Origin of the sequence: Joostella sp., from assembly GCF_048266025.1 — a bacterium.
Classification (GTDB): Bacteria; Bacteroidota; Bacteroidia; order Flavobacteriales; family Flavobacteriaceae; genus Galbibacter; species Galbibacter atrarenae.
Window position 1 is genome coordinate 1 of sequence record NZ_JBLXAF010000010.1, and the last position, 57,671, is coordinate 57,671.

Sequence of the window (57,671 nt, forward strand, 5' to 3'; positions counted from 1 at the left end):
TTAATAAACCTGCTTCAAAAACCGTAAATAATCCCGTTGGCCCTGCTCCTATTATTAGTATATCTGTTTTAATCATAACTTTTAACTTTCCCCATCTTAATAATGGGATTTACAATAACATTTCTAACTTTTTTCTTTTTCTATTTCTCAACTAAACTCTTCGTGAATTCGTTTAATTTATCAACCTTTTCCTCAAAATTTCCTTTAATCGTCTTTCTATATTTATTCAGGTTTTGAACAAGATCATCAATATTCTCTGGAATCACCTCCTCAAAAAACTGTCGTAATCTTTTTGCTGTAGTAGGAGATTTTCCGTTGGTAGAAATAGCTATTTTCACATTTCCCTTTGTAACAATCCCTCCCATATAAAAATCGCAGTATGGTGGGTTATCCGCTACATTTACCAAAATATTTTCCTCTTTACAGTCTTTATAAACTTGAACATTTACTTCCTCTTTATCTGTAGTCGCTATCACAATATGCTTGTCTGCTAAATAATTCTCAGCATACACATCTTCAATCATTTCTACATTATGAGCTGTTGCTTTAGCTATAGTTTCCTCTCTAAAATAGGGAGCCACCATTTGCACTTTAGCATTTGGACTCGATTTCAGTAAAAAAGTAAGCTTTTCTAAAGCAACATTTCCACCACCTACTATAAGTGTATTCAGATTATTTACCTTTAAAAAAACAGGATACAATTCATTTCGCTCTTCCATCTTCGCTCACTATTAAACAGTAGCTACCTCACTACTAATTTCCAATATCTTCTCTCTATGTTTTACCACTTCACCAATTACAATAATTGCCGGATTGGTAAGTTGCTGTTCCACTACAATTGCTTCAATAGTATCAATAGTTCCCACTCCTATCTTCTCTTCAGGAGTCGTCCCACTTTGAATAATAGCTACAGGAACTTCATGTTTATTTTCTTTTTTAAATAATGCTGTTATTTCTGAAAGCTTACTCATTCCCATAAGTATCACTACTGTTGCTGATGATTTAGAAGCCAGAACAACATCATTTGAAAGTTTATGAGCTTTAGTGGTGCCCGTGATTACCCAGAAACTTTCTGAACTCCCTCTTTTTGTCAATGGAATATTCTGATAAGCAGGAACTGCTAACGCTGATGATATTCCAGGAATAAAATCGGTTTCTATTCCATGAGCAATGGCATATTCCATTTCTTCGGAACCTCTTCCAAAAACAAAAGGATCTCCTCCTTTTAGGCGCACTACATGGCCATTAGCTTTTGCGCTACTTACAATAAGTTCATTTATTTGTTCCTGCTGAAAGGCATAGCATCCTTTTCGCTTTCCCACAAAAATATGCTCCGCATTCGGCGCATACGTTAGCAATTGTGGATTTACCAATGCGTCGTATAAAACAACATTAGCGGTCTGTAAAGTTTTCATACCTTTAACAGTAAGCAAATCCGGATCTCCCGGACCTGCTCCTATTAAAGTCAGTTTTGGTTGGTTATTTGTCTGCATTAGCTAATTCAAATCTTCTGAAAGCATCTGCTTTATCATAAAAAGCTTGCGCATCTTTTAGAAAAGATTTGGCAAATGTTTCAGATGGTTTATTATTTTTAATTTGATAAACGAGATCAGGGAAAGATAGATTTAGTGAAATCTTTCCGGTTGCAACAAACACTTCATTGAACTGATTTATGATACTCACTTGAGTATTGGTCTTTTTATTTTCTCCTATTAATAATGCTTTCGCTGTATTTATCAATGAGGTATATGATTGATAGATACTATCCGCCCATCTTTTATCTTCTAAAGACAACTGAGCCTTTTCTATCTTCTCCACGCTTTCATATAAAAGTGTAGCTACCAAATCAATTACTACGCCGGCACATTCTCCTACTCCTACTTCCTGAACATACTTTTTATCATTCCCCCAATCTACAAAATCATTCTCAGATAAATTATCTGTATCTGACAAAGGTTTCAGAAAATCATAAAAATAAACTTGTTCTTTTCTGTCATAATACGCAAGGAAATCCTCACTTTCTTCCTTATTCTTCTCGAAATCATCTAAAATTAAACGCAGTGCTTGTGGTCCTCTTTTAGATGGTACTTTTATAACTTTATCAGCAAATCTTCCTTCTCCATTTCCTAGAATCCCTCCTCCTAATAATACTTGTAATGCTGGAGCTACTAATTTGTCTTTTGTACGAATAGACATTCCTTGGAAACCTATATGAGCCATGTTGTGCTGCCCACATGCGTTCATACATCCGCTAATTTTAATAGCTACTTCTCGATTATCTCTATATTGAGGATACTCTTCTATAAGTACTTTTTCTAAAACATCTGAAATACCTGTACTACTCGCTATACCAAGGTTACACGTGTCTGTACCTGGACAAGCTGTAATATCTGCCGTAGAATTATAACCTAAATCTGTAAAACCAAGCTCCTTTAATTCCAAATAAAATAGAGGTAGCAAGTCTTCTTTTACATGACGAATTAATATATCTTGACGCAGGGTAAGCCTTAATTCATCTGCAGCATATTTCTTTATCAAATTTGCTAGCTTTCTAGCTTTATCCGTGTAAAAATCTCCTAATCGGACTTTTATTCCGATAGAAAACAAACCTTCTTGTTTCTGTGGTGATACATTAGAATCTCTCCACTTTCTATACCCTTCTACATCTTTTAAATCTACCTTTGGAATAGAAATTGCATCTAATGCCGCTTGATTTAATTCAAAACCTTCTTCACTAATTGGATATGAATGATAAGAAAGTGCTAACTTTTCTTCTTCTATTAACTGTAAAAAGCCATCTAAACCAATGTCTTTTAGTAAGAATTTCATTCTAGCTTTTAAACGTTTTGAACGCTCTCCATGCCTATCAAAAATTCTAAGCGTACTTTCTATTAGAGGTATAACCTGATCTTCTGGTATAAATTCATACATTACATCTGCATGTCTAGGTTGAGATCCTAAACCACCACCCAACATTACTTTAAATCCTTTCTGACCATCTTTAAGTTTTGCTATAAAACCTAAATCATGAATATAAGAGATTGCAGTATCAGCTTCTGTAGATGAGAATGAGATTTTAAATTTCCTTCCCATTTCTTGACAGATAGGATTTCTCAAAAAGAATTTAAAAACAGCATGAGCATACGCTGAAACATCAAAAGGTTCTTTTGGATCTATTCCAGCCTCAGGACTCGCCGTTACGTTACGAACTGTATTCCCACAAGCCTCTCTAATTGTTACATCGCTTTGCTCTAATTCTGCCCACAACTCTGGTGTTCTATCAAGACTCACGTAATGAATCTGAATATCTTGACGTGTTGTAATATGCAAACGCCCTCTAGAATACTCATCCGAAACATCGCAAATACGCAACAACTGATTCGAAGTTACTTTTCCGTATGGTAATTTAATACGAACCATCTGAACTCCCTCTTGTCGTTGACCATAGATCCCACGAGCTAAACGTAAACTCCTAAAACCCTCTTCATCTACCTTTCCTTCTCTAAAAAGACGAATTCTCTTCTCTAAGTCTATTATGTCTTTCTCTACAACCGGATTTTCAATTTCTGTTCTAAAACTTTGCATGTTTCTTAATTTTCTTAATTATTTACCCCACTTAATTCTTTCCCAAATACGTTCATGAAAAAAGTAAAGTGTCATTTTGGTCACCAATTCTATCAATCCTATAGACAAAGCCAATGTTAAGGTTCCAGTTACAAACCATGAGATTAATACGGTGTCTAATGTTCCCACAATTCTCCAGCTTACAGATTTTGCTATACTTCTACTTACTTTGTCGCCAGAAAGCGTTCTTTCACTCCCCTCCTTACTGCGATTCCCCTGAAATACCTTATCTAATATCATCGTCAATTTCTTTTAATACTCTACTTAATCGATAGGTTAATAGAATTTAAAAGCGAAAGTAATATATAATTCGAGAAATCCCAACGATTTTTAAGATTTTTAACTAAAGAATGTAAGAATTGAAAAATCATCACAAAAAAAGGTTGTGATTTTATCACAACCTTTTCTATTCAACTATATTTAAACAAGTTACCTCTTTTACCCCAAGGCTTGTTTTAAATCTGCAATTATATCTTCTACAGTTTCTAGTCCAACTGAAACTCTTACCAAGCCATCAGAAATTCCAACTTGCAATCTATCTTTTTCAGACAATTTACTGTGTGTTGTAGAAGCTGGATGTGTAACAATGGTTCTTGTATCTCCTAGATTAGCAGATAATGAACACATCTTAATATTGTTCAAGAATTTTCTTCCTGCTTCAACACCTCCTTTTACTTCAAAAGCAACTATGCTTCCTCCCTTTTTCATTTGCTTAATAGCAATTTCATACTGCGGATGCGACTTTAAGAAAGGATATTTTACAAAATTTACATTGCTATGAGATTCTAAAAACTCTGCTACTTTCAATGCATTCTCACAATGGCGATCTACACGAACTGCCAAGGTCTCTAAACTTTTAGAAAGAATCCACGCGTTAAATGGTGATAAAGCAGGACCTGTATTCCTTGAGAACAAATAAATTTCTCTTATTAAATCTGCAGGTCCAACAGCTACGCCTCCAAGCACACGTCCTTGTCCATCAATTAATTTTGTAGCAGAATGCACAACAATATGAGCTCCAAAATCAATTGGCTTTTGTAAATATGGTGTCGCAAAGCAGTTATCTATAATTAAAATTAAATTATGCTTTTTTGCTATTTGCCCTAAATATTCAAGGTCTAAAACATCTACAGCAGGATTTGTAGGAGTTTCAGCAAAAAGAACTTTCGTATTTGGCTTAATTAAACTTTCAATAGAAGCTACCTCATCAATTTTAAAATAAGATGTTTCTATATTCCACTTCGGAAGAAACTTTGTAAAAAGCGAATGTGTTGATCCAAAAACAGAACGTGCCGAAACAATATGATCGCCACTATTTAGTAATGCTGCAAAAGTTGAAAAAACCGCAGACATTCCAGTTGCAAAAGCATAACCAGCTTCCGCTCCTTCCATCTTACACATTTTATCCACAAACTCCGTGGTATTAGGATTTGTAAAACGACTGTATAAATTACGCGACTTTTCTTCCGCAAAAGATGCTCTCATATCTTCCGCATCCTCAAAAACAAAACTTGACGATAAGTAAATGGGAGCAGAATGTTCCAAAAATTCTGTTCGCTCAATTTGAGTTCTTATCGCATCAGTTTCAAAATGTTCCTTACTCATAATATTTTATTGTTGCTATATGCACCAAGCTATTACACTTGATACAAAATTTATTTACTCTTAATCTATGCTACTTATATATTCTTAATACTTTTTATCCTCTCTCTGCCAACTTAAGAATATCTCCAAAAACTCCTCTTGCAGTAACTGCAGCTCCTGCTCCTGCTCCTTGAATAACTATCGGTCGGTCACCATAAGATTCAGTATAAATTTCAAAAATAGAATCTGCCCCTTTCACTTGTCCTAAAACACTATCTGCTGGCACAGAAACTAATTTAACATCTAAAACTCCTTTATCCTGTTGTAAATCTCCATGCAAGTCTCCAACATAACGGAGTACATTTCCTTTTTCCTGATTTTCTTTAATTTCTTGATACGGAGCATTAAACTCAGCTAAGCTATTTAAAAACTCAGGCACTTCTTTTTCTCTTAATTTCTCTGGAACTAAATTCTGAATATTAACATCTTCAAATTCATTTTTAAGATCCAATTCACGAGCGAGAATTAATAATTTTCTACCAACATCATTTCCATTCAGATCTTCTCTTGGATCTGGTTCTGTAAATCCTTTATCAATGGTATCTTTTAAGATCTCATTAAAAGGTTTTTCTTCAGAAGAAAATTGATTAAATAAATAACTTAATGTTCCTGAAAAAACACCTCGGATTCTAGTAATATTCTCTCCTGATAAATGTAAAATACGAATAGTATCTATTAATGGCAATCCTGCTCCAACATTTGTTTCATATAGATATTGCTTCTGATTTTTATCCAGTAGACTTCTTAATTCTTCATAGAAATCGAAGCTTAAAGTATTTGCAATTTTATTTGATGATACCAAATCGAATCCATTTTCTACCAACTTTGTATAGTTTCCAACAAAATCTTTACTAGCCGTATTATCAATCGCAATAAGGTTTTCTAAATGATGATCGTTTGCAAAATCAATTACATCTTGGATATTTGATGGAGCTGTTGAGTTTTTAATTTCATCTTTCCATTCAGAAGTAACGCCATCCTTAGCTAGCAATACTTTACGAGAATTTGCTACTGCAAAAATATTAATCTTTAATTTTTTACGCTCCTCGATATTTGCTGCGGAAGTAAGAACCTGATCTATTAAAGTTCCTCCTACTAATCCGTGACCAAAAATAGCGATGTTTATTTTTTTCGAGATATCGAAAATCTCACCATGAATTACATTCAATGCTTTATGAAGCTGTGATTTTTTCACAACTAAACTCACATTCTTTCCTGTAACTGTATTATTAAATAAAATAGGAATTACCTGATTCTTAATAAGAGCATTGTATGGTTTATGGAACGTACTAAGATCTTGACCGATGATAGATATTACAGAAACATCATCTACAACAGAAATCTTATTAACATCTTTAGAATAGAAGTCATTTTCAAACTCCTTCTCCAAAGAGATTATTGCTTCCGTAGCATCTTTTGCATTTACTACCACTCCAATTCCTCTTTCTGAAGAACCTTGAGAAATAATACTAACGCTAATATCTTTTCTTCCTAAAGCATTAAATATACGCGCATCGACTCCTGCTTTTCCTAACAAACCACGCCCTTCAAGATTTACTAGAGCTACATTTTCTAGTACAGAAAGTGATTTTATACCTTCTTTCTTTGGATTTGCAGTTATAAGTGTTCCTTTATTATCGTGATTAAAAGTATTTAATATTCTAAGCGGAATATTTTTTTCAATTAGAGGAATAATTGTTTTTGCATGTAAAATCGTAGCTCCAAAATTTGCTAACTCATTTGCTTCATTAAAAGACAATTCTTCAATTCTTTGAGCGCTAGGCACCAAATCTGGATTGGCTGTAAAAATACCATCTACATGAGTAAAACTTTGTAATTCTCCAGCATCTAAGAAATTTGCCAATAACGAAGCCGTATAATTACTTCCGTTTCTTCCTAATGTTGTGGTCTCATTGTTAACACTAGAACCTATAAAACCAGTTACAACATTTACCGTATCTCCATTATGAGCTGCAAAATGTTTAAGTACGTTTTCTTTGGATGCTTTTTCTAACGGCTGTGCATCACCAAACTTCTCATCTGTTTTTATAAGAGATCTTGAGTCGGTGAAATTAGCTTTAACTCCTTTCCCTTGGAGAATTTCAGTAATTAATTTTGCTGAAATCACTTCTCCTTGAGCCAACACCTCGTCTTTAATCTTAGTACTACAATCTCCCAATAGACTTACTCCTGAAAACAATTTTTCAAGTCGGTCAAATTCTACTGATAAATCTGCACTTTTATAAGCTTCCGTCTGATATTTTTTGAAAGCTTCAAATAGATGAGCATAATCTTGACCTGTAGCCGCAGTTTCCAAAATATTCTCCAACTCATTGGTTGCATTATTTCTAGCAGAAACTACAACTGTTATTTTCTCTCCTTCTTTTACCTTATTTTCTATGATTTCGATAACATTATTAATACCGTTGCCATTTGCCAAGGATTTCCCTCCAAATTTTAATACTTTCATTTTATTATCTTTCAAGGAAGACTCAAAAATTCCTCCTATTATTTTTTCTAATTGTTCATATTCTATTAAAAAAGCATCATGTCCGTGTACAGAAACTACTTCTCCATAACGCACACGATCACTAGATTGTGCTAATTGCTTATATGTTTCTCTATTTTCTTCAGCAGTAAAAAATAAATCAGAACTCACTCCTACAATATGCACATTGGCATCTATAGATTCTAAAATATCAAAGTGTTCTGAGCGATCTCGAGTAACATCTATTGTTTTTAGTAGTTGATTCATTAATTTATAAGCTGATAATTGAAAACGCTCTTGCAATTTTGCTCCATGATGCAACAACCAACTCTCCACATTAAACACCTGCAACTCTGCATTTGTAGTACGTTTGAAACGTGTTTTAAAAGATTCTGGCGTACGATAACAAAGCATGGCATGCATTCGTGCATCGTGCACAGGCTGCTTAGAGTTCACTAAGAATTGCTCTTGAATCTGGCAATTTGCAATAAGCCAATCCGTAGATTTCCAATCGGTTGCTACAGGAATAAAATGTTGAGTAATATCTGGTTTTAAAGCAGCCATTTCCCAAGCAATTCCACCTCCTAAAGAACCGCCAATAAGCGCATATAACTTAGTAATTTTTAAAGCCTCTAGTCCTTTCAAAAAAATACGTGCTATATCCCTAGCTACAAAGTCTTTGTAATTATCTATTACAAATCCATCATACCCATTTCCTGGAATATTAAATGCCAACACCGTATAATTATTGGTATCTATTGCCCTTCCGTCTCCAATTAAATCTTTCCACCAACCATTTACACCGCTAACATCAGAATTTCCGGTAAGCGCATGATTAACCATCACAATTGGCGCTGTATGCAATGCTCTTCCAAAGACCTGATAAGACAAGTCTATATCTTGTGTAACGCCGCTTAATGTGGTATACTTTTTTAATGAAATATGTAACAAATCGTTTTTCAACGTCTTAACTTTTTATATGTTGTAATGCTTGTTTTAAATCAGATTTTAAGTCTTCTAAATCTTCAAGACCCACAGAAATCCTGATCAAATCTGTTGTTACTCCCGCTGCAGCTTGTGCCGCTTCATCTAACTGCTGATGCGTTGTACTGGAAGGGTGAATAATCAATGATTTTGTATCCCCAATATTTGCCAATAAGGAGAATATCTCAGTATTGTCTGCTACTGTTTTGGCCGATTCAAAACCTCCTTTTACTCCAAAAGTAACCAATCCACTTTGTCCTTCAGGCAAGTATTTATCAGCTAATTTTTTATATTTATTATCTTCCAAACCTGGGTAATTCACCCAAGCTACTTCTTCTTGCTCTTGTAACCATTTTGCTAATGCCAATGCATTTTCACTATGTTTCTTGATACGTATTGACAAGGTTTCTAATCCTTGTAAAATCTGAAAAGCATTTAACGGACTCAATGCCGCTCCATGATCTCTTAGTCCTTCTATTCTTACTTTTGCAATAAAAGCAGCTTCTTTTAACGCATCGTGATAAATAAGACCGTGATAACTAGGGCAAGGCTCTGTAAATTCAGGAAATTTTCCGTTTGCCCAATTAAAAGTACCTGCATCTACAATGACTCCTCCCAAAGAGGTTCCATTTCCACAGATATATTTCGTTAAAGAATGAACAACAATATTCGCCCCATGCTCAATAGGTTTTACTAAATAAGAAGTAGCTACTGTGTTATCTACAATCAAAGGGACTTCTGCTTTTTTTGCTTCCTCAGAAATTGATTTGATATCTAATACATCCAATTTAGGATTTCCTAAGGATTCAATAAAAAAAGCACGAGTATTATCTTTTACAGCTGCAGCGAAATTACCTGCATCATCTGGATCTACAAATGTAGTTGTAATACCTAGTCTCGGCAGGGTGTTACTCAATAAATTATAAGTTCCTCCATAAAGGCTACTCGAAGCTACAATATGATCTCCAGCTTTTAACAGCACTAATAATGCTGTAGAAATAGCCGCAGTTCCTGAAGCAGTTACCACAGAAGCAATCCCTCCATCTAAAGCTGCAAGACGTTTTTCTAACACATCATTTGTTGGATTATTTAACCTTGTATAAATATATCCTGGCTGTGATAAGTTAAAAAGATTTGCAGCGTGATCTGCATTATTAAATACGTAAGAAGAGGTTTGATAAATAGGTACTGCTCTTGTTCCTCCGTTGGCTGTTACATCGTGACCTGCATGAAGTGCGTCAGTCGAAAATTTTTGTTTACTCATTTTTCTATATTTTTACAATTATATCCTAGCTGAATAATCAGCATATTATATGTTAACAAGAAAAGCGTAAACGCGTAAGAATTAAATTCTTGTTATCTATCCACAAATGTGGTAGAATGTAGCACCTTCTTTATAGATAAAGGGTTGCTAAGGCATCGACAGGTCTATTCCTTCCGCCTTTCTTGATAACACTATCAAATTATGTATGAACTTACCCACTTAGTGGGATTTTCTTAATATTTTTCCTTAAACTTTAAATTTAAGGCAATGAACTCAAAGATTCAGAAATTATTTTCGATTTTCCAAATCTAGCGTAAGAAATCTAATTATAATGAAAAAGTTTCTTTTACTTTATCTACAAAGTCTAACTTTTCCCATGTAAAAAGCTCAACTTCTCTTTCAATTCTACCATTGTAGGGAGATTCAAAAACTTTTGTAACTGTTTTTGGTTGTTTTCCCATATGACCATAAGCTGCAGATTCTAAATAAATAGGGTTACGCAGCTTCAATCGGTCTTCTATTGCAAAGGGACGCATATCAAATAACGCTGCCACTTTCTTAGCAATCTCTCCATCAGTTAAACCAACTTTAGAAGTTCCATAAGTATTTACAAAAATCGATGTAGGCTCTACTACTCCAATTGCATAACTTACTTGCACCAAAACCTCATCTGCAACTCCAGCTGCAACCAAGTTTTTAGCTATATGTCTAGCTGCATAAGCAGCACTTCTATCTACTTTGCTTGGGTCTTTTCCACTAAAAGCTCCTCCACCATGTGCACCTTTACCTCCGTAAGTATCTACAATAATTTTTCTTCCTGTAAGTCCACTATCACCATGAGGGCCACCAATTACAAACTTACCAGTTGGATTGATATAATATTTTATTTTATCATTAAATAACTCCTGTACATATGCTGGTAATTTCGCTACCACTCTTGGAATTAAAACCTCCAAGATGTCTTTCTTAATCTGATTTAGCATTTTCTCATCATCAGCATCAAACTGATCATGTTGTGTAGAAATAACTATGGTATCAATTCGCTGCGGAACATTATCATCTGAATACTCTATTGTAACTTGAGCTTTTGCATCTGGACGTAAATACGTGATTTCTTTCCCTTCTCTTCGAAGATCTGCTAGTGATAATAGCAACTTATGAGAAATATCTAACGCTAAAGGCATGTAGTTTTCAGTCTCGTTAGTAGCATAACCAAACATCATTCCTTGGTCTCCAGCTCCTTGTTCTTCCTTGGAAGCTCTATCTACCCCTTGGTTTATTTCTTGAGATTGCTCGTGAATTAAAGAGATAACACCACAAGAATCTCCACTAAATTGATAAGCTCCTTTTGTGTATCCTATTTTATTAATTACCTCTCTAGCAATAGACTGAACATCTAAATATGTAGCGCTCTTTACTTCTCCAGCAAGCACTACCTGCCCCGTTGTAACCAACGTTTCACAAGCCACTTTACTTTCTGGATCAAATGCTAAGAAATTATCTAGAAGTGCATCACTAATCTGATCTGCAATTTTATCTGGATGTCCTTCACTAACGGACTCGGATGTAAATAAATATGCCATAAAAATACTCTTTATAAACTATGTATTGAAGAAGAATTTTGACAGGCACGTCTAAAGGAGTTTTCACTGCTTTAGCTCTTTTTTTACGAGGTGGCAATCAGTCAAATCTTTCCTCAAAATTCTGGTACAAATGTAAGAATAAGATTGAAACTGAAAAATGTTTAACACTTTTTTATTTTTAGTTCTTTCTAATTTTCTGTTGTCCGCTTGTTTGGAAGTAGCTAGATTTTTCTACTAAAATAATAGTTAGCGTAATGAGCACTATTAATTAGTAGTTTATGAGTTTAAGCTTTTACAACATTAAATTTTATGTATTAAAGTAAAAGAAATTATTTTTCATCACACCATCATATCTTGTATCTTTACCGAAGTTTATAATTAACTTTAAAACAAAAATCCCATGCACGTTGCAATTGCAGGTAATATTGGCGCAGGAAAAACTACCTTAACAAGGCTCCTATCTAAACATTTTAATTGGGAACCCCATTTTGAAGACGTAGTAGATAATCCCTATTTAGATGATTTCTACACCCAAATGGAACGTTGGAGCTTCAACCTGCAAATCTATTTCTTAAATAGTCGATTTAGACAAATTCTTGAGATCCGTGAAAGCGGGAAGAAAATAATTCAGGATAGAACTATTTATGAAGATGCTTATATCTTTGCTCCCAATCTGCATTCTATGGGATTGATGACTAATAGAGATTTCAAAAATTATTCTTCGCTATTTAATTTGATGGAGAGTCTTGTACAATCTCCAGATTTATTAATTTATCTAAGAAGTTCTATTCCAAACTTAGTAAACCAAATTCATAAACGAGGAAGAGACTACGAAAATTCAATCTCCATAGATTACTTGAGTAGATTAAATGAACGTTATGAAGCTTTTATTCACGGATATGATAAAGGTAAATTACTGATTATAGATGTAGATAAATATAATTTTGTTGACAATCCTGAAGATTTAGGAGAGATTATTAATAAAATTGATGCTGAAATTAACGGATTGTTTGAGTAAAATATCTCTCCAAGAAAATATTAAAGCACTTTATATAATGCAAAAAGCGCTTGAGAAATCAGGCGCTTTTTATATTGAATTAATTCTTATGTTATTCCTCCTTTAAAGCTCTTACTTGCTTTTCAATTTCTTTGGGAGTTCCTTCTACTACAACTTCTGTTGTTACCAATTCTCCATTTACAGTTTTATGAGTTGTAATTACTGCCTTTGCAGTCTCTTGATCATCAGCTGTAACACGGATTTCTTTCTGAATAATTTCTTTCGAATTAGAGACCATTGCTTCTGAAGAGTGTCCGCCCAAAATAGGAGCAATTACCAACCCAATTAAACACGTCAATTTAATAAGAATATTCATTGATGGCCCTGAGGTATCTTTAAATGGATCTCCTACAGTATCTCCAGTAACTGCGGCCTTGTGAGCATCAGAACCTTTGTACGTCATTTCTCCATTGATTTCTATTCCTGCTTCAAAAGATTTTTTCGCATTATCCCAAGCACCACCAGCATTGTTTTGAAAGATTGCCCACATTACTCCAGAAACACAAACACCAGCCATGTAACCTCCAAGAGGCTCCGCTCCGAAAACTAGCCCTATAAGAATAGGAGTAACGATAGTTAGCAGTCCAGGCAACAACATTTCCTTTAATGCTGCTTTGGTAGATATTTCTACACATTTACCATAATCAGGTTTACCTGTACCCTCCAAAATCCCTGGAATTTCTCTAAACTGTCTTCGAACTTCCTGCACCATTTCCATGGCTGCTTTCCCTACAGACTTCATTGCTAATGCAGAAAAAACAACGGGTATCATTCCTCCAACAAAGAGTGCAGCCAATACATCCGCCTTAAAAATATTAATCCCATCGATACCTGTAAAAGTTACATAAGCTGCAAACAAAGCCAAAGAGGTCAATGCCGCCGAAGCAATTGCAAAACCTTTCCCAACAGCTGCGGTTGTATTCCCTACTGAATCTAAAATATCTGTACGCTCTCTTACTTCAGGCTCCAACTCACTCATTTCTGCAACACCCCCAGCATTATCTGCAATTGGTCCAAAAGCATCTATTGCTAACTGCATAGCTGTAGTAGCCATCATCGCAGAAGCAGCTATTGCTACTCCATAAAAACCTGCAAATTCATAAGATCCATAAATTGCAGCTGCGAATAATAAAACAGACCAAAAGGTAGACATCATACCTACCGCCAAACCAGCAATAATATTCGTCCCTGCCCCCGTAGAACTATTTTTTACAATATCCAATACTGGTTTTTTCCCTAAACTTGTATAATATGAAGTTACATAAGAGATAAGTGCTCCCACCGCTAACCCAATACAAGCTGACCAAAATACATTTATAGATGACACTGCTACGGTGTAATCGTTTCCAAAAAACTTCATATTCATTGTTTCTGGCAACATATGATCTATTAAGAAGTAACTTGCTAACAGCGTTAATAAAATAGCAACCCAATTTCCTGTATCTAATGCCCTTTGAACCTCTGGCTCTTTAGCATCGTTACTAGATATTTTCACTAAAAAAGTTCCTATAATAGACGCCAAAATTCCCACTCCTGCAATTACTAATGGCAACAGAATCGGACCCATATTATCAAAATCATCTGCAAAAGGAGCATCGATACTCATATCTCGGATAACATAATTACCTAACACCATGGCGGCAAGTACTGTGGCTACATAAGAACCAAATAAATCAGCTCCCATTCCAGCTACGTCTCCAACATTATCTCCAACATTATCTGCTATGGTTGCAGGGTTTCTAGGATCATCCTCTGGAATTCCTGCTTCAACTTTACCTACCAAATCTGCACCAACATCGGCAGCCTTGGTATAAATACCACCACCAACACGCGCAAATAAGGCAATGGATTCTGCACCTAAAGAGAATCCAGCTAAAGCTTCTAAAACAATCGTCATATTATCATAAAAAGAACCTTCTCCTCCTATAAACTGACCTGTAAAAACTAGAAAAAACAAACATAGTCCCAAAACTGCAAGTCCAGCTACTCCTAGTCCCATTACAGTACCTCCTCCAAAAGATACTTTTAGTGCTTGTGGCAAACTAGTTCTAGCAGCATGTGCAGTTCTTGCATTTGCCTCTGTTGCAATTCTCATTCCTATATTCCCTGCCAAAGCAGAAAAAACAGCACCAATAACAAATGCAGGAACAATCATCCAACTTGTTGTATCTACAACGATTGAAATTCCGAATAGAGCAATAGCTGCAATTATTACAAAAATAACTAAGAGACGGTATTCAGCATTTAAAAAAGCGAGCGCTCCTTCTTTTATACTTTTAGAAATAGATTGCATCTTTTCATTTCCGGCAGGCTGGCGCTTTACCCATGCAGCTTTTATCCCCATAAAAATAAGGCCTAGAATGGCCATTAACATAGGTACATAAATAATATTCGATTCCATATTTATAAGTTAGTTAATAATTATATTCTTATAAATGTAAGGAAATCAGTAGAATAAAAAAAGCAATAACCTTTTGGGCTATTGCTTTCTATATAAAATATAAGATACTTTCTCTTTAGTCGATGCTTACCTCTTCTCTAGGAACATCACTATCTTGGTAACGGTTGATACATTTTGCAACGATATCTTTAGCATCTTCTAATGCTCCCCATCCTCCGATAGAAACTTTCTTTTCCTCAAGATCTTTATAAACTTGGAAGAAATGTTCGATCTCTTTAATTAAGTGTGGATTCAATTCGCTCAAATCGTTTACACGATTCCAAATTGGATCTGAAACTGGCACACAGATAACTTTCTCATCTGGTCCTTTTTCATCTTCCATATGGAAAACTCCGATTGGTTTCACCTCCATTACACAACCAGGAAAAGTTGGCTCTGTAACTAAAACTAAAACATCTAAAGGATCACCATCTAAAGCCAATGTTTCTGGAATAAAACCATAATCAGCAGGATACATCATCGAAGAGAATATCATACGATCGTAACGTATTTTTTTCAATTTAAAATCGTACTCGTACTTGTTTCTACTCCCTTTTGGAATTTCGATTAAAACATCGAAAGTTTTTATTTGATCTGAACTCATTTATTCTTTAAATTATAAATCCTGAATTCAGATTTTGAATTCAAAATTTGTTAGATACTTCTTTAAAATGGAGTGCAAAAGTAATCATTTTCGACATTAAAAGCAACGAAAGAATAATTTAGTTGATTGAAAGTATAGTCTTTATCCTATGTGCCTTAAAACACAAACTCCAAATTCCCTGTAATAGAGAACGGCCTAGCATCTGGAATATCTAAATAATTACCTCGGAAGTTAAAATCTATACGAAGGAGTTTAAAAATGTTAGCAATTCCAAAGGAATACTCGTAGTAAACTTCATCTGTTGGAGCTCTAAGCATAGCTCCCGCTGGTGCACTTAATGCAATATTAGCATCAGAAATCTCTCCCCATACAGCTCGTAAGCCTACAATCTCTCTTAAATCTAATTTCTTCATAAACGGAATTTTAGCTAGCAACCTTCCGTTAAAATTATGTTCAATCTGCCCAGAAACATACGTATCTGTTACAAACTCATAGAAATTTAAGTTAGGAAATGTATTAAAGATGGAAAAATAAGTCTGGTTACCTGGAATAGGACTTAACAAACTTAAAGGCACTTCTCCAAAAGTTTTCCCTGCTTCTACTGTTGTTATGGTACGCCCTAGCCCTCCTAATTGAAACGGCTGACGATAATAAAATTGTAGCTTCTCATAATTAAAATCACTTTCTAAAAAGCCTTTTAATCCCGCGGTATAAACTAAATATAAACGAGCATAATTACGATTCACATCATTTCTCTCCACTCCATATCCAGTTGTTTTTCTACCTGGAGTTACATCCAAAGAAATATTAACATCATATTGCTTGGTTTCGCTAGAAATTCCTCCTGGAGCATCTGGATCCACATAATCTAAATTAAAATCATCTGGCAATGCTGAGCGTAAGGTTCTAAAGTTTGTTTCTGTCTTTAAAACAAAATTCTTCAAAGGCTCATACTCTATCCCAAAAGTAGTAAGATTGATATCCGTTAAAGTATTATTACTTCCAGCGGTGAAAATTGCAGAAGACGCAAAGCTTCTTCCTAAAACATCAGACGAAGAAGTTAAGCTTGTTCCTAATTGCTCGATATCTCTACGAGTACCTCCAGAAATAATCAATCTATTTTTTCTATCTAAAAGCCATTTTCCAGAAAACCCGTATTTAAACTTTTTATCCTTAAAACCGTAAGCAGTATACCCTTGTAATCTCCATGGATCATTTGGACCAAAATAAGTTCTTCCTCCTGCACGAAGTCGAATCCCTTCAGCTTCATTATATCCAAAACTTGAGTATATAGGTCCGAAATCTAAATTTAACTTCGGAATCTCAATATAACCAGAAACTAAAATAGTTGTTAAATCGTATAAGCGCTTAAACTTAGGGACTGTTTTTAGAGTATCTAACATCTTATAAACCCCTTTTTCATCCTCATTTAAGCTTTCTAACCTATTTTCAGCCCAGAAGGTAGTATCTCGATTATAAATTAACTCATTATAAGGATCTACCCGCTTTGTATAAAAACTTTTAGGCTTCTCCTTATTAAATTCGTAGTTATTATAAACTGTAGTTCGCTTTCCGTAAAGTCCACGTGACTCCTCTTTTTTTCGCAAACTAAAATCACTCAACAAATAATCCCTTTTCAGTAGAAAAACAGAATCGTTAAGCACTTCAAACTCTTGTTCGATATATAATTCTTTAACCCAGTTTACGTTAGCACTTTTAGACACTTGCATATTTATGTCTTTAACTGCAAAAGTGGTATCGTTCACCCAAAAATTACCTTTAAAGGTCATTTCATTTTTCCTTCTAGGATAATAAACAATATTATAACACCACTTATTATCTACGTAAGAACTGTCGGTAAGAACATAATTATAGACATCCACTCCAGTTTTTGATAGCGGACTTACAAAGCTCTTATTGAAGAGTTTTATATAATTATTGTAAATATTATAGTCCGCGTAAAGGTCTTTTACAAAAGATATTACGCTTTGATTGGTACTAAAACCAGAGTTCTTATTCCCTACAAGTCTTTCTATTTTTTCATTAATCTTATTATCTCCATGCACTTCGGAGACCGCTTCATTAATAAAAATTGGAAGATATGTTTTACCAGTTACATTAGAAGTATCTACTTGATCAAAAATAAATTCCATTCCATTAAAAATCTTCTTGCTCATAAAAGCACTATCGATAGTATTGAAATCGAATTCTATTTTTTCATATTTATCGTATTTATATTGATCAAAAAGATAAATACCATTTTGGCGCTTCTTTGCCCAAACTTTTTTAAGAATTTCAATTGCAGGATTTCCTTTTTTAGGCTGCTTTCCTACGTAAAGAACTACTTCATCGAGCTCTTCTCCTTCTCTTAAAACTACTTTAAGATCGTAATTAACTTTCTTTTCTAGCTTAATTTCTTCTGAAGCATATCCTAATAAAGTGACGGAAAGAAGGTCATAAGTAGTATCAGATTCTAGATAAAAACGCCCTTCTTCATTAGTAATAGTTCCTTCTGTAGAGTTAGGAAACATCACATTAGCATAAGGAATTTCTATCCCTGAACCGTCAACAACGACACCGCTAACTTTAGTTTGTGCACAAAGTGTTATTGAAAAAAATAATAAGGATAAGGATAGTATATACTTCATAAATAAATAAAAAACTTCACTGGCTAAATATAGTCAGTGAAGTTATATTAACGAAAAAAATCGCTTATTTGTATAAAACTTTTTTTACAGCCTTAACAACATCACCAGAATTAGGCAACCATTCTTCTAAAAGAACAGGTGAATATGGTGCAGGAGTATCTGCTGTATTTATTTTGATAATTGGAGCATCTAAGAAATCAAATGCTTGAGATTGCACTTGGTATGTAATCTCTGTAGCTATATTTCCGAAAGGCCAAGCTTCTTCTAAAATCACTAAACGATTTGTTTTCTTTACTGATTTTAAAATCGTATCATGATCCATTGGTCTTATTGTTCTAAGATCAATAATCTCACAGCTAATTCCTTCTTTTTCTAATTCTTCAGCTGCTTTATATGCTTCTTTAATAATTTTTCCGAATGAAACAATAGTCACATCATTCCCTTCTCTTTTGATATCTGCTACTCCTAATGGAATTGTATAATCATCCTCTGGAATTTCACCTTTATCACCATACATCTGCTCAGACTCCATAAAAATAACAGGATCGTTATCACGGATAGAAGCTTTTAATAATCCCTTTGCATCATATGGATTAGAAGGAACCACCACTTTTAGTCCTGGACAGTTAGCGAACCAACTTTCAAAAGCTTGAGAGTGTGTTGCTCCTAATTGACCAGCAGAAGCTGTAGGACCACGAAAAACGATTGGACAACTTAATTGACCACCCGACATCTGACGGATCTTTGCAGCATTGTTAATTATCTGATCGATTCCAACTAATGCAAAGTTGAAAGTCATGAATTCAATAATAGGTCTGTTTCCATTCATTGCAGAACCAACACCTATTCCAGCAAAACCAAGCTCAGAAATTGGTGTATCTAAAACTCGATCAGGGCCAAACTCGTCCAACATTCCTTTAGAAGCTTTATAAGCACCATTGTATTCTGCTACTTCTTCTCCCATTAAGTAAATGGATTCATCTGCACGCATCTCTTCGCTCATCGCCTGGGCTATTGCTTCTCTAAACTGAATTGTTTTCATCTATTTTATTTGATATTATTAAAGTCTATTTTTTTAAGCATAGCAAAAATAGTAATTCTAAAACAACTATCTTAATAAGATTTTAATAAAAAATTATTATGCATGCATAGCATATTTTAGAAATTATCAGTATCTTCGTAACTCATTTAGTAAAATCACAAAAAATTACCTAAAATATGAAGATATTAGTGTGTATAAGCCACGTACCAGACACTACGTCAAAGATAAATTTTACTGACGGAGATTCAAAGTTTGATACAAATGGTGTGCAATTTGTTATAAACCCAAACGATGAGTTTGGATTAACACGTGCCATGTGGTTCAAAGAGAAACAAGGAGCTACAGTAACTGTAGTGAATGTTGGAGGTGCAGAAACAGAGCCTACACTTAGAAAAGCGTTGGCCATAGGTGCAGATGAAGCTATAAGAATTAATACAAATCCTACGGATGGTTTTTTTGTTGCAAAGCAATTAGCTGCTATTGCAGGCGATTATGACTTAGTGATTGCCGGAAGAGAATCTATCGATTATAACGGAGGGATGGTTCCTGGAATGTTAGCTACCATATTAGGAGCTAATTATGTAAATAATTGTATCAGTTTAGAGGTAGAAGGAGAAACTGCTACCGCTATTCGTGAGATTGACGGTGGTAAAGAAACGCTTAAAACCACTTTCCCACTTGTTATTGGTGGACAAAAAGGATTGGTAGAAGAAAGTGATCTTAAAATACCTAACATGAGAGGTATTATGATGGCTCGTAAAAAAGCTCTTAATGTAATGGAGCCTGTAGCTGGTGAAAACACAACTAAAGCTGTTGCTTTTGAGAAACCAGATGCTAAAGGAGCAATAAAATTAGTTTCACCAGATAATTTAGACGAACTCGTTAGTCTTTTACACAACGAAGCTAAAGTAATATAACAATATACAAAGTGAAATATATAAAGACAGCTATATGATATACTCTATAGCTTAACTTTTAAAAATTCAACTTTATAACTTTATAATAAAAAAATATATGTCTGTTCTTGTTTATACTGAAACGGAAAACGGAAAACTTAAAAAAACAGCTCTTGAAGTTGCGTCTTATGCTAAAGGTATTGCCGATATGCTTGGGACTGATGTAACTGCAGTTACTATAAATGCAGATGATGCTAGCGAACTAGGTAAATATGGAGTTGCTAAAATTCTTTCCGTTAAAAATGATAAATTAAATAATTTTAATGCAAAAGCCTATGCTGATGTACTAAAACAAGCTGCCGATAAAGAAAGCAGTAAAGTTGTAGTAGTAAGTTCTAGCGCTAATGCTAAATTCATGGCACCTATATTGGCCATCAATCTTAATGCAGGTTACGCACCAAATGTAGTTGCATTACCAGAAAGTGATAGTCCTTTTAAAGTAAAACGTACTGCTTTTACAAATAAGGCTTTTAATACTACTGAAATTACTACGGATGTAAAACTTTTAGGTTTATCTAAAAATGCCTTCGGATTAAAAGAAAGCGATGGTGCTGCTACTGCTGAAGATTTTTCACCTTCATTAAATGAAGGAGATTTCTCTACGGAAGTAACTTCTGTAGACAAGGTTACTGGACAAGTAACAATTGCAGATGCTGAAATTGTAGTTTCTGCAGGTCGTGGGTTAAAAGGCCCTGAAAATTGGGGAATGGTAGAAGAATTAGCAGATGTTTTAGGTGCTGCAACGGCATGTTCTAAGCCAGTTTCTGATATGGGATGGCGTCCACATGGAGAACACGTTGGACAAACAGGAAAACCTGTAGCCGCAAATTTGTATATCGCAATTGGTATTTCTGGAGCAATTCAACATTTAGCAGGAATAAATGCTTCTAAAGTAAAAGTTGTTATTAACAACGACCCAGAAGCTCCTTTCTTTAAGGCTGCTGACTACGGTGTTGTTGGAGATGCCTTTGAAGTAGTTCCTCAACTAATAGAAAAATTGAAAGAATTTAAAGCGAATAACGCATAATTTTTGTTAAATTGTGCCCCTAAAGGGCTGTCTAAATTATGGGATCTGCCCATTGTTTAGACAGCCTTTGCTATTTTTAATGATGTATGAGTTTAGTAAAATTAAACATAAAAGGGATTTCTTATAGTCAGACCCAAAATGGAGCTTACGCCCTAATATTGAACGAAGTAGACGGTGAAAGAAAGCTACCAATTGTTATTGGTGCATTCGAAGCTCAATCTATTGCTATAGCCCTTGAAAAAGAAATAAAGCCACCAAGGCCTCTTACCCACGACCTATTTAAAAGTTTTGCAGATAGGTTCGAAATTGTGGTAAAGCAGGTTATAATTCATAAATTAGTAGATGGTGTTTTCTATTCTAGTATTATTTGCGAACGAGATAAGATCGAAGAGATTATAGATGCTAGAACTAGTGATGCCATTGCATTAGCATTACGTTTTAATGCTCCTATTTTTACCTACAAAAACATACTTGATAAAGCTGGAATCTTTTTAAAATTCTCACCCAAAGAAGAAGGAGAAGAAGACAGTAAAGAAAGCATTAGTGTAGATGAGATTTTTAGCAATGAAGAGGTTCCAAAAAATGAAACATCGTACAATGCTCAATCACTTCAAGAACTATACACCATGCTTGACAGTGCTGTTTCTAATGAAGATTATGAAAAAGCAGCTAAAATAAGAGACGAAATCTCGAAAAGAGAAGAGAAATAAATATTTAGAAATCTTTCTTTAAACTATTAACAAAAATAAAGGGAGCGCAATAAAATGGACTTAGCAAGTAGATTCATGCTATACATTACTAATTAAACCTGCTCTTAGGTAATAAATAAAAACGTGTTGAAAAAAATACTATTTCTACTATTAGCCATTTGTTTTTCAGGGACAGCATTAGCTCAAGATATTGAGAAAAAATGGATCTCTTCAGAAAATTCTACTGTAAAGAATGCTATTCAGCAGCTCACATTTAAAGGCGGAGATTTTAATTACAAAAGAAACAACCAGTCATATACAGGGAGTTTTATCACTCAGAATGACAACCTCATTTTTTTATATGATACGCCCAGAAGCACCGTAGGAAAATTTAAAATTCTAGAAATTACTGACTCCACGTTAGTCATTAAAAATAAAAAAGGAGAGCACAGCCTTGTTGTAGCTCCAAAAGAATCTGCCATGGCTACGGCAGGTAAATCAGATCAGATAATCCCGAATCAAGGCTTTACCATGAATAGCCTATGGAGAGGGATTTTAGGAATGTTCACGCTCCTACTCATTGCATATATATTTAGTAGTAACAGGAAGGCAATTAATTGGAAGACTGTAGGAATAGGCCTTGCAGCACAATTAATTTTAGCTGTAGGAGTATTGGAAGTTTCATTTGTTCAAAAAATATTCGAATGGATAGGTAGTATTTTTGTACTTGTATTAGATTTCACAGCAGCTGGAAGTGAGTTCTTATTAGGAGATTTAATGAACGCAGACAGCTTTGGTTATATCTTTTTATTCCAAGTATTACCAACTATCATTTTCTTTTCTGCCTTAACTTCTGTTTTATTTTACTTAGGAGTAATTCAAGTAATCGTAAAGGGAATGGCTATCGGTCTTTCTAAATTATTAGGAATTTCTGGAGCGGAGAGTTTATCTGTAGCAGGAAACATATTCTTAGGGCAAACAGAAGCGCCGTTAATGATTAAAGCTTACTTAGAAAGAATGACAAGGTCGGAAATTCTTCTTGTGATGATTGGAGGAATGGCTACCGTTGCCGGAGGTGTATTGGCTGCCTATATAGGATTTTTAGGAGGCGACGACCCTGTTCTAAGAATTCAATTTGCAAAACATCTATTAGCAGCATCTGTTATGGCTGCTCCTGGAGCAATTGTAATATCCAAAATGCTTTACCCACAACAAGAAGAGGTAAACACCAATGTAGATGTTTCTACAGATAAAATTGGATCTAATATCCTTGATGCTATTGCAAATGGTACTACTGAAGGTTTAAAATTAGCTGCAAATGTTGGAGCTATGCTTTTAGTTTTTATAGCATTTATTGCTATGATAAATTATATATTAGAGTGGATTGGAGACTTTACAACATTAAATGCAATCTTGAAAGAGAACACTCCTTATGAATCCTTTTCTCTAGAATCTATTCTCGGATTTATTTTTGCTCCTCTTATGTGGCTTATTGGTGTTGCCAAAGAAGACATGATGCTTATGGGGCAATTACTAGGAATTAAACTCGCAGCTAGTGAATTTGTAGGATATGTACAATTAGCTGGATTGAAAGATGTTGCCAATGTAACCCATTTCACCTATAATAAGTCGGTTATTATGGCGACCTATATGTTATGTGGCTTTGCCAATTTTGCTTCTATAGGTATCCAAATTGGAGGTATTGGTTCTTTAGCTCCTGGTCAGCGTAAAAACTTATCGGAGTTTGGAATGAAAGCTGTTCTTGGGGGTTCTTTAGCATCTTTATTATCGGCGACCATTGCAGGAATGATAATTGGGTAACACTAGTTTAAAATCCGACTTAATAATCTGTATAATGACGACCTTTATTACGACTAAAAGTGTTAGTTAATAACCTTTTGATAAAATAAAAAGTCATTGTACAAGTTTTTGAAAGGCATTTTCTATTTTCGTAAAAATTTGCGTTAGGGATTGAAGCAAGGTAACGTGTACCACGATGCCTGCCGGTAAGCAACAACCCCAGACCAACTTTTTTATTGGGAAACGCCCAAATAAATATATCACTTAGATTACACAAAAATGAAGCAGTATCACGATCTTGTTAAGCATGTATTGGCTAACGGAAATGAAAAAGGAGATAGAACGGGGACGGGAACAAAGAGCGTTTTCGGGTACCAAATGCGATTCGATTTAAGTGAAGGTTTCCCTATGGTTACCACAAAAAAACTGCACTTAAAATCTATTGTTTACGAATTGTTATGGTTCCTAAATGGTGATACTAATATAAAATACTTACAAGACAACGGAGTTCGTATCTGGAATGAATGGGCGGATGAAAATGGTGATTTAGGTCCTGTTTATGGTCATCAGTGGAGAAATTGGAACAGCGAAGAGATTGATCAGATTAAAGAGGTTGTAGAGACTTTAAAAAATAATCCAAACAGTCGTAGAATGCTAGTTTCGGCATGGAATCCTAGTGTTTTACCTGACACTTCTGTTTCTTTTTCTGAGAACGTTGCCAATGGCAAAGCTGCTTTGCCTCCATGTCATGCGTTCTTTCAGTTTTATGTTGCCGACGGAAAACTATCATGTCAATTATATCAACGTAGTGCAGATATCTTCTTAGGAGTCCCATTTAATATTGCCTCTTACGCATTGTTTACTATGATGATGGCTCAAGTTTGTGGTTATGAGGCTGGAGATTTTATACACACTTTTGGTGATGCACATATCTACAACAATCATTTAGAGCAACTAGAACTACAATTATCTAGAGAACCTAAGCCGCTTCCTAAAATGATTTTAAACCCTAAAGTAAAAAACATTTTTGATTTTAAATTCGAAGATTTTACTTTAGAAAACTATGAACACCATCCTCACATCAAAGGAACTGTTGCTATTTAAACCAAGCCTTTATAAAAATTATTTTTATATTTTGAGAATACTTGATGTTTAATTCTGTTGATATAATTTTATCTATATTTATAATCTAAGCTAACCAAAGAATAGATTATGAATATTTTAAAATTTATAATTGCATTTTTTATTTCAAATTTCAGCTATTCACAAGTAGATACCTATATCTTTTCTGAAGTTGATGAAATCCCGTATTTTACAAATAGCGAATGCGATATTAAAACTGAAGAATGTTTTAAGACAGATTTACTATCACATATACAAAAAGTATTTTCCTACCCTGAAATTGCATATCAAAATGGAATTGAAGGCAAAATTTACGTTCAATTTAAAATTAATAAGGATGGATATTTCACAGATGTTAAAGCCAGGAGTAAAGACTCTTTATTTCAAAGCGAAGGAATTAGAATAATAAAATCTCTTCCTAAAATCACTCCTGCTTTTATAGATAAAAATCCTGTTTCTACTGTATATTCATACGCTATTCATTTTAATATTGATGAAGAAAAAACTATCTCTTCTTATGATAAAGTAGCTAAAGCCCCAGTAATATTTCAAAACTGCAAGAGAAAAACTTCGGATGTAGAATGCTTTAAGAAGGAGCTTTTTGATTTTATGTTTGACCATTTAGAACATAAAAACTTAAGCTCTACTAATTATAATCAAACATCATCAAAAGAGATAGAATATATAGCTAAGTTTTATATAGAAATTTCCACTTCTGGAGCGATTGAAAATCTAACCGTCGTTTCTAATAACAAATCTTTAAAAAGTGAAATTGAAAGAATTTTTAAAGAAAATAAAATATCATTAATACCCGCTTCAAATAGCGAGGGGAATTCAATTCCGTGCTATTTTTCAGATGAACTAAAAATAGTTGCCGTTACTAGAGAGGTGAGACACCCAATTTCAGGACAATATTAAATTACATGTTAACATCTTTTAACTAAGCTTCTTACAAAGCAGTGGTTAAAATTCTTATTTTTAGAAAAAGAATTAAGAAAAAGACTAACTAGATGTTAATGACCAATGAAATTATTAGCAATTTTCTTCAAACGAGAATTGCTACAGAAGAAATATGCGCCCCATTAACTCAAGAAGATTATGTTGTCCAACCCAGCGAACACGTATCACCTCCAAAATGGCATTTAGGTCATACAACTTGGTTCTTTGAGGAATTCGTTTTAAAAAAATTCAATCCCGATTACAAAGAATTCGACTCCCAATATAGTTTTCTTTTTAATAGCTACTACGAGAGTATGGGAGAACGACTTTTGAGAACAAATCGAGGGAATCTCACCCGCCCCTCTGTTGAGGAGGTTTATAGATATCGTGATTATGTTACAAATCAGCTTTCCGACTTCTTAGAAGACAATCTAACGGAACAAATCGCCTCAATTGTAATCACTGGAATCCACCACGAAAAACAACATCAAGAACTCTTATTTACAGACATTAAATACATTCTAGGTAGCAATCCTTTATTACCTGCTTATTCAGAAACATTTGAGGAAAATATCGTAGAAAAACAGAAATCTAAATGGATAAAAATTCCTGAAGGTACTTATGAAATTGGACATATTACAAATGATTTTTGTTTTGATAATGAACTAGGAAAACACAAAGTACATCTTCATAATTATAAAATAGCCAATAAATTAGTCACAAATGAAGAGTATCAAGAGTTTATAAATGATGGGGGATATGAAGACTTTAAATATTGGCATGCTGAAGGCTGGGATTGGATACAAAAGAATAATATAAAATGCCCATTATATTGGCATAAAGTTGACGATGTTTGGCAGCAATATACATTTAAAGGACTAAAAACTATTGACCTAGAAACTCCCGTAACCCATATTTCTTATTACGAAGCTTTTGCCTATGCAGAATGGCGTGGACTCCGTCTTCCTACGGAATTTGAATGGGAAGCGGCTCAAGATTTCTTCGATTGGGGAAAACGCTGGGAATGGACAGAAAGTGCTTACCTACCCTACCCTTATTACAAAAAAGCAGAAGGAGCATTAGGTGAGTATAACGGCAAGTTTATGGTTAATCAAAAAGTACTAAGAGGAGGCTCTGTAGTTACCTCCAAAGACCATACTCGTTACACATATAGAAACTTTTTCCACCCACACTTAAGATGGCAATTCACTGGAATAAGACTTGCCAAAAGATAAATTACATTTAAGAATATATGCCAACATTTTCAAACATCTTTGAGAAAGATGTATACAAAGGACTAACCGCTTACCCAAAGAACTTATCTTCTAAATATTTTTATGATGAAAAGGGAGATAAAATATTTCAGCAGATAATGAATATGCCGACTTATTATCTTACAAATGCTGAATATGAAATTATTGAAACTTACAGAAAAGAGCTCGCCAATCTTTTTGATGATGAAAATGGTTTCGATATTATCGAATTGGGCGCTGGCGATGGAAAAAAAACAAAAGTATTGTTACGCTATTTAGAGCAAAATAAATATAATTTTACATACCAACCCATAGACATTAGTAAATATGCATTGAGGGATTTAAAGGACTCGCTAGAGAGTGAACTCCCAAATTTAAAGGTTATTCCGCAAGAAGGGATGTATTTTGAAATTTTAAATCGATTATCAGAATATAAAAAGCGGAAAAAAATTATTCTCGTTCTCGGTTCTAATATCGGAAACTTAGTTCATGAAAAAGCAATCGATTTTCTTCAAAATATAAAATCAAGTATGAATGAAGGAGATTTATTATTTATGGGCTTCGATCAGAAAAAACATCCCCAGAAAATCATCAACGCATATAGTGATGAAGAAGGAGTAACAGAAGCCTTTAATAAAAACCTACTCACTAGAATTAATAATGAGCTAGATGCTGATTTTAATATTGATAAATTTTTACACTGGGAAACCTACGATCCAGAAACTGGAACTGCTAAAAGTTTTCTTGTAGCTACTGAAGACCAAAACGTAAATATTAAAAAAATAAATTTAGAGGTGAGTTTTAATGCCTGGGAAACATTACATACAGAAGTTTCACAAAAATATGATGATCAAATTGTTAATTGGCTAGCTACAAAAGCAAACCTAAAAGTAATCTCTCAATTTAAAGATAGTAAATGCCTATTTAAAGATTATCTCTTTTCAATATAACATATAAACCAACAAGTTATGGAGCAAGAACTAATAAATACCATCCAAAATAAGTTTCATCATTTAGCACAATATTTAGCTGCATTTAGCAATAGCTTTCTCCCTAAAAGGGAAGATGATAGTCAGTCTGCATTATGCTGGTCCGTAGAGAATAGCGCACTCCTATCTCAGAAAATAGACACAATATACTTAGAACTCAATTATAAAGATATTGTTATTAGAATACATAAAGGAGATACATTTAAGGAACTAGATTTATTGGGCTTAACACATAGTGGAATCGACTCATGGATACGCGAAACCATTTCAGATTTCGGATTGAGCGCTGGAGATTACCATTATAATCTTGGGTTTAAAATAAATACTGAGTTTGATACTTTTATAACTCTAGATGCTGAAGATGAAAAAGTAATTTATCAACTTATAGAATCTCGTAATATCTCTCAGCGTTCATTAGAACACATAAAAAAACTCCATAAAGACACTTCTTCTATTTATGTTTGGCCTCACCATTTCGACACAGGCATGCTCGTTAATGTGAATTCAAATAGTGGATACAGCCTTGGATATGCAATTGCTGACAATACAGTTAATAAATCCCCATATTATTACGCTAAAGCATGGAGCGACAACACAATAGATTACACTCAATTACCTGCGCTTAAAAGAGGGAAATGGGTTTTAGGAGAATGGAATGGAGCTATCATTTCTATAGATGAGCAATACGATTTAAATACAGTCGAAAACCTTTATGAAAATTTTATCGAGATAATTAAAGATCGACTCTAATTAAACGTGTAATACGGCATTTTCTGCTCCTCCAAAATCATTCCACACAAAAGCATCTGCCTCCTCTTCGTTTGTATACTCACCATCGATGATATAACGAAACTCATAAGAATTATCCTTTGGCAAGTCAAAAGTGCCTTTAAAATTTCCGTTTTTTTGTTTTTTCAATGAAGTTACCTCTGGGTTCCATTCATTAAAATCGCCTACAACTACAACTTGATTAGCTTCTATTGCAGGAACTGTAAAAGTAATTTTACAAACTGGTCGCGACTTTAAATATTGTTTGGTGATTGACATTTTAGATAAAATTTATTGATTTCTACATGTAAAAGAATAAATTAAATTCTTGATAAACAACTAGAAAACAAATATTTATCGTTTTATTAAAACTGCCTTAACGAAATCAAGAAAAGCACAAAATTTTATTAGAAAAATGTAGAAAATAGAATTATTTATGCTTTAAAATGTTAGCGATCTTATCTATATCTTTCATGGTATTATAGATATGAAAACTTACTCGAACCCCTGAGCCCCTCATTGAAAAAATTATATTCCGAGATTTTAATGCTGCTATCATTTTATCATCTACATTGAGATTAAATATTGTAGAATGAGGAACTTGTCTTTGAGCAACTTCTACAGATAATAAGTCTAACGCTGAGAATTTCTCTACTGCGTATTCCGATAACGACTTTAAGTGCTTTGTCACCTCTTCCATTCCTATCTCATTAAACTGTTCAATAGAAAACAAAAGGCTACCAAAATTTAATGTATCCAAGTGCCCAGGCTCAAAATGACATTTTAAATGATTTTTACCCTTTTGAAAAGACTCCTCTTGAGGCTCAAATGCTAACGATTTTGGGTATAATAAAGAAACGACAGACTCACTAAAAAGCATATATCCATTCCCATATCCTGCTAATAACCATTTATAACCACTCCCTCCAAAGACATCAATTCCAGCGTCTTTAAATGAAAAACTTTCCGTCCCGCTATACTGAGTTCCATCAGCTATAAAAATAGTGTCAGGATACTCCTTTTTAAGCTCTTTAATAAAGTTTAAATCCATTTTAATCCCATCGATATACTGAACAATGCTAAACGCAAAAATATCAGGCTGGTCATTTTTAAACGCTGCTCTAATATTTTCTTCAAGATGTTGATCTACCTTTGCAAAAGTAACAGATTTAAAATCGCCACTTACAAAAGGCCAATTAACGGAAGGATAATCGCCGTCTAAAAGTAAAATGCTTTTCTGTTTATCAATTCCATTTACAAATGTCTTTAAAGCAAATGAAAAATTTGGTGTAAGAATTGTATTCTCAACATCTGCATTAAAAAAACCAGCAACAGCCGTTCTTACACCTGCAATTTGTTCTTCTAAAGAGTCTCTAAATTTACTTCCTCCAATTAAAAAATCGATGTCATGTCCTTGACGCCACTCCATCAAACTTTCGTACATAAGTCCAGAGGCAGCTGTATTAGCATATGTATATTGGCTAATAATCGGGAAATCTCTTGAGAAGTTATCTATTGTCATTACAATAATTTAAAATTTACACAAAAAACAATAAGCTATAAAACTATTCTAGCATCTACTAAGTAAAGAAATTCCAAACTACTCCAAAGCGTACAATAAAGTCTCGATATGGGTAATTTGGTGCTGTATAAAAATTATTATCTCCGAATGGAGAATTAAAGTGTTCTGCTTTTAAATAGATTCTAGTTCGTCTAACTTTTACATTTATAAAGAAATCAATCATAGGGAAACCTCCTATTTCCTCTCTATCTTGAACCAATAGCTCCCCTAAAACGGGACTATAAGAATTCATATAGTATTTACTAAAATATTTTGCAGTAATACCAGTTTGAAGATATAAAGCCTTTTTAAATAAATGATTAGAATAATATAAAGTGTTTCTTGTTACAATTTGAGGCACATTAACAATATTCTCACTTTGACTCACATTTTGATACATGATTGTATTTGCAAATCCCCATTTTCGTAAAAAATGTAAATCGTTACTAAGCTTTACTTTTAAAGAATTTATAGAGCCATCAAATTGTGTTGGAGTCACTAATTGCACATCATCTAAAACTGAAGAAATAGAATCTCCCGTATCTAAATTTTCAGCAAAATAAGAGTATTTATCACGTACCGTATATGCAACACTCAAGCTTCCCCATTTTTTAGAGTTTATACTCCCTTCCAAAGTGCTTAATTTTTGCTTTTCAAAAGTGTCAACATTCACCCAATTATAAGCTTCGTAATCACTTTGATATAATAAGAAATTAAAATTAGGAAGACGAGAAGACACATGTAAGTTAGCATCTACATTAATATCTTTTGTTAGCTGGTATTCCATTTCAGCATTAAAAGTAGTTCCTCCAAGATCACCAACGATATTCTGCGTAAAATCTCCTGCCAGTAAAAAACCACCTAATTGCTTTTTAAATTTACCTCCAACAGAAATCTCATTATCCCTCAATTGATTAGGTATAACCCCATTTGAAGTTTCTACTATACTATTAAAGTAATAATTATATTTATAGAAATTTACCAAGAAAGTAGCTTCTCCTATTATTTTATTATTATAGTTTAGGTTTAATTGATTGTTAAACGTCTTTAGTCTAGCCCTGTCATTAATATCTGAACTCTGGTAAGAATCTCCAAAATATGAATTTTCTGAGTCTTGTCGATATTCATACGTTTTAGTTTCGTACGTTAATTTATGTCCAATAGAAAGTCCATAGTTTCGTAAAGAATCTGCTTCTTTAAAAAGGTAAAATCTATGATCTAAAAAATACCTTTTCCCTAACAAGAAGTTTTCAGCATCCTCGAATCTAACATCAATTCTAGAACGATCAGTAAACTCATCATCACCAGATGTAAACTGCTCTGGAACAGCTAACCCACCATTCTCTTCATTTAAAATATCTTGGGATGTATAATGTCCTCGTAATTGATATTTCTCATTCTTAGTATGGTAATTTGTAGTAAATCTAAAATTCCCTGTGCTAGACAATATATGTTGATACTTACCTAAAGAACGCATTCCTTTATAGGCAATGGATACATTTAATTGAGGCGAAGTATTTAAAGTAATCATGGCATCTAGAATCTGCCCTTGTTCCATGACCGTTTTATAAAACAATTCTGTAGTTGGTGTTGGCACTCTATAATAATCTATATCCTCTATTTCCATATAGTTATTATACTTAGCCTCCTGCCCCATTCTTGGGTAAAAACCTTTCTCTTCTGTATCTGCTCCTAACTTATTATAGGTTTGCCCTACGTTTGCAAAAGGAAGTAATTCAAAATCATCTTTTCTTAAATAGTTGTACTTATACTCCTTCTGTACCGTAAGTGTTGTATCAAAAGTAGTTGTATCTCTAGCATAAGAAATAATCTTATAATCTTCTATTGGAAAATCATCGTCCTTTTTCTTCTTACCTGATTCTCCTTTCTTTGATATTACAAGTGTAGTATCTTTTACTACTCTAGTTCCTGGTTCTTCTTGAGCGTTTGCCACACCAAGGAATACTACTAAAAAGAAAAATAAGAAATAAAAATTCTTCATTCATTTTGATTTGAAAACAAAGGTATATTATTTGAGCGAAATCCTGATAGCTGTATTTATTATTTTATGCTCAAAAACACCAATATAACCTATAAGTTTTTAACTTTGATTATTCAAAATAGCCATTTCTAGGCACATAAATAACGATTAAAATGTATAAATCGTATAGTAAACTCATAGAAGCTGGCACAGATGAAGCTGGAAGAGGGTGCCTTGCTGGGCCTGTAACTGCTGCAGCTGTAATTTTACCTTCTGATTTTAAGAATGATGTTATTAATGACTCGAAACAATTATCGGAAATAAAGCGTAAGCTATTAAAACCAATAATAGAAAAAGACGCTAGCTGCTTTGGTGTTGCCCATATATACCCAGATGTAATTGATAAAATAAATATATTAAATGCTTCTATTTTAGGAATGCATCAAGCTTTAGAGCAGTTAACCTCTCCAATAGAGCATATTATAGTTGATGGAAATAAATTTAAACCATACAATGATGTTCCACACCAATGCATCATAAAAGGAGATAGTAAATACCTAAGTATTGCTGCAGCTTCAATTTTAGCTAAAACTTATCGAGATGCATATATGGAGCAAATACATGAAGAATTTCCGATGTATAATTGGAAAAAAAACAAAGGATATCCAACAAAAGAACACCGCGAAGCTATAAGAAAGTACGGAGTTACAAAATACCATAGAACTTCCTTTAGATTATTACCTGAGCAATTAAAATTAGAGCTATAAAAAAACCCACCAATATTGGTGGGTTTTTTATTAAATTTAATAACATCAGCAAGAGAATAAACTTTTTTTTAAATGAATCCCCTTGATAATAACAGTATTAATTTTGAGAATTAATATTATTATTATCTTGAATTTCTTGTTGAGGAATTTCAAAAGTTAATCTTTCATCGTCGAATGACATTGTTTCTCCTACAAATGATAAATGATTTGCTGCTCGTTTTATACTTGTTTTACCACGCTTCATTGCTAGATAGCTTTTACCCTCTCCCCAAAACTCTAAACGAGTTTGCTTATATATTTCATCTATTAATCCTTGACCACTTAAAGAATTGATGTAAGATGCATCTGACACTCTAGTTGAAACAAAATTCATTAATTCTACTTTCGCCAATTCTTCTTGCCCAGATTTAGCAAGACCCTCTATTTTAAGCAATAATGGCTCTTCATACCTCATATAAACATAATCAGCTTTCACAATTTGAGATGACCCAAAAATTACTCTATCAGAATCATAAAACTTATCTAGTGGTTGCAAGTATCTTGTACTAGAAGGATCATTAAAAAATTGATTTCTACGAACATCGTCTAGTTTCATACTTTCATATAAATCAGCATCTATTGCTTTATTATCTCCCACTGCAGCATAACTATATGAATATGCATCTATCTGTCCCCACCAAGAAACTAAGCTTAATCCAATGTCTTCATTCAAATCGACACCCCACATCCATCCTTGAGAATCAACAGTATTGAAACCACCTAGAATACCATTTATAGATTCATCAGTAGTCATTGGTGATGCACTAGTATTTAGCAATGCATTATTTGAATATGTAACCACATCTTGCCATCTATCTCTTCTAGACGCAAGCACATAAGCCATAATAACCTGTGCTACAGACTCATCAACTTGTGTTTTTGACGGTCTCCCATATCCTTCTAAAAGTCCAATTGCCTTCACTAAATCATTCTCCATTAATTCATACACCTCTTTTGTAGTAGATTTAGAATTCCCTACAAATCCAGGCTCTATGTAAATAGGTAATGTTGCTGAAGTCCAAGAAGCTTCGACATCATTTATCATATATTGAGTTAAATAAAAGTATGAATGCGCTCTCATAGCAAGTGCTTGTCCTAATGTATATTTATTATCATCAGACTCAGGTATTGCATCATTACCCCCTAAACTCTCAATTACAAGGTTGGATAAATTTATAATTCTATAGTAGTAACGCCATACTTGATAATTCTCCTCTTGAGTGAAATCTAATGGAGCCTGATATTCTGTAATTCTAGACCTATACCATCCATAAGTACTAGTAGATAGAGCCATATCACTACAAATCATGTCCCCATAAACATCAAAGCCTTTTTGTCCAAAATCTTGTTGAGAATCCGTACCTCCAGTCCCTGTTGTAAACATAGTTGCATAAATACCTGTTACTGTCGCCTCCCCTAGTTCTGGGTTTTTCTCTATTCCTTCTGCTAATTGATCTGCATTTATTATAGACCCTTCCGGCTCTTCGACTAAAAAGTCATCACCACAGCTAGCAAAAAATAAAGCTAGACATGATACTCCTAATAATTTAATAAAATTTCTTTTCATCCTATATTTTTTTTAAAATTTTGCTCTTACACCAAAAGTAAATGTAGTTAGAGGTGCATAAAGACCTCTGTCAGAATTACCATTCTCACTAGTTGTAGGATTAAATCCATCTCTAGCTCCATTGAAATACAAGTTATCTCCAGAAACATACAAGTTAAGTCCTGCAAGTCCTATATTATCAAGCTGCTCACTACTAAATGTATATCCTAAAACAATATTATTAAGCGCTATAAAATCTGTTTTGGTTAAAAATCTTGTTGATTGTGAATTTACATTTGTAATAACCCTATCCGCTATAATTGGTACAGAAGTAATATCTCCTGGTTCTCTCCATCTATTACGAACATCTGTATGTCTATTTTGAGCTGTAATACCTCCATTATTATCATGCATTAATTCAGCATATTGACTATCATATCCCCATCCACCTATTGAATAAGTGAATTGTGTTGAAAGATTAAAGTTTTTATATCTAGCATTTAATCTAAAAGCTCCAGCTAAATCAGGAATTCCTGATTTATCAACATATTTTTCTGTAGCTTCTGAATAAGTCTTCGTCGTATCGCTTTGTATATCCGCATCAGGGTTTGCTTGAACGTATGGATACAATTCTGAAATACCTTCACCACTATCTAAGGTCCCGTTACTATTTAGGTCATCATAATACACATTCCAAGTTGGATACCCATCTTCAGGATCTACTCCTGCATATTCCCTCATGTAAAAATCATAGATAGAGCTTCCTTTAGAATAACCATAAAATGCAATATTTTGAAATACAGCAGGTTCCCCTGTTTCCGGATCAATTGGCATGGTTCGTATTTCATTATCATAAACAGCTCCGTTAACAGATAGATCTAATGTGAAATCTGTTGAATTTACAATATGCCCAGTAAGATCAAACTCAAGTCCACTATTTCGAAGTACTCCGTCATTTACAGTAACTGTTGCTACTCCTGAAGAAGGAGAGATTCTTCTAGTAAAGATAAGGTTATCAGTATCTTTTACATAATAGTCTATCGTTGCATCTAAAAATTTACCTAGACTAAATTCTACACCTACTTGATATTGATTTGAGGTTTCCCATGTTAATTCTGGATTAGCAAAAACTTCTGGAGATACTGCGAATTCTCCACCTACATTTGTAACTCCAAATGTATTAATCCCCTCATAAAATCCAATTCCTCCTTCATCACCTGTCTTTCCGTAAGAAGCCTTAAGCTTCAAAAAACGAAAAGTATTACTATCTAGTAAAAAATCCTCATTAGAAATTACCCAAGCACCTCCTATAGAACCAAAAGTATCCCATTTATTATTGGCGAACCTTGACGACCCATCTCTACGAATTGACGCTGTTAAATAGTACTTCCTATTAAAATTATAATTCAATTGTCCAAAATAAGACTCTAAGGTTCTTCCTTGTTCGAATCCTGTTGGTTGCTGTAAATTAACAATATAGTTGTCTAGAACACGTCCCTGTGGTATAATTGCTTTAGCTTTGAAAGCAGAATTTGAAGATTCCTGAAAATCATTACTTTCATGTGCTCCTAATATTTCAAAAGAGTGATTTCCAAAATCTTTACTGTAACGCAATAACTGTAAAAAGTTTGTAGTTACTGTTTCTGTTCCTCTTTCAAACAAATCACCTTCATTGGAAGTTGAAACTCCATAAAATTGATTTCCTACTGATTTGAATACATTATTAGAGTACTGCATTCCGAAAGTAGTTTCAAAGGTAAGCCCTTCTACGATATTTATTGTTGCATTAAAACTACCAATAACTTCATTTCTTTCTGTTGCATTATAATCATATATAGCTGATGCTATTGGATTCAAGTTATTCGAATTTGGTCGAGCTCTATATCCAGAATTAGAACCATAATCATATTGATTACCGCCAAAAATAGGATCTGGGACTAATTGATAATTATCATCCCTTAAAAAAACAGGATATATCGGATTCATTTTATCCGCGAATTCAAAAAGGTTTTCAGCACCATCTGTTTGACCATTATTAAGACTCTTAGAATATGTATATCCTAAATTAGCTTTTACTTTTAGCCAATCTTTGAGATTAGAGTCTACATTAATACGAGAAGTATATCTTTTATATCCAGTATTTATAGCGTAACCATCATCATCAAGGTAGCCGGCAGAAACAAAATATCTGTTCTTATCATTACCTCCACCCATTCTTAAATTAGCTTCTGTCCTGTAAGCTGAATTAAATGAGAGGTCTTCATAGCGCTCTGGCGTGTATCTTCTTGTAACGCCAGGTCGCACTTGACCTGTGTTAGGGTCTATCAATTCTGCTCCGTTATTAACATTCCACATGTTATAACCAGGAGCTAAATAACTATTTGCAGAAGTTCCAAATAAAAGATTATTTACTGTTCCTATCGGATCAGTGTTACCACTTAGTCTTTCTCTATTTACTTTAGCTTCCCAAATAAGACCTATAGATTCTTCAGGAGAAGTAATCACATCATACCTTGGTAATAGCTGAGTATTAATACCAGTTTTAACATCAACTTCAATATACTCTTTTTGAGAAGAACCAGATTTAGTTGTAATTAAGATAACACCATTTGCTCCACGAGATCCATAGATAGCAGTAGCTGTAGCATCTTTCAATATTGTTGTACTTTGAATATCGTTAGGGTTTATTGCATTTAAACTTGCTGTTTCTGTTCTTTCCCCATCAGCATCAATTGAACTGGTTGTTAAAGGCACACCGTCAACTACATAAAGAGGAGCTCTATTTCCATTTATAGATCCAAAACCACGAATACGAACTGTAGAAGAAGAACCAGGTTGTCCTGATGTATTAATTACATTAACACCCGCGGCCTCTCCTGCTAAAGACTGTGAAACATTCGAATAATTTTTTAATTCAATACTTTCGGCACTAATAGTAGTTGCAGTACCTGCAAAGGCTTCTTTTGTAGTTGTTCCATAACCTATTACAACAACTTCATCTAAAGCTTGTGCATCTTGCTTAAGTATAATATTAATGGCACTAGCAGCTCCAACTGTTCTTTCTTCGGTTTGTTGACCTACGTAAGAAAACACTAAGACTTTCCCCACAGTTGTAGAAATTGAATAATTTCCATCAAAATCTGTTTGGGTACCTGTGGTCGTACCTTTAACAGTTACATTTGCTCCGGGTAGTGGCAAACCATCTTGATCTGTAATGACCCCCGTAATTGTTTTCTCCTGTCCATAGGAGAATTGTAAAACTAACAACATAAAAAGTGTTAGCATCCAAGTAAATTTAGATCTCATATTTTAATTAATTTGAATTTAGCGTATCGCTAATATCATAAATAAATCTTAATATAAGTTATTTTTTCTATAAAATATAGAATATTGTAGCTATAAACTTACTCGCGAGTTTATTTTTCTTTCGAGATTAATAACTTATTTCATGTTAAATGAATAATGATTTAATATTCTGAAAGAAGGGAGTCATATATTAAAAAACCCACCAGAAAACTGGTGGGTCTAATAATTTATATATTTAAAATTGATTAATTAGGAAGTGTCCAAAAAACTGTGTAAACAGAAATGAGGCTGTCTGAAAAGGCAGTCTCTTAGACTTTACAAATCTGTCCCGTCCTAAAATAGCGATACACTAAAACTTTAGTGTAATGAAAACATCAACAAACATGGGTTATACGAAAAGAACCCAAAAAGACTACTCGCTTTCTTTTAAGCTACAAGTGGTAGAGGAAATAGAACCAGGTCAACTAGATCGGCTTTCCGCACATCTTAAATACGGTATACAAGCTAGGTCTACCATTACCTCTTGGTTGCATAAATATGGTACCTTTGATTGGGAAAACCTATCCGTTGTAACCATGGCCAAGACACCTGAACAAAAAATCATCGAACTAGAAGCTAAGGTAAAGCTACTTGAAAAGCAAAAAGCTAGAGCGGAGTATCTAGCCGAGCGCGCCGACAAGAAAGTAATCATCTTTGATATGCTTGTAAATATGGCCGAAAAAGAATATGACATTCAGATCAGAAAAAATTACAGGCCCGAGTTATTGAAAACTTCAAAGAAGAACAAAAGGAAACAATAGTTTCCACCTGTAACCTACTCGGGCTGGATAGACAGGTATATTATCGATCTATTAAATCTAGAAGCTATAAGCAATCTATAGCAAAACAAGTAATAGCCTTGGTCAGGGGGGTGCGCAATGTTATGCCTAAACTAAGTGCTAGAAAATTATACCATATTTTAAAACAAGAACTTACCGATTTAAAAGTAGGTAGGGATAAGCTGTTTAGAATACTTAAAGCAAATCATTTACTGATAACACCTAAAAAAAGTTATCATATAACAACGGACTCACATCATCGATTCAGAAAGCACAGGAACATCCTTAGTAATGTTGATATCATAAGACCTGAACAAATCTGGGTCGGCGATATTACCTATGTAGGTAACCGAAGTAAGCCATCATATCTAGCCTTGATCACAGATGCCTATTCAAAAAAGATAATGGACTATAATGTATCCAATACCCTCGCAGTAGATGGTTCCTTAGAAGCTCTCGATATGGCTTTAAAGAACAGGGTAAATAACGAAGAACCGTTGATACATCACTCCGATAGAGGTCTACAATATTGTTCAAACGAATATCAGCAATTATTGATTAAGAATAATATCAAAGCCAGTATGACAGAGAAGTATGATCCTTACGAGAACGCAATAGCGGAGAGAATCAATGGAATACTAAAGCAAGAATTTAATATCGCTAAAAGCATTAATGATGTCCAAGTAAAGAAAAAACTGATCAAAAATGCGATCCAGGTTTATAACAACCAAAGACCGCACTTATCCAATCATATGCTAACACCACAACAAATGCATCAACAAAACAAACTGATTAGAATACAGTACAAATCAAAAAAGCTTAACGATGCTAGCATCGTTAAGCTTTAAGTTATAAATTTAATCCTTTAATAATCTGTATCGGTTTTTTAGGACTAGACAATTAATTAATATAACTAATTGATAAAAGGATTATTTTGAATCTCATCTTGAGGAATATCAAATGAAAGTCTATCATCATCATAAGAGAATGACTCCCCAGCAAATGAAAGGTGATTTGGACCTCTTGTAATTGTTGCCTTATTACGCTTCATTGCTAAATAACTTTTACCCTCTCCCCATAACTCAATTCTAGTTTGAAGATAAATTTCATCTAATAAAGCCTGACCTGATAGAGCATCTACATAAGAAGGGTCTTCTACTCGTTCGTTTAATAATACTTTTAATGATTGAATAGCTGTACCTTCATCTCCTGTTTTTGCAGCTGCTTCAGCATGTAATAAGTACATTTCAGCAATTCTCATATAAACATAGTCTGTTTCTACACTACGCTGTCCTCCAACTTCACGACCTGGCGCATAAAATTTATTCAATGGAAATAAAACTCCATCTCCATATGCATCAACAAACTGATCTTTACGAACATCATCTTCTCGTATCGATTCATATAAACCATCATCTATTGATTTAGGGTCTCCAGCCCATGCATAGCTATAAGTAAACAAATCTACTTGTCCCCACCATGAAACTAGATCTAAACCATTATCAAGAGTGATGTCAGTACCCCACATCCAGCCTTTAGAACCTACATTATTAAATCCACCTAAAGCTTCTTCCTCGTTTGCCAAAATGAAACCTCCATTTGTAATAATGTCATTTGTGATAGTTTTAACCTCAGCATTTTTTCCCATAGAGGCATAAGTGTATGCTAATAAACCTTTAGCAACCCACTGATTTACTTCACTTTTATTAGCTCTTTCAAAAGTACTTAATAAACTAATCGCATCATTTAAGTCATTAATTATAAGGCTATAAACCTCATCAGTTGTAGATAATGGCTGATTTTCCTCTTCTGCTTCAGTATATATTGGCAAAATTTCCTCTGTTGGATTATACCCTTCTGTAAACAAATTAGCTAAATAAAAATAGCTATATGCTCTCATAGCTTTAGCTTGCCCCATACCATACTTACCTTCGTCAGTATCGGGTATAAAATCATTACCTCCAAGAGTTTTAATAACCATGTTTGCTCCAAGGATGATTCTATAATAGTATCTCCATGGTTTATAGTTTGCATTATCAGTATAATCTATAGTAGATTGCAGTTGAGAAATATCTGAATACCAACCATAAGTTAGACCAGCTAGCACCATATCTCCTGATAACATATCTGTATAAATATCGTATCCTTTTTGTCCAAAATCATCATGATCAAGATCAGTTCCTCCTGAACCAGTAGTAAACATAGTAGCATACAGTCCCCTTACAGTTCCTTCTTGCGTGGAAGGGTTTAATTCTGTTGCTTCGTCTATTTGATCTGAAGAAATAAATTCTGTAGGTTCTGTTTCTAAGAAATCATCCCCACAACTTGTAAGTGTCAATGCACCTACAAGGGCTGTAAAATATATTTTATATCTCATTTTTATTACTTTTCTAGTTAAAATTTAGCTCTTACTCCAAAGGTAATTGTAGATAATGGTGCATAAGTGTACCAACCAGAAGTACCCGCTTCACTTGTTGTAGGATTAAATCCATCACGTTCAGATAATAAGAATAAGTTATCTCCACTTATCCAGAACTCCATATCTGCAAGACCTATTTGATCAATGTAGTTTTTAGGAATCTGGTATCCGAAACGGATGTTATTTAAGCTTAAGTAATCTGCTTTAGTTAAAAACCTAGTAGATGTAGATGCGAAATTAGAATCTCCAGTAGCATTACTAGATAATCTAGGTACGTCTGTTACATCTCCTGGTTGTTGCCATCTGTCTAAAATATCAGTATGCCAATTGTTACCACCTACTTGATCATTACCCATTAATCTTGAATAAACAAAATCATAAGAATGTCCTCCAAGACCATATAAGAATTGAGCACTTAAACTAAATCCTTTATATCCTGTAGCTAATCTAAAAGCACCTCTAACATCTGGTATTGCAGATTTCCCTACAAACTTCTGAGTTGCTTCTTGATACACTTTAGTTTGAGTTTTACCAATAGCGTCCGCTCTTTCTGGATATTGTGCTAAATAATCTTGCATTGAGTTAATACTCTCTTCTCCACTCTGTAACTGTCCGTCACCATTAGCATCATAGAAATACTGATTCCACATTGCAGCACCATCTGCTGAATCTACACCTGCCCATTCTCTCATATAGAAATCATAGATAGAGTGTCCTTCAGCTTGACCAAAGTATCCATCGATATTTAAAATCTTTTCTTCACCTGTAGATGGGTCTATAGGCATTGTTGTTAATTCATTATTTAGTACTTCTCCATTAATACCAAAATCTAAATAGAAATCTTTAGTTTGAACTATATGAGATTGAATGTTAAATTCAATACCTGAATTTTTCAACTCTCCATCATTTACTTTTATAGATGAATACCCTATTGAAGGTCCAATTTTTCTATCAAAAATTAAATTATCAGTATTCTTAATGTAGTAATCTACAGAAATATCTAAATATTTACCTAGTCCCATTTCAACACCTGTTTGGAACATCTTAGATGTTTCCCAAGTCAAATCTGGATTTCCTTTAGTATCAAAAGCAAGAGAAACATCTCCATTTAAATTACTTACATTGTACAAATCATACCCTGGGTAATAACCTACACCACCTTGTTCTCCTATTAAACCGTAACTAGCTTTTAACTTTAAGTTGCTAAATACATTTTGATCTTGCATGAACTCTTCATTTGTAACTGCCCAAGCAGCTCCTAGAGAACCAAAAGTCCCCCACTTATCTTTTACAAATCTTGAAGACCCATCTCTTCTAACTGTTCCAGAAATAAAATATTTATTATCAAAGTCGTAGTTAATTTGACCAAAATAACTTTCTAGAGTAAAGTCTCTTGTATAAGAAGAAGGTGGATTAGTTCCTACTGCGTTATTAAGTTCATCTCCATCTGGAATAACTATGTTAAACTTATAAGCAGACAAATACTTTCTCTCCCAAGAATTTGCCTCATGTGCTACTAATGCTTCAAAACTATGGTCACCCCAGTCGTTTTTGTAACGCAATAAGTTTAGTATATTATATGAAAATAATTCTGTTTTTGTTTTATATATAGAACCTCCATTACTTGCACTAGGACCGTAAAATGGATTATCCACATTATCGTAACTTTGATTATAATACTGAATACCAACTCTATTCTCTAAAGTTAAGTGATCTGAGAAATGGATATTTAAAGCAGCATTTGTATTAATCTCGTGTCTCTTAGTTTTACTTGTTGCATAATTTGCATCCGCAATTGCATTTGTTAAACCTCCAAAACCACGACCATCTCCATAATCATATTGTGGACCACCGTAAATAGGATCTTCTACTATGTCTCCGTTAGTATCTCTTAAAAACAATGGATATATTGAAGGCATGTTATCTACAAACCAGAATACACTTCCAGAATCTTCAGTTTGCCCATTATTGTTTGCATCAGAAATAGTATAACCAACATTAACAGATCCATCTAACCAATCACGTACTTTATGAGCTACATTTAATCTTGTAGTAATACGCTCATAATCTGAATTAATTGTATATCCTTGATCTTTTAAGTAACCAAAAGATGTAAAGTAACTTGTTTGTTCGTTACTACCTCCTATTTTAAGGTTAGCTTCTAAACGACTAGCTGGCTGAAAAGCATAATCTTCCCAGTTCTCTGGATTATACTTTCTTGTAACACCTTCTCTAACTTGACCTGTTGTAGGATCTATTAATTCACCACCGTCTGCAACATTCCACATGTTGTATTTAGAATTAATACCTGATCTACTAAAAAGATTTTCATTAGCATAAGCAACAGGGTCTTCCCCTAGTAAGTTACCTCTATTGTAAAGTCCTTCCCAGCTTAAACCTATATACTCTTCTGGAGATGATATAGTACTTGAGCGAGGTATTAAACTCATGTTCTGACCTGTTTTTGTTTCTACTTCAATGTAAGAATCTTCTCCTCTTCCGTTTTTAGTAGTAATAACAATAACACCGTTAGCACCACGAGAACCATAAATAGCAGTTGCAGAAGCATCTTTCAAAATTGTTGTAGATTTAATATCTGCAGGGTTTATTGCACTAATGTTTCCTACAAAAGGAGCTCCATCTACAATATATAAAGGATCTCTATTACCATTTACTGATCCAAAACCACGAATACGAATCGTTGCAGATTCTCCAGGCTGGCCTGTAGTATTAATAACTCTAACCCCTGCTGCCTCTCCAGCTAATGCTTGAGAAATATTAGAAACACTCTTCTTATCAATAGACTCCGTGTCTATTGTAGTAGCTGTTCCTGTAAAAGATTCTTTGGTAGAAGTACTATATCCAACTACAATCACTTCCTCTAAAGCTTGAGAATCTTGCTTTAATGTTATATTAATAGTACTTGCAGCCCCAACTGTTCTTTCTTCTGTTTGTTGACCTACATAAGAGAATACTAAAACTTTCCCCACAGTTGTAGAAATTGAATAATTCCCATCAAAATCTGTTTGGGTACCTGTGGACGTACCTTTAACAGTTACATTTGCTCCGGGTAATGGCAAGCCATCTTGATCTGTAATGATCCCCGTAATTGTTTTCTCCTGTCCATAGGAGAACTGTAGAACTAACACCATAAATAGTGTTAGCATCCAAGTAAACTTCGATCTCATATTTTAATAAATTTGAATTTAGCGTTTCGCAATATCCTAATTATATCTTAAGCAATAAAAGAAATACAATAGAAGATACGACATTTAAAAGAGATTAATCGCTCTTTTATTGAAGTCAAATACTTTCTAAAGAAAGATTAATCCTACTAAATTATGAGATGCTATAAAATTTTATTAAATACTTAAAGATTCTTTAACTTAACAAATTCTTAAAAATCATTGCTTTTATATTTTTTTTAGCCATGTAAACTATACTTTTGTTATAAATTAACAAATCAATGAAGCAACTTATAGGACTCCTTATTATATCATCTTTTTTGCTTTTATCATGTAAGCAAAAAACCGCAATTACTCCAGATGATTTAATTGCATACACCCCAAGAAATGCTACAGCTGTAATTAAAATTAATGATTACCTATCTTTCAGAAGTGAATTGATTAATAATGATTTTATCAAGTTATTAAAGAAGAGTAGTCCATATCAAAATTCAACAACCTTATTAAAAACATTAAAATATTTAAATCCTAAAAGCCCTTCCATACTAGCTTTCAATGAGGTCGGAAAAGATGCTTTCGATTATACATTTATAAGTAAAAATCATAACAATCTATTTAATATAGACTCCACAATAAGTAGAGACATTAAAACTATTTCCTACGAAGGAGCAAATATTAAGGTTCTTACTATTGCTGACAAAAAATTATTTAGCACTTCTCTAGGAGATCACTTTGTGGGTTCCTCCTCTAGATTGATTATTGAGAACCTCATTAGAAACTCTGAAAATTTAGAAGCCGATCCTAAACTAAAAAAGCTTTACCAAGTAGCGCAGACAAATGTTCCTGCCAATTTATTTATCAATCACAAAAAAGGAAAAAGTTTCTTTAATAATGTGTTATCAGAAGACCTTGCTAATAATCTCACTGAATTTAACGACTGGACTTCTTTCGACTCAAATATTGCTCAAGACTATATAAAATTAAATGGGATTGCTATTGCCAGTGACTCTATAAGCAATACTCTTAATACATTTAAAAATAGTACACCTTCAACTAGTTATGCTGCTGAAATTGTCCCATTAAGCGCATCTTATTATTTGGCTTACCCAGCATTAAAAGGGAATGAATCTAAAATTCCACAAACTAAAGACTCCTTATTTCATAAGACAACAGAAATGATCGAAATAGGATTCCAAGAAGAAAAAGCTTTTGCTTTTACAGTAAGTGACAATATAGATTTTGAAGATCGGTTGCAGAAATTTGTAATTACTGAAGAAAAATACCGAGACTATTCAATATGGGAATTAAACGAAAACAGCCTGATAAAAACCCACTTTTCAAAGATTACTGAAGGAATTCCTACAAATTATGTTGCAAAAATAGATGATTTCTATGTCTTCACTGAAGATATGAGTTTAATAGAAGACCTCATTTCTAACTATCAGAATAGCGCTACACTTTCGCAGCTGCCTTCTTACAAGAATTTACGGAATGAATTAGCAGACGAATCTTCGATATTAGTTATTGGTAACTTAGAAAAGTTAAAAGAGAATGACGCGATACTTAGTGAAGAATTCAAAGAGACTATTGCTAAAGAATCTTTTAAAGATTATAAATTTATTGCGTTTCAATATATTGCGGAGGGAGATTTTGCTCATTTCCATGCGTTACTTAAAAAAGCGAATACTTCTACAGTTAACTCTAACATAATTACGCAGGTTTACAATACTACTTTAGATGCTGAAATCGCTACAAAACCCCAGTTTGTTTTAAATCACTACACAAAAAAGAAGGAAATTGTAGTTCAAGATGTTGAAAACAATCTTTATTTAATCGCTACAGATGGTAAAGTCCTGTGGAAAAAGGAATTAAATGGTAAAGTTTTGGGCGAAATCTCTCAAGTAGATTTGTACAGAAATGGACGTTTACAATTAGCGTTTAATACAACTGACAAAATGGTGATCTTAGACAGGAACGGAAACGAAGTATCTCCATTCCCTATCGATTTTAAAAATACGATAACGCAACCTTTAGCTGTTTTTGACTACAGCAACAACAAAGATTATCGTTTTGTTATTGTTATGGGTAAAAAAATAGAAATGTACAACCGTTATGGCAAGGTTGTAACCGGTTTTATTCTAGACGAAACGGAGAACACCATTATTAATAGTCCGAAGCATATACGTATTGGAAACAAAGATTATATTATCCTACAAGAGAGTGACGGAAAACTAGATATTCTTCACCGCACAGGAGATTTAAGAATCCGAACCCGTGGGTCTATAGATTTCTCAGGAAATGAAGTTTATTTATATGACAAGAAATTTACTACTACAAACACTTCAGGGGATTTAATTCAAGTAGATCAAAAAGGCGGGTTAAATAAAATTGAATTAGGATTGAAAGAAAATCATCTAATCGATGCTACATCGAATACCTTGGCTACTATTTCTGATAACATATTAACCATTAAAGACAATAAAGCAACATTAGATTTTGGAATCTACACAAAACCTAAGATTTTTTATATCAATGATAAGATATACGTTACTGTAACCGATAAGCAGACACATAAAGTTTATTTATTTGACAGCAATGCTACGCTTGTAAAAAACTTCCCTGTCTATGGAGATTCAGAAATTGATTTGGCAGATATAGATAATGACAAAAGACTAGAAATGGTTACTGTAGGTGATAAAAACTCTATAATATGTTATAAGATAAATTAGATATTAAAATCTAAAATCAATAAAAAAAGGAAGGATTAGCTTATTAAGCCAATCCTTCCTTTTTTATATAAGTTTTCAACTTATAATTTATCTATAAAAGTAGCTTCAAAAAGCTCCTGAAAATGTTTCTGAATTTTTAATTTCACCTCAGCTTCATTAACAGTGGTTTTTCCTAATTCTACATTGAGAGAAGTTACTCCCTTTCCACGAATCCCACATGGAATAATATTATCGAAATAACCCAAATTTGCATTTACATTCAACGCAAATCCATGCATAGTAACCCAACGAGAAGCACGAACTCCCATGGCGCAAATTTTTCTTGCAAACGGAGTCCCTACATCAATCCATACTCCTGTTTCTCCTTCACTACGGGTTGCAACGACTCCATATTCATCCAAAGTAAGAATGATAACTTCCTCTAAGAAACGTAAGTACTTATGAATATCAGTAAAAAAATTATCCAAATCTAAAATAGGATATCCTACAATTTGCCCTGGTCCATGGTAGGTAATATCTCCTCCTCTATTTATCTTATAGAACGTGGCTCCTTTTTCTTTCAACTGACTTTCACTAAGAAGTAAATTAGAAAGATCTCCACTTTTCCCTAATGTATATACATGGGGATGCTCTACAAACAAAAAATAGTTTGGAGTCTGTAAGTTTAATTCTTCACGGCGATTTCTAATTTTAATATCTAATATCTCCTTAAAAATCGATTCTTGATAATCCCAAGTTTCCTTATAGTCTTTGAGACCTAAATCTTGTATTAATACTTCTTTATTCAAACCTTATTTTTCTAAAACAATTTCTAAATTTAACAGATAGGGATCTGTTGCATAATCATACAAATCTACAACAATTGTAACAGTTTTTTTATCATCACTATATGTAGGGTTATAAAATGAGACAGATTCTATTTTCTTCGAAAAATGATACTTTAACACGTAGGAAGATTCCCTAAGATCCGCCCTTCCTTTGTATATCTCCCTTAAATCATTTCTTATTGAAACATATTTTTCTTCATCCAAAACCACTGTTTTTCTAGTAAATACATTTTCTTTATAAGAATAGATAACATGAGATAAAGATTTATTTGTAAGGGTAGGTATTAATACAGCATTATCTCTATAAGAAGCTAAATATCCTGCTACCATAAGAGTATAGATGTTACCAAAAACGTCTCCTAAATTCTTTATTGAATAAAAATCTTGATACAAATTTACTTTTAGCTCTGAATCCTTAAGATTAGTATAGTTATGAATTTTTATCCCAGCAACCGACTCCATTTTTTTTTGTAAATTTTTTGGTAAAAATTGCTCTATACTATCTTTTTGAATTCTTAAATAATCCTTTACCAAAATAGTTGTATCCAATACCCTAGGAGTAGTATCTAATTGCTGACTTCCAGAAATAGCATATTCCATGAATTTTTCACCATCGAATTCTAAATTAACCTTCCCATGCTCCTCTCCTTTGAAATATATTTCTTCAGTAAAAACACAACTAGATAATAAAAAAGCGCACAAAAGCACAACAAAGCATAGTAACTTAAACATTTACATATTTTAAAAAACCTTGTTGATAAAGGTACTATTTTACAATTTAGTAATTGTGCTATTTTTTTATTCGCTTTACCTAAATATTATCTATTAGGATTATTTAAAATAACTAAAGCTGCTATCACTCCCGGAATCCATCCGCAGAGAGTTAATAAGAAGACAATTATAATAGATCCGCACCCTTTGTCTAATACAGCTAAAGGCGGGAAAAAGATTGAAAGTAATACTCTCCAAATACTCATTTTTTTGATTTTTTTTGATTGATGTTTAATTCTATAAAATTCAGATTGATGATTTCTGAACATAAAAAACAAAGATAAAAAGTTAACCTTAACTAATAAGCAACTGCTAAATATCTTTTCTTATATGACGAATAAAGTTGCGTTTTGTTACAACCATTTTTGATTTATTTAATTTTTAAGGACTCCTATTATCAAAATATAGAATATAAAAAAAACGGCTTTATCATCTTTAATTGATAAAGCCATTTTATGTTTTTTCAATAAACTTATTTATTCATTTCTTTCTGAATAGAAGTTTTGACTTCTTGGAATTTATCTTTTAAATCTTGTGGTATTTTATTAGGAAAGTCTTTAACTTTTTTCAGTTTGAAAGAGAAGTAAATACTATAAATTCCTAAAGTTAAGAATGCTATTCCTGTCCAGATAACAACATTTAAACCTGCAAATAAAGGGTTCCATAATAATATAAATGAAAACAACAACCCTAAAACACCTACCAACATAAGGTTACCCCAATCTAGAACACCATAATTTTTTAAATCCATAGCATGTCCGATTGCTCCAATAGATTGAAACATAACCCAAAAACCAACATAAAAAGGCAAAGTTGCCATTGAAAGCTGTGGATTAGCTAATAATAAAATACCAAATATTAAGGATACAATACCAAAGAAAAGTAACCAACCCCAATTATCTATTTCCTTTCTATTAGAAATCGAAAGTATAATATTACTTATTCCTGAAAACAAAAAAGCTAAACTAAAAACTACAGATAGCGCTACGTATGAAGAAAGCGGAGATAGGAAAGTGTAAATAGCTACAATAATGAAGATAATACCGATAATAAGTGGAATATACCAGTGTTTTATCGTATTGTTAATGGTTTTAAAAAAATGTCTAGTCATGACTTTGTTTATTTATGTGTTAAACTTATTTTACATATTTATCTTTTAAAATGCACCTATTCTTAACACATACATTTACTCTGCATGTTAAGTACATTTAAAAGTTAAGTTTTCACAATTAACCATAACCAACGTTCTGTACAAAATTACGAAAACAATCTCAACAGAAACCATAAAATATTGTTAATCAATTATCAATAAAAATTGCAAAAAAACAATACCCTATAAAACAAATGCAGTATTAATTAAAAACCTTAGGTATATATAAGAATTCTAATTGCAAAACATTCACACCAAAGTGTTCTCTGTTCGCATAGGAAGTAGACCATTTAAAATTTGCATAAAACTTGTTTTTTGCAAACCAATATCCAGCCCCTACACCAAAAGTGCTTAGCCTATCTTTTACTGAATTATCCCAAGTAACATCCATTCCTGTATCTCTAGATACTTGCCAAGCATGTCCGCCTTGCACTACTAACTCTAAGCGTTCATTTAAAAAATGACTAACTCCATACTCTAATATAAGTCTACTTCCTGGCCTCACATCTGTATCTTTTATATCACTATGAAATTCATATGTTGGCATCGCAAAAAAAGCGGTCTGCTTTTCATTCAAATAATAATATCCAGCAAACTGAAACATATGCGACCAATACCCAACTCCTACATTATCTTCAGCTCCTGTTTTAAATCTTCCGGTAGGCGCTGTAAATAAATAACCTGTTGTAAGATCAAAATTCTTAAAAGCTTTAGACAGCAATAACGGAGAAACAGTTACATCCCCCATTCCGCTAGCACCACCATCAACCTTATATTCATTGTTATTTAACTGTCCAGTAAACAATCTAACATTTACAGAACTGTAGACTGGAGCTACCATAAAGAGATATTGCATTCCTCCTAGAAAAGATAACTCTGGAGATGCATAGTTAATCATCAAACTGTTTAAGTAGCCTGAAATATCAACATTTAAAGGAATCTCTCCTACCCCAGGAATATTAACCTGACTAACTTCATTTCCTTTAGCATCTAAAAATTTATTAGAGGTTAAAAAAACATTACTATCAAATATTAAAATTCCTGAAAATTCTGGTGCGGTGTAATCCCTAACTCCCATAATCCCGGGAATATAAGAGCCCGATTGTATTGAAGAAGCTGTTTGCTGCGCATAAAGTATTGCGTTAAAAAACAGAAACGTTATAAAAATTGCTTTTCTCATTATCATATTTAAAAATATGGCTTGAGGGAAAACCAATTACTACACTAATATAAGTTAAAAAAATTTAATTTATCACAAGAACTAGAACACATGAATCGCTATTAAATGATTAATTACAGATAAATCCATCAACTGTTATTAAATAGATTGATAGATTGTTAAATACTCCCTATCTTTGCAGGCTTAAAATGACAAAATAAATTATGCAACTTTCAGAACAGGAAATTATCCGAAGAGAAAAGCTTGGAAAGCTACGCGAATTAGGCATTAATCCTTATCCTGCCGATTTATATCCGGTAGATCACACCTCTAAAAAGGTCAAACAGAACTTTGAAGAAGATAAGAAAGTGGTACTTGCAGGGCGCTTAATGAGTAGACGTATCCAAGGGAAAGCTTCTTTTGCTGAATTACAAGATTCTGAAGGTCGTATTCAGTTGTATTTTAATAGAGACGAAATTTGTCCAGGTGAAGACAAAACAGCCTATAACGAAGTTTATAAAAAACTTCTCGATATAGGAGATATTATCGGTATTGAAGGAACACTTTTTACAACGAAGGTTGGAGAAAAAACTGTTTCAGTTAAAAACTTTACTGTATTAAATAAATCTTTACGCCCATTACCGTTACCAAAAGTAGACAGTGAAGGGAAAGTATTTGATGAATTTAATGACCCTGAGCTACGTTATCGTCAGCGCTATGTGGATCTTATTGTAAATCCACACGTTAAGGAAACTTTTCTTAAGCGTACAAAAATAACTACAAGTATGCGTGAGTTTTTTAATTCGCGAGACTATATAGAGGTAGAAACACCTATATTACAATCTATTCCTGGAGGTGCTACTGCACGCCCATTTGTTACGCATCATAATGCATTAAACATTCCGTTGTATTTACGTGTTGCCAATGAGTTGTACTTAAAAAGACTTATAGTTGGTGGCTTTGATGGTGTTTATGAGTTTGCTAAAGATTTCCGTAATGAAGGGATGGACAAAACTCACAATCCAGAGTTTACTGTAATGGAACTTTATGTTTCTTACAAAGATTACAATTGGATGATGAATATGACTGAGGAGCTCCTAGAAAAAGTTGCTACAGATGCCAATGGTACTGCAGTTGCTAAAGTTGGTAAAAACGAAATTAGCTTTAAAGCGCCTTATCCTCGTGTACCAATTTTACAAGCTATTAAAGATCATACTGGTTTTGATGTTGCTGGAATGAATGAAGAAGAACTCCGTGAAGTTTGTACAAAACTTGATATTCCTGTAGATGAAACAATGGGAGTTGGGAAATTGATTGATGAGATTTTTGGAGAAAAATGTGAACACAACTACATCCAGCCAACTTTTATCACCGATTACCCTAAAGAAATGAGTCCGCTTACCAAAGAACACAGAACAAACCCTGCGTTAACAGAGCGTTTTGAGTTGATGGTAAACGGAAAAGAATTGGCAAATGCATATTCTGAGCTTAATGATCCGATAGACCAAAGAGAGCGTTTTGAAGAGCAACTTAAACTTTCTGAAAAAGGAGACGATGAAGCGATGTTTATCGATCAAGATTTCTTAAGAGCTTTAGAATACGGTATGCCTCCTACTTCTGGAATCGGAATTGGGATAGACCGTTTGGTGATGTTACTTACAAATAATGCTTCTATCCAAGAGGTATTATTCTTCCCACAGATGCGTCCTGAGAAAAAAGCGGAAGTAGCTTTAAGTGATGATGAAAAATTAGTTTTTGAATTACTAAAAAAAGAAACTAAAATGCCATTGAATGACCTTAAAGAACAATCTGGATTAAGTAATAAAAAATGGGATAAAACCATAAAAGGACTTACAAAACACAAAGTTGTAAAAGTTTCAAAAACTGATGACGGATTATTTTGTGAAGTATTGTAATATTTATATTTAGCTCTCAAGAGCGTTCTATAAAATAAAAAGAGGAGTTACTGTTTAAGCAATAACTCCTCTTTTTTATTTGAATACAAAAACTCTTATTCCTCAAAAGGCTTTCCTGCTTTTTCCCAAGCATCAAAGCCTCCATCTAGATTTACTATATTTTTATATCCTAATGAGTCTAAAATTTTAGCTGCGACTGCACTTCTTCCTCCTGCCTTACAATACAAATACACACTCTTAGATTTATCTACTTTTTTTACTTCAGCAATAAAAGCATCATCTTTTACATTTATATTTTTGGCTTCTTTTAAATGCCCAGCTTTAAATTCATCTGGAGTTCTTACATCAATCAAAACCAATTCATCTGAAGATTCCATGTTAAAAGTAGTAATATCCATTTCCTTAACTTGAGAAAATGCTAATTGAGCGGTCACTAGAAAAAGTAGCATTATATATTTTTTCATCAAAAATGTATTTGTAAGTATTTAAAACTAATTTGTAATAGTTGTAAGCAAATATAATTACAGAATAATAGATTATGTAGAATTTCTTCTGAAATTGTAAAATGACAAAAGCTATTATTAAACTTTTTATCATACTTTTGATATAAATTAATTTTAGAGTGCCTAAAAACAAATTAGATCCTTCAAAGTGGGTAGATCATTACGCCGATTACCTTTTTAACTACACCATTACTCGAGTTAACGATGCTATCGTAGCTGAAGATTTGGTGCAGGAAACTTTTTTAGCAGGACTTAAATCTGCTAAAAACTTTAAAGGAGAGGCAGCTGAGCGTACATGGCTAATTTCTATTCTGAAAAGAAAAATCATTGATCATTATCGAAAAATAAATTCTAATAAAGGTAAAGCTGAAGTTAGAATGGGATTTTCTAATCGAGAAGATCAAGAAGGAGATTGGCTAGAAGATAATGTAGCAGATCCCTTTGATATCAATGCTGAAGACGCTTTGCAGAATGAAGAGTTAGGAATAGCTATTCAAGAATGCTTAATGAAACTTCCTAAAAAACAAGCAGATGTTTTTATAAAAAAAACAATTCAAGGAATGGACACTGAAGATATTTGTAAAGAATTAAATATCTCTGCGTCTAATCTATGGGTTATAGTCCATAGAGCTCGAACTGCATTAATGGATTGCCTAGAAAATAATTGGTTTAAAAAATGAATAATAAGAAGAATTTCTTTTTTGTCTCTTGTGAAGAGGCCCAACATATTTGTGATAAAATGCAATATGGAGAGGCTACTTTATTAGATAAGATTAAGTTAAGTTGCCGCCTAATATGGTGTAATGCTACAAAATCATATAGCAAACGTAACGCTACCCTAACACAACTTTGCAAAGAGGCAGAGATTAAAACAATGGATCCTAAGAAGAAACAGGAGTTGAAAAAAAAATTGAATGCAGATCAATCTGAAGCATCCAAATAATTATTTATACGCTACTAATTAATAGGCATTAACTACATAATAACAAAAGCAACCACCAGATTACAGGAATACTTTCCACAAAAAAACTTGAAAAATATACTGCTTGCTTCTTTTTAGAAAATAAAATTGCCGTCAGAAGTATCAATCCTACAAATACTTCTACATACATCACCTTATGATTAATATACAATTCGCTTTTAAAGAATGTAAGCACTAAAAAAACACCTACCAATAGAACACCTACTCTTTTCACCCCTCTCACTCCTAACACTTGAGGAAGCGTATGTAACCAAGATTCATCGGTTTTTAAATCACGAATTTCAAAAGGAATCATCAATATTATAATAAATACAAAACGCTGTATCATTTCTAAAACAGCTGTTGTAGTTATAGGTAAATCGTTATTTAAAAGTGGTAATATCACTGTAGAAACAGACCATGTAATCCCAACAATATAAATTTTCACTCCTTTTAAGCTTCTAAAATTTCGTTTTGTAGATAGCGCAGGAACTACATACAAAAAGGCCAAAATTACAAGTCCAGCCGCCGAAACCAACGTTTTTAAATTCAGCTTAAAAATATAATAAGCTGCAAATAAGAAGCATAACATACTAAATAGCTGAATACTCTTTATATATTTTTGAGTGATAAAAACATAGTGTTTTGCTAGCGGACTATACTTTATAAAACTATACTCTACTATGGTCCCAAAAAAGAGCGCATTAGCAATTACTGCATCATATGTTATATCAAAATTCAACATTGTAACCCTTGCCAATGCATAAACTGCAAAAGCAACGTGAATACTAGCGTCTAAATAAAAATTAAAAGCTCTCTTAAACAACTTCATTTCAACGATATAGATATCTAATATAAATTAATCAACACACTGTTTAAAACTTTAGTTAAAGCCTTTTAAAAGTACTTTTTTAACCAAATATAATATGTATTTTTGCGCAAATTAAAACATTTTTAGACGGTTATAATGAAAACAGACTCTTTTGTTACCCGCCATATTGGCCCCCAAAAAGATGATTTAAGCACCATGTTCTCTACAGTAGGTGTTAATAATATGGATCAGCTTCTCTACGAAACGTTTCCTGATGGGATCCGACTAAAATCGGATCTTGATCTTCCAGAAGCAATGACGGAGTATGAGTATCTAGCTCATTTAAAGCAGGTCGCTACTAAAAATAAAGTATTTAAAACCTATATTGGTCTTGGTTACCACGAATCTATAGTTCCATCTGTTATCAAGAGAAATATTCTTGAAAACCCAGGTTGGTATACTGCATACACGCCTTATCAAGCAGAAATTGCACAAGGTAGATTGGAGGCTTTATTAAACTTCCAAACAATGGTTTGCGATCTTACTGGAATGGAACTTGCAAATGCATCTTTATTAGATGAAGGTTCTGCAGCAGCAGAAGCTATGTCTATGCTATTTGGTGTAAGAAGCAGAGAGCAGAAAAAGAACGGAGTGAATAAATTTTTCGTTTCTGAAGAAGTTTTACCACAAACGCTTTCTGTTTTAAAATCGCACGCTAGTCCACTAGAAATTGAACTTGTAATTGGTGATCATACTACTTTTGATTTTTCTACTGAATTTTTTGGAGCCTTTTTACAGTACCCAGGAAAATACGGTTCTGTATTTAACTATTCAGAGTTTGTATCGAATGCTAATGATAATGGAATCAAAGTAGCTGTGGCTGCAGATATATTAAGCTTAGTAAACTTAACTCCTCCAGGAGAGTTTGGAGCCGAAGTTGTTGTAGGAACTACACAGCGTTTTGGAATTCCATTAGGTTACGGAGGTCCACATGCTGCATTTTTTGCAACAAAAGAAGCCTATAAACGTAACATTCCAGGGAGAATTATAGGGGTTACTAAAGACACCGATGGCAACCGTGCATTACGTATGGCGCTACAAACAAGAGAGCAACATATAAAAAGAGACAAAGCTACTTCCAACATTTGTACAGCTCAAGTTCTTTTGGCTGTTATGGCTGGAATGTACGCAGTTTACCACGGTCCAAAAGGATTAAAATATATAGCTGATAAAGTTCATAATTCGGCAATTGCACTTTCTAAAGCATTAACAGATTTAGGATACGATCAATTAAACGAATCTTACTTCGACACTATCTTAGTAAAAGCAGATGCGCAACATGTTAAAAGTATTGCTGAATTAGAAAATGTGAACTTTTTATATGCTGAAAGTGACAAAGTTGCTATTTCTATAAATGAAGCCACTACACTAAAAGACTTAAATAAAATAGTGCAGATCTTTGCTGATGCAGCAGGGAAAAACACTATAACCATAAATCAATTAATCGAGAATACCGCTGTATTAAATGGTAGTTCTCGTGTTTCTCCTTTCTTAGAGAATGAGGTATTTAACTCATATCACTCAGAAACGGCATTAATGCGCTACATTAAGAAATTAGAGCGTAAAGATCTTGCACTAAATCACTCTATGATTTCTTTAGGATCTTGTACCATGAAGCTTAATGCTGCATCAGAAATGCTACCACTAAGTTGGGACGAATGGGGAAATATACACCCTTTTGTACCTGTAGATCAAGCAGAAGGCTACCAAGAAGTTCTTAAAACTTTAGAAGAGCAATTAAATGTTATTACAGGTTTTGCTGGAACTTCGCTACAACCAAACTCTGGAGCTCAAGGAGAATACGCTGGACTTCTAGTAATCCGTGCTTACCATAAATCCCGTAACGAACAACATAGAAACATCTGTTTAATTCCAGCTTCTGCTCACGGAACTAATCCTGCTTCTGCTGTTCTTGCTGGAATGAAAGTTGTAGTAACAAAAACAGACGAAAAAGGAAATATAGATATTGAAGACCTTCGTGAAAAAGCAGAGAAGCATAAAGATAATCTTGCTGCTTTGATGGTTACTTATCCATCTACACACGGAGTATTTGAATCTTCTATTAAAGAAATCACGCAGCTTATCCATGACAATGGTGGACAAGTTTATATGGACGGTGCAAATATGAACGCACAAGTAGGACTTACAAATCCTGCTACTATTGGCGCAGACGTTTGTCATTTAAACCTACATAAAACTTTTGCTATTCCTCACGGTGGTGGTGGTCCTGGAGTTGGTCCT

44 protein-coding genes and 1 riboswitch (1 of these 45 running past the window's edge) are annotated in these 57,671 nt (G+C 33.5%); of the genes, 18 read left to right on the forward strand and 26 right to left on the reverse strand.

The window, feature by feature from the left end:
* Positions 1-140: 140 nt before the first annotated feature.
* The 8 genes from ACN0TY_RS14640 to metK form a co-directional block, all read right to left on the reverse strand.
* Positions 141-719: a precorrin-2 dehydrogenase/sirohydrochlorin ferrochelatase family protein gene (locus ACN0TY_RS14640; protein WP_236959888.1), complete on the reverse strand. Its 579-nt coding sequence runs from the start codon at positions 717-719 to the stop codon at positions 141-143.
* Positions 720-731: 12 nt separating this feature from the next.
* Complete coding sequence (gene cobA / locus ACN0TY_RS14645) at positions 732-1,493, reverse strand: uroporphyrinogen-III C-methyltransferase (protein WP_236959887.1); 762 nt, start codon at positions 1,491-1,493, stop codon at positions 732-734.
* Positions 1,480-3,585, reverse strand: coding sequence for a nitrite reductase (locus tag ACN0TY_RS14650; protein WP_236959886.1), 2,106 nt, complete (start codon positions 3,583-3,585; stop codon positions 1,480-1,482). The genes cobA and ACN0TY_RS14650 overlap by 14 nt, the downstream gene beginning before the upstream one ends.
* Before the next feature lie 18 nt (positions 3,586-3,603).
* Positions 3,604-3,864 carry a DUF2061 domain-containing protein gene (locus tag ACN0TY_RS14655; protein ID WP_236959885.1) on the reverse strand — a complete coding sequence of 87 codons (261 nt, stop codon included), beginning with the start codon at positions 3,862-3,864 and terminating at the stop codon, positions 3,604-3,606.
* A 198-nt stretch (positions 3,865-4,062) separates the two neighbouring features.
* A complete protein-coding gene (locus tag ACN0TY_RS14660) occupies positions 4,063-5,229 on the reverse strand; it encodes a trans-sulfuration enzyme family protein (protein WP_417445082.1) in 1,167 nt (388 codons plus the stop codon).
* A 94-nt stretch (positions 5,230-5,323) separates the two neighbouring features.
* On the reverse strand, positions 5,324-8,719 hold the full coding sequence (thrA, locus tag ACN0TY_RS14665) for a bifunctional aspartate kinase/homoserine dehydrogenase I (RefSeq protein ID WP_417445083.1): 3,396 nt from the start codon (positions 8,717-8,719) through the stop codon (positions 5,324-5,326).
* 4 nt (positions 8,720-8,723) lie between these two features.
* Entirely contained in the window at positions 8,724-10,004 is a 1,281-nt protein-coding gene (locus tag ACN0TY_RS14670) for an O-acetylhomoserine aminocarboxypropyltransferase/cysteine synthase family protein (RefSeq protein WP_417445084.1), read from the reverse strand.
* Positions 10,005-10,093: 89 nt separating this feature from the next.
* Positions 10,094-10,196, reverse strand: a riboswitch (SAM riboswitch).
* A 134-nt stretch (positions 10,197-10,330) separates the two neighbouring features.
* Positions 10,331-11,587 (reverse strand): methionine adenosyltransferase, encoded by a 1,257-nt coding sequence (gene metK, locus ACN0TY_RS14675; protein ID WP_417445085.1) that lies wholly within the window; start codon positions 11,585-11,587, stop codon positions 10,331-10,333.
* Between the two features lie 400 nt (positions 11,588-11,987).
* Between metK and ACN0TY_RS14680 the strand changes: the two genes are divergently transcribed.
* Entirely contained in the window at positions 11,988-12,605 is a 618-nt protein-coding gene (locus ACN0TY_RS14680; RefSeq protein WP_236959880.1) for a deoxynucleoside kinase, read from the forward strand.
* 91 nt (positions 12,606-12,696) lie between these two features.
* On the opposite strand, the gene ACN0TY_RS14685 is transcribed toward ACN0TY_RS14680, so the two are convergent.
* From ACN0TY_RS14685 to ACN0TY_RS14700, 4 genes are all read right to left on the reverse strand, one after another.
* On the reverse strand, positions 12,697-15,045 hold the full coding sequence (locus tag ACN0TY_RS14685) for a sodium-translocating pyrophosphatase (protein WP_417445086.1): 2,349 nt from the start codon (positions 15,043-15,045) through the stop codon (positions 12,697-12,699).
* Positions 15,046-15,160: 115 nt separating this feature from the next.
* Positions 15,161-15,688 (reverse strand): inorganic diphosphatase, encoded by a 528-nt coding sequence (locus tag ACN0TY_RS14690; RefSeq protein ID WP_236959878.1) that lies wholly within the window; start codon positions 15,686-15,688, stop codon positions 15,161-15,163.
* Between the two features lie 155 nt (positions 15,689-15,843).
* On the reverse strand, positions 15,844-18,336 hold the full coding sequence (locus ACN0TY_RS14695; RefSeq protein ID WP_417445087.1) for a DUF5686 family protein: 2,493 nt from the start codon (positions 18,334-18,336) through the stop codon (positions 15,844-15,846).
* Between the two features lie 64 nt (positions 18,337-18,400).
* Positions 18,401-19,378, reverse strand: a complete 978-nt coding sequence (locus tag ACN0TY_RS14700) for a pyruvate dehydrogenase complex E1 component subunit beta (RefSeq protein WP_236959876.1) — start codon at positions 19,376-19,378, stop codon at positions 18,401-18,403.
* Positions 19,379-19,554: 176 nt separating this feature from the next.
* Between ACN0TY_RS14700 and ACN0TY_RS14705 the strand changes: the two genes are divergently transcribed.
* The 9 genes from ACN0TY_RS14705 to ACN0TY_RS14745 all read left to right on the forward strand — a co-directional run bounded on the left by ACN0TY_RS14705 (position 19,555) and on the right by ACN0TY_RS14745 (position 28,903).
* Positions 19,555-20,295 carry an electron transfer flavoprotein subunit beta/FixA family protein gene (locus tag ACN0TY_RS14705; RefSeq protein ID WP_236959875.1) on the forward strand — a complete coding sequence of 247 codons (741 nt, stop codon included), beginning with the start codon at positions 19,555-19,557 and terminating at the stop codon, positions 20,293-20,295.
* A 97-nt stretch (positions 20,296-20,392) separates the two neighbouring features.
* Positions 20,393-21,361 carry an electron transfer flavoprotein subunit alpha/FixB family protein gene (locus tag ACN0TY_RS14710; RefSeq protein WP_417445088.1) on the forward strand — a complete coding sequence of 323 codons (969 nt, stop codon included), beginning with the start codon at positions 20,393-20,395 and terminating at the stop codon, positions 21,359-21,361.
* Positions 21,362-21,447: 86 nt separating this feature from the next.
* Positions 21,448-22,071, forward strand: coding sequence for a bifunctional nuclease family protein (locus ACN0TY_RS14715; RefSeq protein WP_236959873.1), 624 nt, complete (start codon positions 21,448-21,450; stop codon positions 22,069-22,071).
* Positions 22,072-22,197: 126 nt separating this feature from the next.
* Positions 22,198-23,871, forward strand: a complete 1,674-nt coding sequence (locus tag ACN0TY_RS14720; RefSeq protein ID WP_417445089.1) for a NupC/NupG family nucleoside CNT transporter — start codon at positions 22,198-22,200, stop codon at positions 23,869-23,871.
* A 258-nt stretch (positions 23,872-24,129) separates the two neighbouring features.
* The gene (locus tag ACN0TY_RS14725; RefSeq protein WP_417445090.1) at positions 24,130-24,954 is read left to right on the forward strand and encodes a thymidylate synthase; all 825 of its coding nucleotides are present in this window, start codon (positions 24,130-24,132) and stop codon (positions 24,952-24,954) included.
* Positions 24,955-25,062: 108 nt separating this feature from the next.
* The gene (locus ACN0TY_RS14730) at positions 25,063-25,890 is read left to right on the forward strand and encodes an energy transducer TonB (protein ID WP_417445091.1); all 828 of its coding nucleotides are present in this window, start codon (positions 25,063-25,065) and stop codon (positions 25,888-25,890) included.
* A gap of 92 nt (positions 25,891-25,982) precedes the next feature.
* On the forward strand, positions 25,983-27,146 hold the full coding sequence (gene egtB, locus ACN0TY_RS14735; RefSeq protein ID WP_417445092.1) for an ergothioneine biosynthesis protein EgtB: 1,164 nt from the start codon (positions 25,983-25,985) through the stop codon (positions 27,144-27,146).
* A gap of 17 nt (positions 27,147-27,163) precedes the next feature.
* Positions 27,164-28,114: an L-histidine N(alpha)-methyltransferase gene (locus tag ACN0TY_RS14740; RefSeq protein WP_417445093.1), complete on the forward strand. Its 951-nt coding sequence runs from the start codon at positions 27,164-27,166 to the stop codon at positions 28,112-28,114.
* Between the two features lie 18 nt (positions 28,115-28,132).
* Positions 28,133-28,903 (forward strand): hypothetical protein, encoded by a 771-nt coding sequence (locus ACN0TY_RS14745; RefSeq protein WP_417445094.1) that lies wholly within the window; start codon positions 28,133-28,135, stop codon positions 28,901-28,903.
* Here the strand turns inward: ACN0TY_RS14745 and ACN0TY_RS14750 are convergent, their stop codons facing one another.
* The 3 genes from ACN0TY_RS14750 to ACN0TY_RS14760 form a co-directional block, all read right to left on the reverse strand.
* On the reverse strand, positions 28,904-29,200 hold the full coding sequence (locus ACN0TY_RS14750) for an isoamylase early set domain-containing protein (protein WP_417445095.1): 297 nt from the start codon (positions 29,198-29,200) through the stop codon (positions 28,904-28,906). It lies immediately after the preceding gene.
* A gap of 151 nt (positions 29,201-29,351) precedes the next feature.
* Positions 29,352-30,443, reverse strand: a complete 1,092-nt coding sequence (locus tag ACN0TY_RS14755; protein WP_417445096.1) for an aminotransferase class V-fold PLP-dependent enzyme — start codon at positions 30,441-30,443, stop codon at positions 29,352-29,354.
* Positions 30,444-30,501: 58 nt separating this feature from the next.
* Positions 30,502-32,484, reverse strand: coding sequence for a putative porin (locus ACN0TY_RS14760; RefSeq protein WP_417445097.1), 1,983 nt, complete (start codon positions 32,482-32,484; stop codon positions 30,502-30,504).
* 152 nt (positions 32,485-32,636) lie between these two features.
* Between ACN0TY_RS14760 and ACN0TY_RS14765 the strand changes: the two genes are divergently transcribed.
* Complete coding sequence (locus ACN0TY_RS14765; RefSeq protein ID WP_417445098.1) at positions 32,637-33,230, forward strand: ribonuclease HII; 594 nt, start codon at positions 32,637-32,639, stop codon at positions 33,228-33,230.
* A 97-nt stretch (positions 33,231-33,327) separates the two neighbouring features.
* Here ACN0TY_RS14765 and ACN0TY_RS14770 read toward each other — a convergent pair whose 3' ends face one another.
* Both ACN0TY_RS14770 and ACN0TY_RS14775 read right to left on the reverse strand, forming a co-directional pair.
* Positions 33,328-34,836, reverse strand: coding sequence for a RagB/SusD family nutrient uptake outer membrane protein (locus ACN0TY_RS14770; RefSeq protein WP_417445099.1), 1,509 nt, complete (start codon positions 34,834-34,836; stop codon positions 33,328-33,330).
* 12 nt (positions 34,837-34,848) lie between these two features.
* A complete protein-coding gene (locus tag ACN0TY_RS14775) occupies positions 34,849-38,121 on the reverse strand; it encodes a SusC/RagA family TonB-linked outer membrane protein (RefSeq protein ID WP_417445100.1) in 3,273 nt (1,090 codons plus the stop codon).
* Positions 38,122-38,486: 365 nt separating this feature from the next.
* Between ACN0TY_RS14775 and ACN0TY_RS14780 the strand changes: the two genes are divergently transcribed.
* Together ACN0TY_RS14780 and ACN0TY_RS14785 are read left to right on the forward strand one after the other, a co-directional pair.
* Positions 38,487-38,921: a hypothetical protein gene (locus tag ACN0TY_RS14780; RefSeq protein ID WP_417445101.1), complete on the forward strand. Its 435-nt coding sequence runs from the start codon at positions 38,487-38,489 to the stop codon at positions 38,919-38,921.
* Positions 38,922-38,944: 23 nt separating this feature from the next.
* Entirely contained in the window at positions 38,945-39,787 is an 843-nt protein-coding gene (locus tag ACN0TY_RS14785) for an IS3 family transposase (protein ID WP_417445167.1), read from the forward strand.
* Positions 39,788-39,852: 65 nt separating this feature from the next.
* Here the strand turns inward: ACN0TY_RS14785 and ACN0TY_RS14790 are convergent, their stop codons facing one another.
* Both ACN0TY_RS14790 and ACN0TY_RS14795 read right to left on the reverse strand, forming a co-directional pair.
* Positions 39,853-41,316, reverse strand: coding sequence for a RagB/SusD family nutrient uptake outer membrane protein (locus ACN0TY_RS14790; protein WP_417445102.1), 1,464 nt, complete (start codon positions 41,314-41,316; stop codon positions 39,853-39,855).
* Positions 41,317-41,333: 17 nt separating this feature from the next.
* On the reverse strand, positions 41,334-44,546 hold the full coding sequence (locus ACN0TY_RS14795; protein ID WP_417445103.1) for a SusC/RagA family TonB-linked outer membrane protein: 3,213 nt from the start codon (positions 44,544-44,546) through the stop codon (positions 41,334-41,336).
* 278 nt (positions 44,547-44,824) lie between these two features.
* Between ACN0TY_RS14795 and ACN0TY_RS14800 the strand changes: the two genes are divergently transcribed.
* Positions 44,825-47,272: a ribonuclease HII gene (locus tag ACN0TY_RS14800; protein WP_417445104.1), complete on the forward strand. Its 2,448-nt coding sequence runs from the start codon at positions 44,825-44,827 to the stop codon at positions 47,270-47,272.
* Between the two features lie 80 nt (positions 47,273-47,352).
* On the opposite strand, the gene lipB is transcribed toward ACN0TY_RS14800, so the two are convergent.
* The 5 genes from lipB to ACN0TY_RS14825 form a co-directional block, all read right to left on the reverse strand.
* A complete protein-coding gene (lipB, locus tag ACN0TY_RS14805; RefSeq protein WP_417445105.1) occupies positions 47,353-48,060 on the reverse strand; it encodes a lipoyl(octanoyl) transferase LipB in 708 nt (235 codons plus the stop codon).
* Positions 48,061-48,063: 3 nt separating this feature from the next.
* On the reverse strand, positions 48,064-48,831 hold the full coding sequence (locus tag ACN0TY_RS14810; RefSeq protein WP_417445106.1) for a hypothetical protein: 768 nt from the start codon (positions 48,829-48,831) through the stop codon (positions 48,064-48,066).
* Between the two features lie 86 nt (positions 48,832-48,917).
* The gene (locus ACN0TY_RS14815) at positions 48,918-49,076 is read right to left on the reverse strand and encodes a YqaE/Pmp3 family membrane protein (protein ID WP_236959854.1); all 159 of its coding nucleotides are present in this window, start codon (positions 49,074-49,076) and stop codon (positions 48,918-48,920) included.
* Between the two features lie 266 nt (positions 49,077-49,342).
* A complete protein-coding gene (locus ACN0TY_RS14820; RefSeq protein WP_417445107.1) occupies positions 49,343-49,981 on the reverse strand; it encodes an HdeD family acid-resistance protein in 639 nt (212 codons plus the stop codon).
* 241 nt (positions 49,982-50,222) lie between these two features.
* Positions 50,223-51,200, reverse strand: coding sequence for a SphA family protein (locus tag ACN0TY_RS14825; protein WP_417445108.1), 978 nt, complete (start codon positions 51,198-51,200; stop codon positions 50,223-50,225).
* A 203-nt stretch (positions 51,201-51,403) separates the two neighbouring features.
* On the opposite strand from ACN0TY_RS14825, the gene lysS reads away from it, so the two are divergent.
* A complete protein-coding gene (gene lysS / locus ACN0TY_RS14830) occupies positions 51,404-53,095 on the forward strand; it encodes a lysine--tRNA ligase (protein WP_417445109.1) in 1,692 nt (563 codons plus the stop codon).
* 95 nt (positions 53,096-53,190) lie between these two features.
* Here lysS and ACN0TY_RS14835 read toward each other — a convergent pair whose 3' ends face one another.
* Entirely contained in the window at positions 53,191-53,559 is a 369-nt protein-coding gene (locus ACN0TY_RS14835; RefSeq protein ID WP_417445110.1) for a rhodanese-like domain-containing protein, read from the reverse strand.
* 158 nt (positions 53,560-53,717) lie between these two features.
* On the opposite strand from ACN0TY_RS14835, the gene ACN0TY_RS14840 reads away from it, so the two are divergent.
* Entirely contained in the window at positions 53,718-54,278 is a 561-nt protein-coding gene (locus ACN0TY_RS14840; RefSeq protein ID WP_417445111.1) for a sigma-70 family RNA polymerase sigma factor, read from the forward strand.
* Complete coding sequence (locus tag ACN0TY_RS14845) at positions 54,275-54,541, forward strand: hypothetical protein (protein WP_236959848.1); 267 nt, start codon at positions 54,275-54,277, stop codon at positions 54,539-54,541. The genes ACN0TY_RS14840 and ACN0TY_RS14845 overlap by 4 nt, the downstream gene beginning before the upstream one ends.
* Positions 54,542-54,569: 28 nt before the next feature.
* Here ACN0TY_RS14845 and ACN0TY_RS14850 read toward each other — a convergent pair whose 3' ends face one another.
* Entirely contained in the window at positions 54,570-55,391 is an 822-nt protein-coding gene (locus ACN0TY_RS14850) for a hypothetical protein (protein ID WP_236959847.1), read from the reverse strand.
* 135 nt (positions 55,392-55,526) lie between these two features.
* Here ACN0TY_RS14850 and gcvP point away from each other — a divergent pair, with 135 nt between their 5' ends.
* On the forward strand, positions 55,527-57,671 hold the 5' portion of the coding sequence (gene gcvP, locus ACN0TY_RS14855; protein WP_417445112.1) for an aminomethyl-transferring glycine dehydrogenase. It continues 705 nt past the right edge of the window; 2,145 of the gene's 2,850 nt are visible here — the first part of the coding sequence; its start codon is at positions 55,527-55,529; its stop codon lies beyond the right edge, outside the window.

What these genes read in the sequence shown, in the direction of transcription:
- ACN0TY_RS14770 (WP_417445099.1), bottom strand. Translation starts at nt 34,836, where the DNA reads ATGAAAAGAAATTTTATTAAATTATTAGGAGTATCATGTCTAGCTTTA.
- ACN0TY_RS14795 (WP_417445103.1), bottom strand. Translation starts at nt 44,546, where the DNA reads ATGAGATCGAAGTTTACTTGGATGCTAACACTATTTATGGTGTTAGTT.
- ACN0TY_RS14655 (WP_236959885.1), bottom strand. Translation starts at nt 3,864, where the DNA reads ATGATATTAGATAAGGTATTTCAGGGGAATCGCAGTAAGGAGGGGAGT.
- ACN0TY_RS14780 (WP_417445101.1), top strand. Translation starts at nt 38,487, where the DNA reads ATGAAAACATCAACAAACATGGGTTATACGAAAAGAACCCAAAAAGAC.
- ACN0TY_RS14710 (WP_417445088.1), top strand. Translation starts at nt 20,393, where the DNA reads ATGTCTGTTCTTGTTTATACTGAAACGGAAAACGGAAAACTTAAAAAA.
- ACN0TY_RS14715 (WP_236959873.1), top strand. Translation starts at nt 21,448, where the DNA reads ATGAGTTTAGTAAAATTAAACATAAAAGGGATTTCTTATAGTCAGACC.
- ACN0TY_RS14685 (WP_417445086.1), bottom strand. Translation starts at nt 15,045, where the DNA reads ATGGAATCGAATATTATTTATGTACCTATGTTAATGGCCATTCTAGGC.
- ACN0TY_RS14745 (WP_417445094.1), top strand. Translation starts at nt 28,133, where the DNA reads ATGGAGCAAGAACTAATAAATACCATCCAAAATAAGTTTCATCATTTA.
- ACN0TY_RS14820 (WP_417445107.1), bottom strand. Translation starts at nt 49,981, where the DNA reads ATGACTAGACATTTTTTTAAAACCATTAACAATACGATAAAACACTGG.
- metK (WP_417445085.1), bottom strand. Translation starts at nt 11,587, where the DNA reads ATGGCATATTTATTTACATCCGAGTCCGTTAGTGAAGGACATCCAGAT.
- ACN0TY_RS14825 (WP_417445108.1), bottom strand. Translation starts at nt 51,200, where the DNA reads ATGAGAAAAGCAATTTTTATAACGTTTCTGTTTTTTAACGCAATACTT.
- ACN0TY_RS14705 (WP_236959875.1), top strand. Translation starts at nt 19,555, where the DNA reads ATGAAGATATTAGTGTGTATAAGCCACGTACCAGACACTACGTCAAAG.
- ACN0TY_RS14765 (WP_417445098.1), top strand. Translation starts at nt 32,637, where the DNA reads ATGTATAAATCGTATAGTAAACTCATAGAAGCTGGCACAGATGAAGCT.
- ACN0TY_RS14755 (WP_417445096.1), bottom strand. Translation starts at nt 30,443, where the DNA reads ATGACAATAGATAACTTCTCAAGAGATTTCCCGATTATTAGCCAATAT.
- ACN0TY_RS14835 (WP_417445110.1), bottom strand. Translation starts at nt 53,559, where the DNA reads ATGAAAAAATATATAATGCTACTTTTTCTAGTGACCGCTCAATTAGCA.
- ACN0TY_RS14640 (WP_236959888.1), bottom strand. Translation starts at nt 719, where the DNA reads ATGGAAGAGCGAAATGAATTGTATCCTGTTTTTTTAAAGGTAAATAAT.
- ACN0TY_RS14845 (WP_236959848.1), top strand. Translation starts at nt 54,275, where the DNA reads ATGAATAATAAGAAGAATTTCTTTTTTGTCTCTTGTGAAGAGGCCCAA.
- ACN0TY_RS14790 (WP_417445102.1), bottom strand. Translation starts at nt 41,316, where the DNA reads ATGAGATATAAAATATATTTTACAGCCCTTGTAGGTGCATTGACACTT.
- ACN0TY_RS14725 (WP_417445090.1), top strand. Translation starts at nt 24,130, where the DNA reads ATGAAGCAGTATCACGATCTTGTTAAGCATGTATTGGCTAACGGAAAT.
- ACN0TY_RS14695 (WP_417445087.1), bottom strand. Translation starts at nt 18,336, where the DNA reads ATGAAGTATATACTATCCTTATCCTTATTATTTTTTTCAATAACACTT.
- lysS (WP_417445109.1), top strand. Translation starts at nt 51,404, where the DNA reads ATGCAACTTTCAGAACAGGAAATTATCCGAAGAGAAAAGCTTGGAAAG.
- ACN0TY_RS14740 (WP_417445093.1), top strand. Translation starts at nt 27,164, where the DNA reads ATGCCAACATTTTCAAACATCTTTGAGAAAGATGTATACAAAGGACTA.
- ACN0TY_RS14815 (WP_236959854.1), bottom strand. Translation starts at nt 49,076, where the DNA reads ATGAGTATTTGGAGAGTATTACTTTCAATCTTTTTCCCGCCTTTAGCT.
- ACN0TY_RS14650 (WP_236959886.1), bottom strand. Translation starts at nt 3,585, where the DNA reads ATGCAAAGTTTTAGAACAGAAATTGAAAATCCGGTTGTAGAGAAAGAC.
- egtB (WP_417445092.1), top strand. Translation starts at nt 25,983, where the DNA reads ATGTTAATGACCAATGAAATTATTAGCAATTTTCTTCAAACGAGAATT.
- cobA (WP_236959887.1), bottom strand. Translation starts at nt 1,493, where the DNA reads ATGCAGACAAATAACCAACCAAAACTGACTTTAATAGGAGCAGGTCCG.
- ACN0TY_RS14810 (WP_417445106.1), bottom strand. Translation starts at nt 48,831, where the DNA reads ATGTTTAAGTTACTATGCTTTGTTGTGCTTTTGTGCGCTTTTTTATTA.
- ACN0TY_RS14700 (WP_236959876.1), bottom strand. Translation starts at nt 19,378, where the DNA reads ATGAAAACAATTCAGTTTAGAGAAGCAATAGCCCAGGCGATGAGCGAA.
- ACN0TY_RS14850 (WP_236959847.1), bottom strand. Translation starts at nt 55,391, where the DNA reads ATGAAGTTGTTTAAGAGAGCTTTTAATTTTTATTTAGACGCTAGTATT.
- ACN0TY_RS14680 (WP_236959880.1), top strand. Translation starts at nt 11,988, where the DNA reads ATGCACGTTGCAATTGCAGGTAATATTGGCGCAGGAAAAACTACCTTA.
- ACN0TY_RS14730 (WP_417445091.1), top strand. Translation starts at nt 25,063, where the DNA reads ATGAATATTTTAAAATTTATAATTGCATTTTTTATTTCAAATTTCAGC.
- ACN0TY_RS14690 (WP_236959878.1), bottom strand. Translation starts at nt 15,688, where the DNA reads ATGAGTTCAGATCAAATAAAAACTTTCGATGTTTTAATCGAAATTCCA.
- ACN0TY_RS14775 (WP_417445100.1), bottom strand. Translation starts at nt 38,121, where the DNA reads ATGAGATCTAAATTTACTTGGATGCTAACACTTTTTATGTTGTTAGTT.
- ACN0TY_RS14760 (WP_417445097.1), bottom strand. Translation starts at nt 32,484, where the DNA reads ATGAAGAATTTTTATTTCTTATTTTTCTTTTTAGTAGTATTCCTTGGT.
- ACN0TY_RS14670 (WP_417445084.1), bottom strand. Translation starts at nt 10,004, where the DNA reads ATGAGTAAACAAAAATTTTCGACTGACGCACTTCATGCAGGTCACGAT.
- ACN0TY_RS14800 (WP_417445104.1), top strand. Translation starts at nt 44,825, where the DNA reads ATGAAGCAACTTATAGGACTCCTTATTATATCATCTTTTTTGCTTTTA.
- ACN0TY_RS14660 (WP_417445082.1), bottom strand. Translation starts at nt 5,229, where the DNA reads ATGAGTAAGGAACATTTTGAAACTGATGCGATAAGAACTCAAATTGAG.
- ACN0TY_RS14750 (WP_417445095.1), bottom strand. Translation starts at nt 29,200, where the DNA reads ATGTCAATCACCAAACAATATTTAAAGTCGCGACCAGTTTGTAAAATT.